This window comes from Chlorobium sp., assembly GCF_049593655.1.
Taxonomy (GTDB): Bacteria; Bacteroidota; Chlorobiia; order Chlorobiales; family Chlorobiaceae; genus Chlorobium.
The window spans coordinates 1-55794 of the sequence record NZ_JBAWHG010000052.1 but is presented as its reverse complement, the minus strand read 5'-3'; the positions used below and the strand labels follow the sequence as shown (position 1 = coordinate 55794).

The window sequence follows — 55794 nt, the reverse complement described above, 5'->3', positions numbered from 1 at the left end:
ATTCCCTACAGCGAGTTCGATGAACGGTTTCGTGAGATTCCAGCTGACCGGGATGTGATTATAGCCTGTAATGTAGGCGAAAGAAGTCTCATGGCTACCCGTTTTCTCATGCACAACGGCTACCGGAATGCCGTCAACATGCAGTACGGAATCGTCCGCTGGGCGGAAAAGGGTTTTCCCGTGAAAGGCGAATTGAAACGCAAGCAGGGTGGATGCTGCTGTGGCAGCACTTCCGGCAGTTCGAACGGCACGGGAAGCTGCTGCTGAGTAACTCCATCAAGTGAATGAACATGAATCAGCCCGAACAGACCTCCTCCAGCCTGAAGGCCGCAGCCATGACTGTCGTGGCAGCAGTCGTCTGGCTGCTGCTCTACGGTAATTTAGAGCCCGCCGCGGATTTCCTGCTGGGGGTGGCCGGCATCAGTCGTGCGACCCGTTTCGGTGAAGCACTGCACTTCTTCATCTACGAAGTCCCCAAGGTGCTGCTTCTGCTGACAGGCGTGGTGTTCGTTATGGGAGTCGTGCATACCTTCATCTCCGCGGAACGGACGCGGGCCATTCTGTCGGGAAGGCGCGCCGGTGCCGGCAACATGCTGGCCGCCTCGCTCGGCATCGTGACTCCGTTCTGCTCATGCTCGGCAGTGCCGCTCTTCATAGGATTCCTGCAGGCCGGCGTACCGCTCGGCGTAACCTTCTCCTTCCTGATCTCGGCTCCCATGGTCAACGAGGTTGCCCTTGCGCTGCTTTTCGGCATGTTCGGCTGGAAAGTCGCACTGCTTTACATGGCGATGGGATTGCTCGTGGCCGTGGCAGCCGGCATGATTATCGGCCGGCTCGGTATGGAGCGCTGGCTCGAGGACTGGGTGCAGCAGATGCAGCAGAACTGCAGCTGCGGTGCCGATGAAACCGGCGATGCCATGAGCTGGAACAGTCGCCTGTACAATGGCGTAACGCATGTCCGCGAGATCGTGGGCAAGGTGTGGCTCTACATCGTGCTTGGCGTCGGACTCGGCGCCGGCATTCACGGCTACGTGCCGGAGAATTTCATGGCTTCGGTCATGGGTAGAGATGCCTGGTGGTCGGTGCCCGCGGCGGTGCTGCTCGGCGTGCCGATGTACTCCAACGCCGCAGGGATCCTGCCCGTGGTGCAGGCGCTGCTCGGAAAGGGCGCTGCGCTCGGTACGGTCATGGCCTTCATGATGAGCGTGATTGCGCTCTCGGCACCCGAGATGATCATTTTGCGCAAGGTGCTCAAGCCGCAGCTTATCGCGGTATTTGCCGGCGTGGTGGCACTCGGCATCATGCTGGTGGGATTCGTCTTCAATGCAGTCTTTTCAACCTTATGACTACAGGGCGCCTCTATAAAGTTATTGCGCACCCAAATTGCTGCGTTGGTCGGTGCTCGAAATCCTCATGTACTACGTGTACACTCCGGTTTCTCCGCTCCGTCCGCCTTGCACTTTGATCGCTCATCACACTTTATAGAGGTGCCCTACAATACTCAATACTGAATTTATGAAACAGTCCGTGCTCATACTCTGTACCGGGAACTCCTGCAGGAGCCAGATGGCCGAGGGGTTCCTTCGTTCGTTCGATTCCGAACTCGATGTCTTTTCGGCGGGTACGAACCCGGCTGAAGCAGTGCATCCGCTTGCCGTCAGGGTAATGCGGGAAGAGTGGATCGATATCGGCGGCTGCCGTCCGAAAAGCGTCGAGGAATTCACTTCGAGGCCGTTCGACTGGGTCGTGACGGTCTGCTCCGGAGCGAAAGAGTCCTGTCCCGTTTTTACGGGTAAGGTCAAACACCGGGTACACATCGGGTTCGACGACCCTGCGGAAGCCGAAGGGAGCCGCGAAGAGGTGCTTGCTGTTTTCCGCAGGGTTCGCGATGAAATCCGCGAAGGGTTCAGAAGCTTCTACAACGCAATGCAGACGGGAGGGTAGCACCATGGGTATGTCAACCAGACAACTTTCCTTTCTCGATCGCTATCTCACGCTCTGGATATTCCTCGCCATGGGTATCGGTGTGCTCTCGGGCTATCTTGTTCCCGGTACGGCAGCGTTCTGGAACACGTTTCAGTCAGGCACCACCAATATTCCCATCGCCATAGGGCTTGTCGTCATGATGTATCCGCCCCTGGCCAAGGTGAAGTACGAGGAGCTTGGCGATGTTTTCCGCAACACCAGGGTGCTCGCACTCTCGCTGGTACAGAACTGGGTGATCGGTCCGGTGCTCATGTTCGTCCTTGCCGTACTCTTTCTTTCCGATATGCCGCACTATATGGCGGGTCTCATCATGATCGGCCTTGCCCGCTGCATAGCCATGGTGATCGTCTGGAACGAACTGGCAAAAGGCGATACGGAGTACGCAGCAGGTCTCGTTGCCTTCAATTCGGTTTTCCAGGTGCTCTTTTTTTCCGTCTATGCATGGGTTTTCCTCACGGTGTTGCCCGGCTGGCTCGGTCTCTCGTCGTTCAGGGTCGATATCACCATCTCGGAAATCGCCTCGTCGGTTTTCATCTATCTCGGCATTCCCTTCATAGCCGGTTTTCTTACCCGGTTCGTCATGCTCCGCCTCAAAGGCAGGGAATGGTACGAAACCGTTTTCGTGCCGCGGATCAGTCCGCTTACGCTGGTTGCGCTGCTCTTCACCATCGTGGTGATGTTCTCGCTCAAGGGTGAGTATATCGTGAAAATTCCGATGGATGTCGTTCGCATCGCCATACCGCTGCTCTGCTACTTCATCATCATGTTCCTCGTCTCGTTCTATATGGGAAGAAAAGTCGGAGCGGATTATTCCAAAACAGCCACGCTCTCCTTTACGGCGGCCAGCAATAACTTCGAGCTTGCCATTGCCGTAGCCGTAGCGGTGTTCGGCATCGACTCCGGCGAAGCCTTTGCAGCCGTAATCGGCCCGCTGGTCGAGGTTCCGGCCCTTATCGGCCTGGTGAACGTTTCGCTGTGGTTCAGAGAGAAATGGTTCGGAGGGGCCACTGCGGACTGAGCCTTTTTCAGGAGTCTGATCGATACTGGAAGCTTGCGGCTTTTTTATTATACTGTCATTCGCCCGGTTTTTTCTCACGTTATACGTGCCGATGACCCTCGTCCGGAATCCTGCCGGCGACGATGGCCGGGCTTGTAACCGATCAAGGAGCTGTAAATCTGATGTCTACTGAAATTCTCAGGCTCGAGGGCATCCGCAGGGAGCTGGAACTGTCGCGCGATGTGCGCCAGACCATCATTCCGAACCTTTCGATGGAGGTCATGGCTGGGGAGTTTGTCGCCATTACCGGGCCTTCGGGTTCCGGCAAGTCCACGCTGCTTTACATCATGGGAGGTCTCGATAAACCCAGTTTCGGCAAGGTGTGGCTTGACGGAGAGGAGATCACCGGAAAGGATGAAACCTCGATGACCCGGATCCGGAACGAAAAAATCGGTTTCATCTATCAGTTTCATTTTCTCCTGCCTGAGTTCAACGCCGTTGAAAATGTGAGCATGCCGATGATGATCAACGGACGGTTCAGCAAAAAGGAGATCCGGGAGCGGGCCATGAAACTGCTCGACACCGTGGGTCTGGAGAACAAGTACACCAACAAACCCAGTCAGCTTTCCGGCGGTCAGCAGCAGCGGGTTGCCATTGCACGGGCTCTTGCCAATGATCCGAAGGTCGTGCTTGGCGATGAGCCGACAGGCAATCTCGATTCGAAATCCGCTCGCAATGTCTATGAACTTTTCGATCGTCTCAACAGGGAACTGAACCAGACGTTTATTGTCGTTACGCACGACGAGGAGCTTGCCAACCGTGCAGGGAGAAGAATCCATCTCGTTGACGGCATGATAGAGAGCGATACCCTGCTCAAGAACGCGGCACTTTCCGTATAATGCGGTTGTAACCAAAACACTTTTCGTCGCTATGCCTTCCCCAGCGCTCCAACAGATTCGGAACTCCTATCCGCTCGTTTACAAGGCTTTCAGCGACCTCGATGACGGGGAGCGCCATCTGCAGCGAATCATGGAGCTTGACCGGTACTGGGAGGATCCTTCGGGAACGGCTTCCCGTGTCATCAGGCCAGGTTCGGAGCTGCCGGAGGGTGCGGCTGTGAGCGGGGAGTTCGATCTGATCTATGCAGGCGGCACCCTGAGCTTTCTGCATGCCGCGGTTATGGTGAAGCAGCATAACCGGAAGGTACTGGTGTTCGATCGTCATTTTCCTGCGCAGTCCACAAGGGACTGGAATATTTCACGTGATGAACTGCTGCGGCTTGCCGGAACGGGCGTGTTCAGCGAAGCCGAGCTCGATTCGGTGATCGTTCGCCGTTATACGTCCGGCTGGGTGGAGTTCCACAAACCTGACGGGAGCCAGAAACGGCTCTCCATGCAGCACGTGCTCGACTGTGCCGTGGACGCCGACCGGTTGCTCGGCATGGCCAAAGATCGTGTGCTGTCGGGACAGGAGAACAGCGTGCTTGACGGCATGAGCTTTTTGGCATGTTACCGGTTTCCCGATCATATCGTCGTCGAAGTCGAAGATCGCGAAGGTGCCAGGTTTTATTTTCGAGCAAAGGTGCTTGTCGATGTCATGGGCATTCTTTCGCCCATTGCCCGCCAGCTCAACCATGGCCACCCCCAGACACATGTCTGCCCAACCGTGGGTACTATCGCCAGCGGTTTTGAACACGTGGATTTCGATACAGGAGAGATTCTTGCAAGTACCGGTCCGGCCGAAACCGGTGGAGGTGGAGGTCGCCAGCTGATCTGGGAGGGTTTTCCTGCAGAAGGGGACCGGTATATCACCTACCTGTTTTTTTACGACGAGGTAGACTCGGAAAACGACAAAACGCTGCTCGGTCTTTTCGAAACCTATTTCCGGAGACTGCCCGAGTACAAGCAGCCGGGCCGGAATTTCGTTATCCACCGCCCGGTTTACGGCATCATACCGGCCTACTTTCATGACGGCATCAGCCGCACCAGGGTTATTGCAGACGACCGTATCGTGCTGTTCGGCGACGCCGCATCGCTGGCTTCCCCCCTGACATTCTGCGGTTTCGGTTCAATGGTGCGCAACCTGCAGCGGCTCACCGACGGTCTTGAAGGGGCGCTTCGCGACGGCCTTCTCTCGAAAGAGCATCTTTGCGTCATCAGTGCCTATGAGCCGAATGTGGCCTCCATGGCCAATCTCATGAAGTATATGTGCTACAATGCCAGGACCGATGAGCCGAATTTTGTCAACGACATGATGAACGAGGTCATGATTGTGCTCGACCAGCTTCCCCCCCGCTACAGGGAAGCGATGTTCCGTGACGAATTGAAACTCGAAGAGCTGGTGACAGTCATGCTGAAGGTTGCCTTGCGATACCCGAAAATTCTTTACGTGACATGGGAAAAGCTTGGTATACAGGGTTCGCTTGGTTTTCTGAAAAACCTTGCCGGATGGGCGCTTTCACCGACGAAGTAACCGGAACAGAGAGAGATGGAGAGAGCGAAAGCTGCAGAAGAGATGGTGAAGCTCCGGGAGGAGATCGACCGTCACAATTACCTTTACTATGTACAGGCAAGGCCGGAGATAGCTGATTACGATTTCGACCGTCTGCTGGAAAAGCTGGTGGCGCTTGAAAAGCTTTATCCCGATCTTGTGACCCCCGACAGCCCTTCACAGCGGGTGGGCGGGCAGATTTCCAGGGAGTTTTCTTCCGTTCAGCATCGTGAGCCGATGCTGAGCCTCTCCAATACCTATTCGCTGGGAGATGTGGCCGATTTTTACAGCCGCGTCAGAAAGCTGCTTCACGAGGAGGGTATCGAAAAACAGGAGATGGTGGCCGAACTGAAGTTCGACGGTGTCGCTGTTGGCCTGGTCTATCGTGACGGCCTGCTGGTTCAGGGAGCAACGAGGGGCGATGGCGTCAGGGGCGACGATATTACCGTCAATCTCAGGACCATTTCCACCATTCCGCTGCGCATTGAAGCCTCTCTTGCCGAAAAACACCAGGGCCCGGACCGGGAGATCGAAGTGCGGGGGGAGGTGTTCATGCGGAAGGATGATTTCGATAGCCTGAACGAGGGGCGGCCCGAAGAGGACCGGTTCGCCAATCCCCGCAATGCAACGGCAGGCACCCTGAAACTGCAGGACTCCGCCGAAGTCGCTCGCCGCAGGATGATCTTTGTGGCGTATTTCCTTAAAGGTATCGCCGATGAGAGCACCCGGCATCTCGACCGGCTCAGGTTGCTCGAAAAGCTTGGTTTTTATACTGGCGGGCAGTACCGTCTCTGCAGCGAACTGAAAGATATCGAACAGTTTATAGGCGACTGGGATGAAAAGCGCCATGCGCTTCCCTTCGAGACCGATGGAGTGGTGTTGAAGCTTGACGATGTCACTCTGTGGGACCGGCTTGGCGCCACTTCCAAAAGTCCCCGCTGGGCAATCGCTTACAAATATCCCGCGCAGCAGGCGAAAACCGAGTTGCTTGGCGTCGTTTTTCAGGTTGGCAGGCTCGGCACCATCACTCCTGTAGCTGAACTGAAGCCGGTGAAGCTTGCCGGTTCGACGGTATCCCGCTCAACCCTGCACAATTTCGATGAAATCGACCGGCTGGGTGTGCGTCTTCATGACCGGGTAGTGATCGAGAAATCCGGAGAGGTGATTCCCAAAATTATCCGGGTCGCCCTGGAGGAGCGTTCGTTGTCCACCGAACCCATAGTCGTTCCCGAACGTTGTCCTTCGTGCCGTACGCCTCTCGTGAAGCCGGAAGGAGAGGTGAGCTGGTACTGTCCGAACGAAGAGGAGTGCCCTGCGCAGATACGGGGCAGGGTTCTGCATTTTGCCTCGCGCAATGCCATGGATATCCAGTCGCTCGGCGTCGCTCTGGTCGATCAGCTGGTTGCCAGAGGGCTCGTCAGGGATCCCGGCGACCTCTATGCTCTTCAGGTGCCACAGCTTGAAGGGCTTGAACGCATGGGCACAAAATCTGCCGTAAACCTGGTGCGGGCGCTCGATGAAAGTCGAAGCCGCAGTTACGAACGGCTGCTCTACGCGCTCGGTATCCGCCATGTCGGCCAGGCGACCGCACGGGAACTTGCCCGGGCATATCCCCGATTTGCAATGCTGCGGGAGGCCGGTGAAGAGGAACTTTCCTCGGTGCCGGATATCGGCCCCGTTGTCGCCCGAAGCATTATCGACTATTTTGTCAGGCCATCGACACCCGCTCTTATAACGAAATTGCAGGAGGCCGGTCTTTCGTTCATGGCTGCCGAGCCTGAAGAGCCGGTAAACAGGAATTTCGAAGGAATGAGGGTTGTTTTTACCGGAGAGCTTGAGCGGTACGCCCGAAGCAAGGCCTCCGGACTGGTAATGGCCAGAGGAGGAATGGTTACCAATTCGGTGAGCCGGACTACCAGTCTCGTAGTGGCGGGAAATGATGCGGGCAGCAAGCTGGAGAAGGCGCTCAAACTGGGCGTGAAGGTTGTCAGTGAGGACGAGTTTGAATCAATGCTTTAGCATGATTACCGCTATGGAACCGCATTACAGGGTGGCTATTTTCGGATCGGCGAGAATCAGGGAGGGCGACCGGGACTATCAGGATGTGTTCCGGATTGCCCAAGGCCTTGCCGAAGCGGGCTTCGACATTGTGACCGGCGGTGGTCCTGGACTTATGCAGGCCGCCAATTCCGGCTCGAAAGCCGCACATTCGGAAAACAGCTCGATAGGCCTGAACATCACACTGCCGAGAGAACAGGAGCCGAACCCCTTTCTTGACATCAAGCAGGAATTTTCGATCTTCAGCAGCCGGCTCGACACCTTCATGCAGCTTTCCGACGCGGTTGTCGTCGCTCCCGGAGGAATCGGCACCATTCTGGAACTGTTCTATGCCTGGCAGCTTGTCCAGGTCGAGCATATCTGCGATACGCCGATTATCCTTTATGGCGAAATCTGGACCAGCCTGCTGCTCTGGCTGGAAACCGAGGTGCTTCCGAGAGGGCTTTTCAGCAGGAAGGATATGCACATGATTTTTCACGTGACGGAGCCTGATCATGCAGTGAACCTCGTCCGGAAAATTCATGCGGATCGCCTCAGGGATGCTCATGCCTGCAAGAATTTTACGAAATACAGAGTCGAATTTCTCTCATCCGACCGAACTGAAAATATTTCCCCTTTGTGAAAAATATCAAGAGGTTTCTGACTATCGGGAGCCGGCTGCTGCTCGTTATCTGTATCGTACAGATAAGCATGCTTGCTCTTCTGCCGTCGTCCGCCATCTTTCCCGCAACGGTTTCCGACAAGGTTCTGCATGCACTTGCGTTTTATCTGCTTTCCCTGCTTGTGGATTTCGCTTTTCCGAAGACATCGTTCAATGCTTTCAAGATCATCTTTCTGCTCGGATACGGCGGGGCCATAGAGATAGTCCAGTCGTTTTTCCCCTACCGCAGCTGCTCGTTTGCCGATATCGTTGCCGATGGCGTCGGCATAGCGCTTTATCTGTTCACGATACCGCTGCTCAAGCGTCTTCCGTTCATCCGTGAACGGTGGTCTTCCTGAGGCCTCGCGCCATACTGGCACGGGGCTTATTTTGATGCTACGTAGAGGATCGAGGTCTCGAAGGTCATGGGGAAATACTGTGCGCTGCGGAATCCGCTTTTTTTCAGGACAGCCGCAAAGGCTTCCGTCTGCGGAAACTGCTCGACAGAGTGGGGGAGATAGTCGTAGGCAAAAGTCGACTTGCTGAACAGCGCCGCGATTTTCGGGAGCACCTTCTTGAAGTAAACCAGGTAGAGCTTTTTTACAAGGGGATTGCGTGGAATCATCGGTTCGATGATGAACGCATGGCCGCCGGGCTTGAGCACCCGGTGGAACTCCCGCATGCCCTGTTCGAGATTTTCGAAATTTCTCACCCCGAAACCTGCGCTGACCACATCGAAGCTTGCCGTATCGAAAGGGAGTTTTTCGGCATATCCCTCGAGGAAGGCGATTTCCGGATATTTCCTGCGGGCAATGACGAGCATTTCCGGGGAGAGGTCGAGAGCGGTGACCTTCGCTCCCGGGATTTTAGCCATGGAAGCGGCCAGATCACCGGTGCCGGTTGCAACATCGAGAATCCGCGGATCAGGATTGCTCCCAAGCAGTTTTTTTGCCCTGGCGGTTGCCGCAGCTCTCCAGTAGTTGTCAATTCCGAGGCTCAGCAGGTGGTTGAGAAAATCATATGTCGGGGCAACCTCGTCGAACATGGTGCGGATCGAAGATCGCGACTTTGTCTTGTTCAGCGATTTTGCAGTCTCTATGGGTTGGCTCATTGATGCTCTCTCAGCTTTTTTTGCCGTATACTTCTTCGGGATCGAACATGAGCGTATCGCAGATCTCCATCGAAAGGTCGCCTTTTACCCGTCGGTAGAAACAGGAGTGATATCCGACATGGCAGGCGCCGCCTTTCTGCGAGACCTTGAGCAGAAGGGTGTCGCCGTCGCAGTCGACAAGGATATCGTGAATATCCTGCATGTTTCCGGATGATTCGCCCTTGAGCCAAAGTTTCTGGCGGCTTCGGCTCCAGTAGCAGGCCTTTTTTCTTTCCAGCGTCATTTCAAGGCTTTCACGGTTCATCCAGGCCATCATGAGCACTTTCCCGGTTTCGTGATCCTGGACAATCGCAGGCACGAGTCCCTTCTCATCGAATTTGACGGTTTCGAGAAAACTTTTCTGAAGGTCTTGGTTCTCGCTCATCTGCGTGTAATGGTTAAGTATTGTTTATGGAACCATCCCGGAACACGGAACAGTCATGAAAAACGTTTTTAAAGATTCATAAAATAATGGAAAAACCAAGGTCGGAATAGAGAAAAAGTTCAAAACATGTAACTTCCAAGAGCCAAATCTAAAATGCCACAAGATCTATGAAGACCCTACAGAAACTCCTTCCGAAATATACTATCGCTCTTGCCGTTGTTTTTCTTGTTACCGTCGCCTATCTCGTAACCCGGGGCAATACCGTCGATGTTGAGGCAGTCGAGGTTACCTATGCCGAACTTGTCCAGGCCGTCTATGCGACAGGATTCGTCGAGGCGGATGCCGTCGCCAACCTGAGTGCCGAGCTTTCGGGAACGGTCAGCTCTGTCGGAGCTCTCGAAGGGGAGCGGGTTGCTGCCGGTCAGACGATCATCGCCTTTGAAACACTCCAGCCTGCTCTTGCCGTACGCGAAGCCAGAGCTGCTTACGAGGAACAGCTTGCGCTGGCAGGAGAGAGAAAGATCAACTATACGAGAATCAGCAATCTTTTCGGTGAAGGGGCGGTTTCCCGCCAGGACCTTGACGATGCCCGTAAAAACCGGCGTCAGGCTGAAGAACTGCTCGAACAGAAAAAACTGCGCCTGCAGATCAGGGAGGATGATCTGAAGAAACTGACGGTAAAGGCGCCCTTCAGCGGCATACTCGCCCTGCAGAATGTCAAAAAAGGCGATTATGTCACGGCCAATACCATTGTCGCAAGAGTTATCGATACGACAGGGTATGTGGTCAATGTCGAAGTGGATGAACTTGATGTTCCGCGTATCCGAACCGGGCAGAAAGCGGCGATTGTGCTCGATGCCATGCCTGACCGGCGCTTTGGGGCCGTAGTCTCCCGTGTTGTGCCCCAGACCGACACCGTCACGAAAACATCGAAGGTTTATCTGCGTTTTTCGGAACCGGTCAGTGGTGTCCAGGCCGGAATGACGGCAACGGCCAACATCATCTACAACAGGAAACCCCGAACACTGCTGGTAAGAAAAAGTTCGGTGTTCGACGAGAACCATGTCAGCTATGTCTGGAAAATCGAGAACGGCGAACTGAAGAAACAGCCGCTTAAAACCGGCGCCGGAGATCTTGCCTTTGTCGAGGTTCTCGAAGGTCTCAGAAAAGGCGACAAGGTTGTCCCTGTTCCCGAGGAGCGATTCAGGGAAGGTATGGATGCCCGGGTCGTCACGGGCAGTGACAGGCATTGAACCTCAAGACCACGGTATGGAGGAACCTAAAAAAATAGCGGTTATTCTGGCGGCTCACGGTGAGGCTGAAAGTGCGGGGTTCAGGGAGAATTACCTGGTCAGCCGCCGGACGCTGGCGCATGCATCAACGGTCATGGCCGTTCCGCCTGTCCTGCAAACCGGGATTTCACTGCTCTCCACGCTGAAGAAAAAACTGCGACCGGCAGCAACCGGATCGCCTCATAACAGGATTACCCGTCAGCAGGCTGAACTCCTGCAGCGCTATCTCGATGCATGTTTTCACGACAGCGGCCTGTCCTTTGCTGTGCATGCGGCTTTTTCCGCTTCCGATCCCGCCATAGAAGGGGTGATCGATGCAACGTCGCATTACGATGGCCGTATTCTCGTTTCCATGTCGCCGGCCGATAACGAACTGACCTGCGGTCAGCTCTGCCGCTACCTTGCAGAGAAGCGGGAGGAGGACGACCTGAGCCGGGTGAAGGTGCTCGGCAGGTTCTGGTGCGATCCTGTGCTTTACGGTCTCTGTACCTCCCATATCGCAGCCGAGAGTGCTTCGCACGGGTTGCAGCGCAGCGAGGCCAACGCCCTGCTTCTGCTCTTTCACGGTACGCTGGTTAGCGACAGCAAGGGGGAGCCGCCCCGATTCCGTACCGGCCACCATGAAACCGCCCATTTTGCTCAGCAGCTGACCGCAGCAATAGAACGAGACGCAACGCATCCCTGGGGTCGGGTTATGACCGCCTATCTCAATCACGATGTCGGGGGAGAGTGGACCAAACCCTCTTTCGATGAGGTCGCAGGGCAGCTTCGCCGTTCCGGTGTCGCCAATGTCGCCCTGTTCGCCGCAGGATATTTTGCGGACGGCAATGAAACCATTCACCGCGCAGGGGAGCTGCTCCGCATGATGTCGTCTTCCTGCGCCGTGCGAACCATTCCCTGCCTGAATGCGTCTCCGGCCTTTACCCGTTATCTCGGACAGCGAGTTGCCGGAGCGGTCTCGCAGCTGCTCTGCCGTCCGTTTCCATAAGGGGGTCCGGTTTCATGTTTGAGCCCGATGCGATCGTTTTTCCCGCATCGGGCGCATTTCCGGCGATTTCTTCGCCGTGTTTTCCGGCGAACGTGACCGGTCATTCCGGCGGCGAAATGGTTAGCTCATTTATCGAACCCCTTTTCAGTATGCAGAATCTCGTTCTTCTTTTTGTCTGTTTTCTTGCCGGGGTTCTTCTGCGGAGCCTGAAACGGCTTCCGTCGGAAACGCCGGCGGTGCTGAATGGTTTTATTATCCATGTTTCCCTTCCTGCGCTTGCCCTGCTCTATCTCCACGATCTGGAACTCACGGCGGAAGTGTTTGTGCTTGCCGCCATGCCATGGATTCATTTCTGCCTTGCGCTCGTGATTTTTCCGCTGCTTGGCAGATTGTTGCAACTTCCCCGGATGACCGTCGGAGCGCTTATTCTTACCGGAGGCCTCGGCAACACCTCCTTTGTCGGTTTGCCGATGATCGAAGCCTATTTCGGCAGGGAGGCTCTGGTGCACGGCATTGTCGTCGATCAGCTCGGTTCTTTTATGGTGCTCTCGACCCTTGGCATCGTCACTGCCGGTATCTACTCGAGCGGAAAGCCTCCGGCAAGGGTGATCCTGCAGAGGATTCTTACGTTTCCTCCCTTTCTATCCATGGTGGCAGCGGTTCTTCTGATGCCGTTCGACTATCCGGAATGGTTCAGTCTTCTGCTCGGACGCCTGGGCGATACCCTCGCTCCGCTTGCCCTGCTCTCTGTAGGTTACCAACTGCACCCAGGGCATCTGTCAGGCAATATCCGGAATCTCACTCTCGGCCTGTCGTTCAAACTGCTTGCAGCTCCTCTGCTGCTCAGTCTGCTCTATCTGGGCATTTTCGGCCTGTCGGGCCTGCCGGTAAGAGTTACGCTGTTCGAAGCCGCCATGCCGCCAATGATCACGGCCGGCATCATTGCCACCGAACACGGCATCAATCCGTCTCTTGCTTCGATGATGGTTGCCCTTGGCATTCTGGTTTCCTTTTTTACGCTCGCTTTCTGGGGTTTTCTTTTGGAAGGCGTATAGCCGTTACCGGGCTCTTGAAATGGTTAATGCTCTTCCTGTGTTCTTGTTTCTGTTTCCCGCAGCTATGGGGAACAAGCTTGAGGAGAGGGAACAACTATAATCGGGCATGCAGAAAGCCGCGCTTTTTATCGATGGGGCCAATCTTTTCTTTACGCAGCGCCATCTTGGATGGCAGATAGATTTCTCCCGTCTCATGAACTATTTCACGAACCGTTACCATGTGGCATCGGTGCGTTATTACGTGCCCTCGACCGATCCTCCTTCCGAGGATCAGAGTGCATTCAACAGGGTTCTTCTGACTCATGGTTTCGAGATTATCTCCAAACCGGTAAAAAAGATCGTCAATAAAGAGACCGGAGAGGTTGTCATGAAAGGCAATCTCGATATCGAGCTTGCCGTTGATGCCATGCTGACCGAGAGTATCTACGACCGGTTTATCCTCTTCAGTGGCGACAGCGATTTTTTGCCGTTGCTCAGGGCGCTGCAGCTGAAAGGAAAAACGGTTTCCGTCTATTCGACCAGGGGAATAAGCTCCCGTGAACTCTACAGCGGGCCGGATATCGATTTTCATGATCTTGCCCTTATGGGAAAAGAGATCGGCCAGTCGGAACCGGGAGGCGGCGCTGCAGGTCAGGAGCATGGTTATACAAGGCTTCCGGAAGCAGGGGAGCGCTTTACCGGTTCGGTGCTTTCCGTCAAGGCCTACGGCATATTTCTTGTCAATCCCTTCCATGTCAAATGTCTGCTTCCGCTGAGTTTTCTCGGGGTGACGAAGCGCATCGCCGATCTTTCCTCGATTGTGAAAATGGATGACCGTTTCGAAGTGACTGTCTTTGCAGTCGATACCGCTCATGATGTTCCCCAGATCACGGTCAAGCTTTCGAGCAAGATCATGTCGGAAGAGCTCGAAAGACGGGTAACGGCGCTGGCCTGAAGTTTCCTGAGCCGTTTTCCCCGTTACTTCTGCATCCTCAGCGGCAGCTCCAGGCCGTTTGCCTCAAGCAGATTCCGGTCACCCAGCAGCTCCTTTGCAGGACCTTGCGCAACTATGCGCCCTTCCGCCATGACATAGACACGGCTGCAGGTTTCCCAGATAAAGTCAAGGTCGTGTGAAACCGTAACTCTTGTTGCCTGCAGGTCTCTGACGAGCGAGATGAGCCTTTTACGGTTGCGCGGATCGAGGTCCGAAGTGGGTTCATCCATAACCAGCACCGAGGGGTGCATCACCAGCACGGCGGCGAATGCCGCAAACCGTTTCTGTCCCTGCGAGAGTTTCGAAGGAGGTTTGTCGCGCAGTTCCCACAGTCCGAAATCCCTCAGGAGTTTTTCGCTCTCCTCCGCGCTTCGCTCTGGATCCAGACCGAGGTTTTTCGGACCGAACATGATATCGTCGTAGAGCCGGGCCATGAAAAGCTGGTCGTCCGGGCTCTGGAAAACCAGTCCGGCCAGTTTTCTGATGCGCTCCAGGTTTTTTTTTCTGACTTCAACCCCGTCGATGGTGATCTTGCCTGACTGAGGCAGATACCAGCCGTTCAGATGGTTGACCAGCGTTGATTTTCCTGCACCGTTGGCGCCCACAATACCGACAGAATCTCCAGCCGTGACCGTGAGCGAGACATTGCGCAGCGCTCTTGTTCCGTCGGGGTAGGAAAAACTGACCTGTTCGACTGTAATCATTCCGGTTTACTTCTATTCTGTTACGGGGCGAACAGCACTCTTACCGCGGCAAAACAGATGAGTGCGGCCGTGATGGCAGCCGTGTCTGTTGCTGTAAAAGGTTTTTTCTGTTCCATAGAGAGGCTGTGCCTGAATCCCCTGGCGCACATGGCCATATATATCCTCTCGGCTCTCGATGTTGTTCTCAGAAGCAGTGATCCGATCAGTTGCGCCGTGCTGAAAAGGTCATTTCCCCTGCCGCCGAATGAACGCAGATCCCGGGCTTTCCGGAGTGAACGGGCTTCGGGGACGAGCAGAAAACTGTAACGGTATACCAGCTGCAGCTGGGTTACAAAAACTTCCGGAACCCCGAAAGAGCGCAGGGCGCTTCCGAAACGATGGAATGGCGTGCAGAGGGAGAACGCATGCATGGCGCCGAGAGCGACAAACGTTTTGGCTACGATTACACTTCCTGAAACCATCCCTCCGGTTATCGTGAAACTTCCTGCGGCGGAAAAAGGGGTGCGGTCGAAATAAAGGTTTCCCGCCGCCATGAAGAGCACGAAAGGGGAGAGCCGAAGCAGCCTTTTTGCGATGGGGCGCAGCGGAATGCCGGCTGCGGTTATGAAGAAAACCGGGAAGGAGCCGTAGGCTATCACTGCCGGAAGGTTATGCTTCGGGACGGAAACAACGAACATGATGAACAGGGCAAGGATGCCCAGCGAAGCCTGGTCTCCTGCCGGGAGGTTGCCGGACGCTTCCGGAACATCCCTCTGTTCTGTTGCCGTTCCGAAACTCATGGAGAACACTCCTCGTGCTGCGGTTTTTTCCGGAGCAGCAGACCGGCGCTTCCTGCGACGAGCAGCACCAGAAGGCTTCCCGCAATGCCGGATAGTGTTGTGCCTGTATTGACCGGATTGTCAGCGGCCGGTGTCGTTTCCGGCTGCCCGGCCGGAGTCCTGAAGCCGTAATCGGGCAGGAAGGCAAGACGCTGCTGTATCGAGGCGAGAGCCTGGTGAACCGTAGCCGCGTTGCCCTGAAGCTCCTCCTTTCCGGATACTCTGGCCATCGACCATTCCAGACCGTCAGGCTGTGACGATGCAAACCACGAGAGGACCCCTCCGACGGCCAGTGTCGTGATGATGAATGCCTGGAAAATGAATGCCGGTTTGCCGCTCGGCTGCGACTGCATCGAGAGCAGTGCCGGTTCGGTTTTTGCCACGAACAGCAGGACAGCCATGGTGACAAGGCCTTCGACAATACCGATGGCAAGATGTATCGGGAGCATGAAGAGCACGAAGGTGCCGAAAGGCAGTTCACTGATGCCCGACAGCGTGGTCTGGATGACGACGGAAAACGCACCCATCAGAAGTCCGGCCGTCGCGGCGGTGATGCTTGCGGTGGCAATTCTTCCTGCAGAGAGAGAGTTGCCGGCAATGACCCGGTAGAGAAACGGATAGGCGATGAATGCCGGGAAAAACGCAAGATTGAAAATATTGCATCCCAGGGCCAGGAGGCCGCCGTCGGCAAAGAACAGCGACTGGACGACCAGCACCGATGCCAGGGCCAGCAGGGCGCGGTAGGGGCCGAGGAGCACCGTCAGGAGCAGTCCTCCGCCGAGGTGTCCGCTGGACCCGGTGCCGGGAATCGTGAAGTTGATCATCTGCGCGGCAAAGACAAAGGCCCCGAGAACTCCCATCAGAGGGGTTTTCACGCCGTCTGGTTCATGAGCGATTTTTTTTGCGCTCCAGGCGATGAGGGCGCCGCTTGCAACCCAGAACGTCCCCCCGATTGCGGGCGAGAGCAGAGCATCCGACATATGCATGGTTTTTCCTCCGGTGGTTGGCGGGCTGCCCGGCAGGGTCATCCCTTTTTATTGACAAGGTACGTTTTCGATGCGGATCGGCGGTTTTATCGGCTGACCTGCCCTTTTCAGAATCTCGACGCCAGGCCGACCAGAAGCGCGCTGTCGGTTTCGGCATCGTTCAGACCGCATTTCAGGCCGATGTCGAGATCAAGGTTTTCGGAAACGCTGTAGATGAGCCCTCCGATGAGAAATACCGGATGCGTGTTGCCGGTTACGTCCTCGCAGGTTTCAACGCCGATATCGGCAACCGAGCGCAGACGGTCGGTCATGTTGATCTCTGCGGCAATTGACGCATGCCAGATGTCATCGCGCGATGCCGCGTCATCGTCATCGTTTTTATAGTTGTTGCGGCTGTAGCCGACATTGGCGTGCAGTGCCCCGAAGTCCCCTTCATGGGTTGCTATCAGCGTGATGCCGGGTGAGAACTCACCGCTTCCGAAACCCTGCTGCTCGTCGCCTGTTGGAACGGAAATGCCAGGTTTAACGGCAAAGCTGAGCCCGTTCTCTTTATTTTCATAGATTCTCAGCTTGATTTCAAGACTCATGTCGCCGATACCGCTGTCATCGGCAACCCTCAGGCCGTTTTCCCTCACGGAGTACCAGGAGAAGGGAATGCCGACGACGAGATCGATATTTTCTGCGAGTCCGCAGGAGAGAGCCAGAGCTGTTTCTCCGGTGTCCTCCTTCACGTTCACTCCGCCGTCATCCGTTCTGTTCCATGCGAATTCACTGTTCACTTCGATCTGGAATTTCCCTTTTCCCTGGGTTCCGGTGTCGTCGGTAATGAGCGGATGAGCTCCGAAAACAGGTGCTGCCGAGAGCATCGAAGCTGCAGTAACTGTAACAAGAGTGATTTTTTTCAACACAGGCGCTCCGGTTAAGGTTGATGGTGGTAGCACAAAAATACGATTTGTGTTACGAATCGCCAACAACAATTGTTAATAACCGGATTCGGGGAGTTACCCTGCGGAAGAAATGCTGAAGCTGAGATGCTTGACGCCCGCGAGCACCTTGAGCTGTGTTGCAAGTTTTTCCACCTCCCCGGCAGTCCCCTTCACCGCGATGATTTCCAGGCAGTGGTGATGGTCCAGGTGTATGTGCTGCGTTGAAATAATGGTCTCCTGAAAATCATGCTGGACGTCGAGCAGCTGGCCGACCAGTTCCCGTTTATGATGGTCGTAGGTCATGACGAGGGCTCCGGCAACATCGCCGCCTTCCACCCACTGTTTTTTCAGAAGCTCCTCCCTGATGAGATCGCGCAGCGCCTCGGAACGGCTTTTGTAGTGCTGATCGCCGATATGACGGTCAAAAGCGTCGAGCAGTGTTTTTTCAAGGGAAACACCGAACCGGTAGAGTTCGCTCATGGATGGTTTCTCCTGCTGAATAAAAAAAGCCGGCCTCAGGGCCGGCCTCCTGTAAACATGGTTACTCGTTATCGAAATCCGGGGCTTGCCCCGCAAGTTTTTCATGAATGGCTTTTGCTGCCGTCCGTCCGGCGCCCATGGCAAGAATGACGGTTGCTCCTCCTGTGACGATATCGCCGCCGGCATAGACATTTTCTTTCGATGTGGCCATGGAATTGATGTCGACGACGATAGTGTCCCGCCTGCTGACCTCGATTTCTGGCGTTGTCTGCTTGATGAGCGGATTCGAACCGTTGCCGATGGAAATGACCGCCATATCGATCGGAAGCAGGAATTCGGAGTCTTTTACCGGTACCGGTTTGCGACGGCCGGATTCATCAGCTTCTCCAAGCTCCATCCGGATGCATTTCACGCCGGTCAGCCACTGCTGTTCATTGCCGATGAATGCAATCGGATTCATGAGCAGCAGGAACTCGATGCCTTCATTTTTTGCATGATCGATCTCCTCTTTACGGGCCGGCATTTCAGCTTCCGACCGTCGGTAAACGATATAGGCGTGCTCGGCGCCGAGTCGTTTCGCCGTACGGACAGCGTCCATTGCCGTATTTCCGCCGCCGAACACTGCGACGTTTTTGTCCCTGCAGTCGAAAACCGGAGTGTCGGATTGCGGGAAATCGTACGCTTTCATCAGGTTGACCCTGGTAAGGAACTCGTTCGCCGAATAAACTCCGAGCAGATTTTCTCCTGGTATTCCCATGAACCAGGGCAGACCGGCCCCTACCCCGATGAAAACAGCGTCGAAGTGCTCCTCCTCCATGAGCTCGTCGATCGTGACCGAACGTCCGACCACCGTATTGGTGACGAATTCGACCCCGATCTGTTTCAGTCCGTCAATTTCGGCCTGCACGATATCCTTGGGAAGGCGGAATTCGGGAATTCCGTACATCAGTACTCCGCCAAGCTGATGCAGGGCTTCATAAACGGTCACCGAATGGCCAAGTCGGGCAAGATCGTTGGCACAGCTCAAACCAGCGGGGCCACTGCCTATAACAGCTATTCTCTTGCCTGTGGCCGGCAGAATTTCAGGCAGTTCGACATTGCCGGTTTCCCGTTCGTAATCGGCCACGAACCGTTCGAGATTGCCGATGGCGACGGATTCATGTTTCTTTTCGAGAATGCAGACTTTCTCGCACTGGTCCTCCTGAGGGCAGACCCTGCCGCAGATCGCCGGAAGAATGTTGTCCTCCTTTATTTTCCTTACCGCTCCGAGAAAGTCGCCTTCCGCTATCAGTTTGATGAACTTGTCGATCTTGATGTTGACCGGGCACCCCTTGATGCATGCCGGGTCCTTGCACTGAATGCACCTCATTGCCTCCCTCTGTGCCAGTTCAGGAGTATAACCGAGATGAACCTCCCTGAAATTCCGGATACGCTCCTTCGGGTCCTGTGCAGGCATGGGCTGGCGCGGTATGGCAAGACGCTCCTTGGTCGTCATAGGTTTTAAATCCATAGTACTTCCTCTGTAGAAAATCTTCTGTTTTATGAGTGACTGCACATTCGGCCAGGCTGCCCGTTCACGATTCAGGGAGACTGGCCGGTTCAGGTTTTGAATGGGATTTCGGATGCTACTTCTGCTGGCCGAGCTGGCACTTGTGCGAGAATGCCTCGACGGACTGCTGTTCCTCCTCCAGGTACATTCTGTTTCTGTCGGAGAGGTTTTTGAAATCCACTTTGTGGGCATCGAATTCCGGTCCGTCAACACAGGCGAAGCGGATTTCGTTGTCGATCGTAACACGGCAGCCTCCGCACATGCCGGTTCCGTCAACCATCACCGGGTTAAGGCTCACCACCGTCGGGATGCCGTAAGGCCTGGTCACCTCCGCCACGGCTTTCATCATGGGGATGGGCCCTATGGCAAGCACGTAGTTGATGGTTTTTCCGGAGTCGATCAGTTCCTGGAGTTTCTGGGTGACGAAGCCGTGAAATCCGTATGATCCGTCATCGGTCGTTATGTAGGCTTCATCGCTGACCGCCTTCATTTCGTTTTCAAGAATGACCAGCTCCTTCGTGCGCGCTCCGTTGATGGTGATTACATGGTTGCCCGCTTCCTTGAGCGCCACTGCTGTAGGATAGGCTATGGCCGTGCCTACACCGCCTCCGATGCTGACGGCGGTGCCGAAGTTTTCGATATGCGAAGGGGTGCCGAGCGGTCCGACAATATCATGGATGCTCTCGCCCTCCTTTTTCAGGTTCAGTTCGCGCGTGGACTTGCCCATACCCTGCACGATGAGGGTAACGGTCCCCTTTTCCGGATCGGAGCCTGCAATGGTCAGCGGAATTCTTTCGCCGTGTTCACTTACTCGTATCATGACAAATTGACCGGCTTTTCTTTTTTTAGCTATCCGGGGAGCGTGTATTTCAATTTTTTTGATATTTTCAGCTAAAAAAATAGCAGAAACAATATTGTTCATTTGTTTTTTTTAGGCTCTGTATGATTATGGAGAACTGCCGATCTTTTTGGTAAGGCAAAAGGAAGGTTATTATAGGAAATAAATACCGAATTAAAAAACGGGCTTCAGGGTAAAGTGCGCCCGGCCGCGGTTTGCGGTTTTCCTGCTGCGGGTTGCTCATCAAAATATGCTGGTATGATCTTTATTGCTGATTATGGCGCGGGAAATCTTCATTCGGTACAGAAAGCGTTCGAATATCTCGGTATCAAGGCTGTCGTAAGCAGCGATCCCCTCAAACTCGCCGGTTACAGGAAGGTGCTGCTTCCAGGGGTCGGAGCTTTCGGCCAGGCCATCAGTTGCCTGAATGCTTCGGGTTTTACGGAAGCGGTTCTTGAACATGTCGACAAGGGTGGTCATCTGCTTGGTATCTGTCTCGGCATGCAGCTTCTTCTCAGTGAAAGTGAAGAGATGGGCTCGAACAGGGGGATCGACCTCGTGCCCGGCAAGGTACTCCGTTTCAGGAGCGAAACCGACAAGATTCCCCAGATAGGCTGGAATTCGGTCGATCTGAAGAGAGAGAGCGTCCTGTTCAGGGGCATTGCCGACCAGACTTTTTTCTATTTCGTGCACTCCTATTACTGCCAGCCTGAAAATCAGGAGGACATTGCGGCAACAACCTGGTTCGCCGACAAAAATTTCTGTTCGGCCATTGAAAAAAATGGTATTTTCGCTGTACAGTTTCATCCGGAAAAGAGTTCCGAAGCCGGACTTCAGGTTCTGAAGAATTTTGCCGGATGTTAAAAGCTTTCAGTTATCGATATCATGTTTTTTTGCCATGCTGATTATTCCTGCCATTGATATAAAAGACGGTAAATGTGTTCGTCTCACCCGGGGCGATTTCAACCAGCAGAAAATTTACCTCGACAACCCGCGTGACATGGCCATCATCTGGCGCAAGCAGAATGCCAAGATGCTGCACATTGTCGATCTCGATGCCGCCCTTACCGGGGAGATGGTCAATTTCGAGCGCATAAAGGAGATTGTCGAAGAGCTCGACATACCCATACAGGTGGGTGGAGGCATCCGTTCGGTTGAAGCGGTGAAGCGCTATCTCGACATCGGAGTGGGACGTGTCGTGATCGGTTCCGCGGCAGTCACCAACCCTGAGCTTATCGGTGAGCTGCTCAGGATGTACCGTCCGTCGAGAATTGTTGTCGGTATCGATGCCGAAAACGGGGTACCGAAAATCAAGGGCTGGACGGAAAGCAGCGGAATGAAGGATTACGAGCTCGCCCTTGCCATGAAGAAAATGGGTATCGAGCGCATCATCTACACCGATATTACCCGCGACGGCATGATGCAGGGTTTCGGATACGAGAGCACGAGGCTTTTTGCCGAGAAGGCAGGTATGAAAATCACCGCTTCGGGAGGCGTAACCAGTTCGGAAGACCTGAAGAAACTGGTGCAGCTCCAGAAGTACGGGGTTGACTCCGTCATTATTGGCAAAGCGCTCTATGAGAGCAATTTCCCCTGCCAGGAGATGTGGTACAATTACGAAGGGGGGATCTGTCTTGATCATGATTTTTCAACTGCCCGGAAACGGTAGACGGGTCTGTTCCATTTCTGCAGCCCCTTCATTTCAATCACTACCCAACAAGCAGCAGTGCATGAACCTGAATTGCCATTGCAGCAGCAGATCGAGGCGTTGATATTCGCTTCGGAGGAAGCCGCATCCCTCTCCCTCGTCAGACAGGTTACCGGAGCCGAGCTTACCGCCGGTCAGCTTGACGCTCTGGTAATGGAACTGAATGCAGGATATGCCGCTGCCGGGCTCAGCTTCCGCATTCACCGTATTGCTTCAGGCTATCGCTTTCTTGCCGAGCCGCAGTTCGGCGATCTTCTCAAACGGCTGCTCGCTCCGCGAATCCGCAGGAAGCTTTCGCAACCGGTGCTTGAAGTGCTTTCGGTTATTGCCTACCGCCAGCCGGTTACCAAGGGAGAAATTCAGCAGCTTCGGGGCACCAGCCCTGATTACGCCGTTGACCGGCTGCTTGAAAGAGGTTTCATTACCGTGTGCGGGCGCGCCGATTCACCGGGCCGTCCGCTCCAGTACGGAACGACAGGCGAGTTTCTCGATCTTTTCGGTCTGCATTCCCTGAGGGACCTTCCGCAGTTGAGAGAGATTCGCGAGATATTGCAGGAGCATGAGGAGCAGGAGTATCTTGCCGGTGGCGGAGCGTCTCCGCAGTCGGGACTTGAGCATAACGATGAGTAACAGTTTATAGTACTATGAGTAAAAATACCCGGGAGGAACGGCTTGTCAGGATCAACAGATATCTGGCAATGAGCGGAATTGCGTCAAGAAGGGCTGCCGATCAGCTTGTTGTGGCCGGGAGGGTTACGGTTAACGGCCTTCTCATCACGGAGCCGGGTCTGAGGGTCGATCCCAAGACCGACGAAGTTATCGTCGACGGACGGCGGCTTGCGGAGCCCGAAGCGAGAAAGGTGTATATCCTTTTCAACAAGCCCAGAAACGTCATCACGACAAGCAGCGATGAGAAAAACCGCGATACGGTACTTGACCATGTAAGCGTAAAGGAACGGGTCTATCCTGTCGGCAGGCTCGACCGGAAGACGACAGGGGTTCTTTTACTGACAAATGACGGCGATCTTGCGCATAAATTAATGCATCCTTCTTCAAATGTGAAAAAAGAGTATATTGCGGTATTGGATAACAAGTTTCCGCATGCGCTTTTACTTCAACTGACCGGCGGGATGCGCCTGAAGGATACCGGAGAGAAGGTCATGCCGTGCCAGGCCAGAATACTTGACGACGGTCTGCAGGTGTGGATGAGTATTCACGAGGGGAAAAACCATCAGGTCAGAAGGATGTTCGAGACTCTCGGTTTTGAAGTAAAAAGACTCGAACGCATTGCCTACGCCGGACTGAAGGTCGGCGAACTCCGGCGCGGAGAGTGGCGGTATCTCGGTCGTAAAGAGATTCAGCAGCTTCAGCAGCTGGTATCAGGCGGCGTTTGATCGACAAGGTCGTTCTCATTCCGGGAGTACCGATAGAGACGACTTTGGTGTGCGGTCATAAAAAAACCGCCAGAGATGAACCTTGTCTGTCATGTGCGTAAACGTCGTGTCGCGAGAGCGGTTATGGCGTTTTCTCTTTTATCGGCATGTTTCAGCACCCTTCCGCCACCGGCCGCTGCCGAAGATGGTCTCGGCGATCTGCTCGACAGGGGGCAGATCGGCGGCGATCTGGAGCAGCTGCAGGAGAACCTCGATGCCCTGAAAGCCCGAAAGATCAGGATCAACGAGGCCGAACCCGATGCATTGCGCCAGCTGCCCTGGCTGAACAGCGGGGATATTTCATCCATTGTCGAAGTGCGCCGAACTCGAGGCGCCATTCTGTCCCTCCGGCAACTGGAAGCTATTATCGGACCGGAGAAAACGGCACGAATCGCTCCGTATGTCACCTTCGCGCGGAAAACCCGCTTACCCTCTCCGGAAGAAAAAGAGCCCCTCTCAGGCAGCTTTTCCAGCAGGGTTTTATGGGATACAACCCCCCGCGACGGCCTGTCCGACGGTCGCTACCCCGGCGATCATTTCAAACTGTACAACCGTCTTCAGCTCGATTACGGGAACTTCCAGGCAAACCTCGTGCACGACAAGGATATCGGAGAGCCGGATGTCGCGGATTTCGTATCGCTGAGCCTCAGCGCCTCCGACCTCGGGATCGTGCAGCAGGCCGTGCTTGGAAATTACAGGCTGAATTTCGGTCAGGGGCTTCTCGTCGGTCAGAGCCGCTTCATGTCGAAAGGATCCGAACCCTCCAACAGCGTCAGGATTGGTTCGAAACGGCTCTCGCCATCCTCTTCGAGTTCCGAGTACGGCTTTTTCCAGGGAGCTGCGGCCACCCTTGATCTGAAACCGCTGGAAGTGACGGCGTTCTGGTCAGCCAACCTTGTCGATGCCAGAAACACCACCGGGACTATAACGAGTTTCGATGAAGCCGGCTATCACCGGACCATGACGGAACGGAACCGGAAGGACAACGTTACGGAAACCGTCTATGGCGGCAGTCTGCTTTACCGCTTCGAATCCGGAGCGGTCAGGGGAAAAGCCGGCGGTTCGTGGCTGCGCTATGACTACGGCGAACCGCTCAAGGCGCTCGGCTCCGTTGACGGTTCATCATCGCTTGGAGGCGTCGAATGCGATCTCCTGATAGGTCGTCTCGGATTTTTCGGGGAGGCTGCATGGTCGGAAAAGCCTCACGGGCGTGTTTCCTGGATTGCCGGGGCGGACTATCAGGTGCTTCCGAAGGTGAACCTGCTGTTCGCCGTCCGCGATTATGACCCCGGCTATTACTCTCCGTTCGCCGGTGCATTTGCCGAACGGGGCGACAATGCATCGAACGAGAAAGGTTGCTATTTCGGCATTGAAGGGGCCGTCAGCAGCAAGGTTTCACTGGGAGCATACGTTGACTGGTTCCGGTTTCCGGTTCTGGATGATCATACGGACTATGCTTCCGACGGCTTTGATACCAGGGTGTTTATCGATTACAGACCCTCCGGTGCTGTTGCGTTGGCTTTTCAGTACCAGCACCGCTACAAGGAGGAGCAGAAGAATCAGGGAAGTTCATCGAGTCCAGTCTGGACGGCTCTGCCGCATATTACCGACCGTTTCAGGCTGGATTGCGATATCGACGTTTCCCGGAGGCTGCATCTGCGAACCCGTGGCGAGGTGAAAAGAGTCGTCAAGGAGTATCTCGCCGGTGATGAAACCTATTACGGCTGGCTGCTCTATCAGCAGGCAAATTTCAGGGTGGGCAGCTTCGGTCTTAAAGGCCGCTTCACCCTGTTCCATACGGATGACTACGATGCCGCAATCTATACCTATGAAGACGATCTTCCGCTCGTATTCAACAGCACGGCGTTCAGCGGCCGGGGAAAAGCCCTCTTTCTGGTTGCATCCTGGGATGTTTCCAGAAACCTGAAACTGGCCGGCAAGTTTGAAACCACATGGTACGATGACAGGGATGTCTACAGCAGCGGCGCTGACGAGCGGGACACCAGCGCTCCCGGCTCATTCCATCTGGGATGTTCGCTGAGGTTCTGAGTGTTTTTCCGCTCAGTGACCCGATGCGGCCCGGTCGAGGCGGTCCCTGATAGCCCGGCCGATCCCTTCTTCGGGAGGCAGTTCGCAGTAAATGACGGCGATGCGGCGCGAGTCGCAGAGACGGAAGAAGTCGAACAGCATTCTGGCGTATTCATCCGGCGTACGGCAGATCCTCGAGAGCGACAATCCTCCGGCTTCGGGTACGGACAGCCCGATGTATGCGGCGCGCACTCCGGGCGGAGTGGTAACGGGCTCACGGGATCCGCAGAGCACGACACGTGCGGCGGGTGCGTAGTGGGGGTATTTCAGCCCGGGACTTCTGGGGGTTTCATCTGTCAGCAGGCAGTCGCTTGTTTCGAGTGCGCCGACGACGCTCCGAAGTTCTTCCATGCTGACCGCGCCGGTTCTCAGAAGCCGGGGGGTGGGGCCCGAACAGTCCACAATGGTCGATTCCAGACCGATAGCGCTCGGCTCTCCCCTGAAGATGCAGTCGATTTTCCCGTCGAGATCCTCCAGCACCGCTCTCCAGCTCGTTGAACTCGGCTTTCCGGAGAGGTTTGCCGACGGTGCGGCTACCGGGCACCTGCAGTGCTGCAGAAACGAGTGTGCATCCGGATTGGAAGGGCAGCGGACTCCTACCGTATCCAGACCTGCCGTGACCGAATCCGGAACGTTACTGTTTTTTTTCAGGACGATGGTCAGCGGTCCCGGAAAAAAACGGCGAATGAGTTTTTCGGCGTCGCTGCCGATATGGTCGGCAACCTTCAGGACATCTTCGGGGCGGGCGACATGGACAATCAGCGGATTGTCCGGGGGCCGTCCCTTTGCAAGAAATATGCGCAGAACAGCTTCGGGGTGGCATATTGCCGCGCCGAGTCCGTAAACGGTTTCCGTCGGAAACGCCACGATACCCCCATCGTTGATGAAGCGCGCGGCTTTTTCAGGAGAATCGGTGACCATGGTCTGCATGAACGTGATGCGATGCGGCGACTACCTGCAGAAAGCCAGAAGCGCCAGCTGTTCGGGGAAAAATATGCTGTAACAGAGCAGGCCGGAACAGGCGCTGAAGAGCGGAATGGTGAGGTTGTCGTCAACTTTGAACCTGCCGACATGCATGTCGAAGGCCTCCGTTCCGGTTGCCGTCATGGCCATGACAAGGCCGACCTGCAGATTGAGGTTCGGCACAACCGCTACGATGAGAAGCGCGGTCAGGAGAAAAGCCGCGCTGCCTTCCAGGCTCTTGTGCCCGAAACGGTGTTTTCCGAATGCTTTTCCGACAAGCGCGGCAGCGGTATCGGCCAGCGCGACCATCGAGAATGCAGCAATTGCAATGATCTTCGGGAAAAAAAACACCAGAAGCAGTGCTGAAAGAGTGATGCAGGTTGCCCCGTTCATCTGCTTGTGTGTTTTTTCGAGTTCGTGCTGCCGGAGCATCGATCCGAAAGTGCGGTGATACCATTCCGACACCGGTTCCGATATGTTTTTCAGCATGTCAACGAGAAAAAATCCGCTAAAGAGCGGCACCAGAAGGAGGAGCGCAAGATCACGGCTGATATGGCAGTAGATCAGGGCAATGGAGATCGAAGAGATATGGATTGCCTTGCGCGCCAGTTCCGCACGAAAGTCGAGTTTGTCGGCCTGTCCGGTTCCGTATTGTTTTCTGTTCTGGTTTTCAGTCACGGTGCCTGCTGTGGTTCGATCATGTTTTTTTGCCGGCCGATACGCTCTCCGGCATGATTCCCATATGACAATGCATGCGGAATATACATTGAAAAGGCGTATGACGAAAACGGAGCGGTCGGGGGCATGCCTGCTTCACGGTTGAGCACAACCGCGGCATCTTTTCCGTCTCGTCACCCGGCCCCCCGGTTTTGTTTCGAAAGCTGCCCCTGGCCATGGGATCTCGTTGGTTCCCGGGCTTTTCCGGGGCTCGCTGCGGCTTCCGGAGGCTTCGATGCGGCGGTATATCCCTATTCTCCGGGAGGTTTTATTTTCCTCACCAAAACATGTACTTTACAGCTGCTTTTTCAACCTTATTGAGCTTTTGCTGTATGGCTTCTGATGCACTTCGGGTTGCTGCCGTCGATCTCGGCACCAACTCCTTTCACATGATTATTGTCGAGGAGAATCGTGAAAAGGGTATTGTAGAGATCGACCGGGTGAAGGATATGATCTGTATCGGCAGGGGCAGCATTTCAACGAAAATGCTCAGTGAGGAAGCCATGCAGGCAGGCATCACGGCTCTGAAAAACTTTCTCGTGCTTGCCTTTCAGCATGGCGTAGCGCCGGAGCATGTGCTTGCTTTCGCAACCAGCGCCATCCGGGAGGCCCGGAACCAGTCCGAGTTTATCCGCAGGGTTAAAGAGGAGACCGGTTTGAAGGTCAAGGTGATATCGGGAAGGGAGGAAGCCGAGTTCATCTACTACGGAGTCAGAAATGCGGTGAAGCTTGGAACCGTCAGTGACCTGATTTTCGATATCGGAGGGGGTTCGGTAGAGTTCGTGATTGCCGACCGTTCCGGCGTAAAGCTTCTTGAAAGCCGCAAGATCGGAGTCGCAAGAATGTTCGAGCGGTTTGTCACCGCCGATCCGGTACCGGAGTACGACATCAAGCTGCTGGAGCAGTTTTTCGCCGCCGAGATGGTTTCAGCCGCCGACAAGGCTGCGGAGCTGGGTGTGAAGCGGGGGATTGCCTCTTCGGGTACTGCCGGGAACATCGCCCGGATGATCCGCTCTCTGCAGGGGGAGGATATCGAGGCCTCCCTGAACAACAGCGGATTTACCCGAAGGGAGTTCAACCGGCTTTACAAAACGGTGCTTCCGCTTCGTTCGCCCGAACGGCGCAAGCTGACCGGTCTCGACGAGAAAAGGGTTGACCTGATTGTGCCGGGGCTTATTCTTTTCGATACCGTTTTCAGGACGTTCGGCCTCGAAGAGATCGTCATATCCGATTCCGCGCTGCGTGAAGGCATGGTGCTTCACTATCTGCAGCAGAAACATGACAAGCCGGGGAAACATCCCGGCCGGGATATACGCCGGGAGAGCGTCTATGAACTCGGCTTCCGGTGCAACTGGAACCGGCAGCATTCGGAGCAGGTCGCCAGACTCTGTCATCAGCTTTTCGACCAGCTTTCGGATCTCCACTGTCTTGATCTCCGTTATCGGGAACTGCTCGAATATGCGGCCCTTCTGCACAATATCGGCACCTTCATTTCCATTTCCTCGCATCACAAGCACAGCCAGTATATTATCATGAACGGCGATCTTCGCGGTTTTTCCCCCTCTGAAACCGGTATTATCGGTAATGTGGCGCGTTATCACCGGAAGTCGCCCCCCTCTGAAAAACATACCCAGTACAGCCAGCTCAAGCCGGGGGACCGCAAGGCTGTCGATGTGCTTTCCGGTATTCTCCGTCTGGCCAACGGGCTTGAGCGCGGCCACCGGCAGAACATTCAGTCGATCGAGATCTCGTTCGACGAGAAGACGATTACGGCAGGCCTGCACAGCCGACTCGAGCCGGATATCGAAATATGGGCGGCGGATCTTCTCAAGTCATGGCTTGAAACGGTTCTGCAGCGCGATATCGTGTTTGAGCCTCTTCAGGCATGAGCAGGAGTGGTTTCGGGATGTACAGTGAAGATTTTCTCATCTCAAGACCCGGCACGCTCTGGTTTGAAACGGCAGGTACAGGATCTGCAGGCGGTGACGGGCTGCTTTTTTCCGATCCTCTGGAGGCGCTGACACTCGATACGCTCTCCGGCCTGCATGATTTTTTTTCGGCGCTTGAAGACCGGCTTCGCAAGGGGTTTTTTCTTGCCGGATGGCTGAGCTATGAAGCCGGCTGCGGATTTGAATCGCAGTTGCGGCGTACGTCCCGATTCGCTTCAACTGCCGGTCCGCTCGCATGGTTCGGGGTATACCGGGAACCGCTGCGTTTTACCGGTGATGAAGTGGAGATCTTTCTTTCCCGTCAGAGGTCACGGGAACCTTTCGCTCTCGGTGCGCTTTCTTTCGATCTTCCGGCTTCCCGCTATCGTGCCGCTATCGATACCATAAGGGAACGGATAGCCGCCGGTGATGTCTATCAGGTCAATTTTACCGGCAGGTACCGCTTTTCGTTCAGCGGCTCCCCGCTGGCGCTTTTCGAAACGCTTCGCAGGAGTCAGCCCGCCGCCTACAGCGCGATGCTCAATACCGGTGACCGGATGGTGCTGTCCGTCTCTCCGGAGCTTTTTTTTCGATGCCGGGACGGGATGATCGAAACCATGCCCATGAAGGGCACGGCTTCCAGAGGGGCGAGTCCGGAGGAGGATGCCGCCCTGAAGCAGGGACTCAGGGAGTGCGGGAAAAACCGGGCGGAAAATCTCATGATCGTCGATCTCCTGCGCAACGATCTCGGAAGGATATGCAAGCCTGGTTCCGTCGAGACCTCCGACCTGTTCGCCGTGGAATGCTACCCCACCCTCTACCAGATGGTTTCGACGGTGCGCGGAAAACTCAGGTGCGATGCCGGGCTTTATGATATTTTCCGGGCGCTCTTTCCGTCCGGCTCGGTTACCGGAGCGCCGAAAATAAAGGCGATGGAACTGATCGGAGAACTGGAGACGGCCCCCCGAGGGATCTATACCGGAACGATGGGCTTCATCGAGCCCTGTCGCGATATGGTATTCAATGTCGCAATCCGTACCGTCGAACTTGCGGGAGACAGGGGCGTTTACGGTTCCGGCAGCGGTATCGTATGGGATTCCGATCCTTCGGAGGAGTACCGGGAGTGCATGCTCAAGGCCCGGATTCTCGACGATGCGGCCAAGGGGCCTCCCGGGCTTTTCGAAACCATGCTCTGGGCCGGCAGGTATCTCTGGCTCGATGAGCATCTTGAGCGGATGCGGAGGTCTGCTGCTGCGTTTGGTATCCCTTTCGATGAAGAGGGGGCGCGAATGGTGCTGGAATCCCTCGAAGACGAGCTTGCGGCGGGAGGCGGACGTTTCAGGGTCCGCATCGGGCTTTCCTCGAAGGGACAGCTCGCTCTCGAACATGAACCGTTCGAAATGGTTCCTGCGAGTGCTCCGGTCAGGCTCTGTCTTGCCGGAGAGCGCATCTTTTCGACCGACCGGTATCGCCGGCATAAAACCACGTCGAGAACGTTATATGACCGGTTTTTCAGGCTTGCGGCGCTCCGTGGTTTTGACGAGGTGCTCTTTCTCAACGAGCGGGACGAAGTTGCCGAAGCCGCAATCAGCAATGTGATTGTCCGGAAAGGATCCTGCTATTACACGCCTCCGGCTGCTTCAGGCATTCTCGACGGCATATTCCGGAGCTATTTTCTGCATACCCGGATCAACTGCCGTGAAAAAGTGCTTTTTCACGGTGATCTTCTCGCCGCCGATGCAATCCATGTCTGCAATTCGCTCAGAGGTTTGCGCCGTGCAGTTTTCGACGGAACGGTAATTACAGGTAACGGTTGATAAGAAAACGGAATAGGCGTATATTGCCGTAAAGCTGTGCCGTCCTTCTATCATTTTACCGCCTACCATCATGCGAGATCATACGCCCGACTTTAAAATGCATGAGCTTTCCGACGCCAGTAAAGCTCTTATCCGCCAGACCGTGCAGCAGCTTCTCGAAAAGCTTGCGGCGGACGGTAAACTGGTGGGGGATTCGCTTCTGGAATTCTGGGTTGAGGTTCCCGGTCTGCAGCATTCCAGGGGGACGTTTCGCGGCGGTTTTCACATGCCGGACAGCTTTATCTACATCACGGACTATTTCCTTTCCGGGGAAGCGGCCCTCAAACCCCTTCCGGCCTATACCGGCGATCCCGCCAGGGTTTGGGAAGACCTGTTCGACGAGCTTTTCTACCAGATCGAAATCTTTACCTCTCCCGTTTCGGACCCCAGGGGAATAACGCTTGAGCTCTGGGCGGGAAACCGGCAGCGGCCTGAAGGAGAGTGGATTTATGCCGTGGACCGGAAGATCGAACTCGCGTAGCGGGTTACGTCTGGGTTCTGCTCTCTATTAATAGGGATGCCCTTCAGCTTTTTTCGGGCCAGTCGCAGATATCCCTGAGCACGCAGCGCGCACACTCCGGCTTTTTCGCCTTGCAGGTGTAGCGTCCGTGCAGCAGCAGATAGTGGTGAAAATCGATGACCCACGCTTCGGGAATGATGGCGATCAGTCCGGCTTCGGTCTCTTCCGGTTTGGAGGTTTTTACCAGGCCGAGGCGGTTCGATACCCGGTGCACATGCGTATCGACCGGCATGACCGGACGGCGGAATGCGTTGCTCAGCACGACGTTGGCGGTTTTTCTTCCTACCCCCGGCAGGCTTTCCAGAGCATCTCTCGATTCGGGAACTTCGCCGTTGTACTCATCTGCCAGTTTCCGGCTGACGGCAAGGATGTTTTTCGCCTTGTTGTTGAAATAGTTGATCGAGCGGACAAGAGTTGTGACGGATTCCAGATCCAGCAGGCTCATGCTCGCGGCATCGGGAGCTATCCTGAAAAGCTCTCCGGTGATTTTATTGACCTGTTTGTCGGTTGCCTGTGCGGCAAGGATGGTGGCGATGAGCAGCTGAAAGGGAGATGCGTAAACCAGTTCGCTTTTCGGTTCGGGATAAAGCGTGCCGAGCGTTTCCCTGATGAAGCTGACTTTTTCCGGTGCGGTCGTTCTCGATGGCATTCAGTCAAGATTTTCGGTTTGCAGGAGTTGTCTTGAAGGGAGAATCACGGCTGTGAGTCTGCCGAGCAGGGGATTATTGTGGTAGACGCATCCGGTGTCGATGGCGATAAGGCGTTCCAGCAGCAGCGGTTTCGGAACCGGGGTATGGGCGCAGACCAAGGTTTTTTCCCAGGGATAACGTTTGCTTTCCAGGAAGGATGTTCTCATATGGAGCCGCTGCCAGCAGAACTCCTCGGGTTTGTAGTACCGGAGATTGTCCCTGACGGAGAGTTCCGGATCGAGTCCTCCGTGGGTGAAGAAATAGTTTTCCGTTTCGATGTAAAAACGGCCGTTTCTCAGAAAATCGAGATGCTCTTCGGGAAAATCGAGCCCCCTGCTGCTCGCATACGAACGGAGCGTAGCCTGACCGCCGTTGTAGAACCAGGTTACGGGATCACGGTTTTCAAGATACTGCAGGTACATCACCTCGTGGTTTCCCTTGATGAAAAAACAGGCGAACCGTTTCTGCAGTTCAAGCAGAAAGTCGATCACCTCCCTGGAGCGGGGGCCCCGGTCGATATAATCGCCAAGGAAAACAAGCTGATCGTCGCTCTGAAGCTCGAGCTGTTCGAGAAGGTGCTGCAGGGAGAACAGACACCCGTGGATATCACCGACTGCGATGATCCTGCAGTTTTCCGAGAGTGTATGTTCCATCTCCCGTCCTGGTGAGAAAATTATTTGTCCGGTTCGGTTTTCTGCAGTTTTACCGTCGAGTGATCGATCAGTCCTCTTCCGTTTTTATGGATTTTTCCCTGGGTTTTCAGTTCGTTGAATATCGCGTCGAGAATGCCGTTGACGAATTTGCTGCTTTTATCGGTGCTGCTGAATTTTTTTGCAATCTCGATGGCTTCATTGATGGAAACTTTAGGGGGAATATCCTCGCAGTAGAGAATCTCTGCAAGCGCCATTCTGAGGATGTTCTTGTCGATAATGGCAATACGGCTCATGTCCCAGTTGAACGTATGATTTGAAATATAACGGTCGATTTCACTCATATGTTCCTTGATGCTGCCGATGAGGATGTTGAAAAATTTCATGGCATTGGCATCGTCAAGAATTTCCCTGGTCAGAAGCCATCCTGCTGCGGAGTCAATATCGGTATCACGGAGTTCAATGGTGTAGAGCGCCTGTAATATTTTTTCCCTGATCTGTCGTCGGTAGGTCTTCATAAAAGAGCGGTGTGTTGATTTTATGGGTTGAGAATAGAATGGATAACGCTCTGTGTCCGGGTTAAGTTTTCAAGCAGGCATCCGGGAGTGTTTTTATGCAGCTCATCCATAGGCACGTTTCCTGTAGCTACTGCAATGGAGTGGGCCTGCAGCGCTCTGGCACAGGTAATGTCGTGAACGGTATCGCCGATGATGACGATATCTTTTCCGGAGAACTTTTTTCCGGTCATCCGGAATGCCCGTTCCACGGCAATCGGGGGAAGGTCGTTACGGTGGAAGGCGTCGTCGGCAAAAGCGCCGAACGGGAAGTAGTGGTCTATTCCGGGCAGCTTGAGTTTATGTCGTCCGGATGCCTCGAAATTACCGGTAAGGAGACCGAGCAGGAGATCGGTACGCCCGGCAAGCGCGTCGAGAAGTTTGCGTACGCCGGCCATCAGGGTGACATCCGACGGGCGGGTTTCCTGGCGGAAGCGCCTGATATAGGACTCTTTGGCCGCATCGAATTTTTCCGCTATCCGGTGCTTTTCGAGGCCGGTCTCGGCGAGCACCTCATAAATGATGGATCCATCCATCCTGCCGGAAAAATCATGGGTGGCGGCGCTCCCCTCTGTCCCGTAGACCTCCCTGAGGGCATCGATGAGGATCCGCCGGTTGATACTGCTCATGCTGAGCAGCGTTCCGTCTATATCAAATAACACCAGTTTTCTCAGCATAAAAGGATCCGGCAGCCTCAATGGCTTGATTTTTCAAGCCTGACGGGAATCAGTTTCGATACACCCTCTTCTTCCATGGTTACGCCGTAGAGCGCCTGACAGGACGCCATGGATTTCTTGTTGTGCGTAACAATAATAAATTGAGTGTTATTCTCAAATTTTTTCAAGAGTTTAATGAAACGGCCCACGTTTGCGTCGTCGAGAGGAGCGTCCACTTCGTCGAGAATGCAGAAGGGGCTGGGCTTGACAAGATAGATGGCGAAGAGGAGTGAAAGGGCTGTCAGGGCCTTCTCGCCTCCGCTGAGCTGTTCGATGGAGAGCGGTTTTTTGCCTCTCGGTTTCGCTACGATTTCAATATGCGCTTCAAGCGGATCTTCGGCGCTGCTGCAGAGAAGATCAACCTCGTCTTCGGGGTCGAACAGCTCATGGAAAATGGCGATGAAGTTCTTTCTCACCGCGTTGTAGGTCTCCCTGAACTTCAGGAGAGCAGTTTTGTTGATCTCCTCGATGGTGTTGCGCAGCAGGGTTTCGGCAGAGAGCAGGTCCTCTTTCTGGGCAAGCAGAAAATCAAGCCGCTCTTTTTCCGATTCATACTCTTCAAGCGCCAGTTCGTTGACCGCTCCGAACTGCTCACGCTGCCGCAGCAGGAACGCCAGCCGGTTTTCCGCCGAGGCCCTGTTGAAATCTGCAGGGAGCTTCTCCGGTTCAACGATCTCCAGTTCACAATCATGCCGGACGCGGATCGAGGTCATGAGATGATCGAGCAGCTGTTCCGCCCTCGACTGCTCTCCCTGCAGTTCCGAAACCAGTTCCCGGCTGATGTCGTGTTTTCTTCGCAGCTCCCGTACGGCTGTACGGGCATCGTGATTTCCCGCCTGCAGCTCCCGACAGACGGTCTCAAGCTCCATGAGCGAGGTCTGTTCTCCGGCTGCGGCGACAAGCGTTTTTTCCAGTTCGGCCTTCAGTAAGGAAACGGCATGCTCCGTATCGCGGATTTTCGTCGAGGCATCGGCACTCTCCCGTTCCAGCTTCCGGATATCATCATGTACTGCCCGAAGGGTCTGAAGTGTCGCATTGATGCTGAAAAGCAGCTTTTCCAGCTCAAGCTGTGCATCCCGGTGCAGACTCTGGCGCGACTGGACATCGTGACTGAGCCTGTGGTAGCGGCTTTCGAGCTTTGTCAGCTCTTCCTGGGAGTGCAGAATGGTTTGCTGGAAGTGGAGCACCCTCTCTTCAAGGGTTTCGATTTCAGGGACGAGCGCGGAGGCGTTCAGGTCGAGCTGCTGCTCTTGCAGGGTAATTTCCATAATCTCCTGTTCGGCACGGCTGATGCTCTCCCGTCGGGAGTTTTCTTCAGCTTCAATGCGGGCGAGATCTTTTTCCAGCACATTGAGCGCCTGCTGCTGCGGCACGCTCTGAACCTGTTTCAGCCTGGTCGCAAGGGTATCGAGTTCCTGGCGGAGCTGAAGAAGCCGGGCTTCCGCATGAGTGCATGTTTTCGCTATGGCAGCCTCTTTTTTCGCCAGCAGGTCTCGTTCGGCTTTTTTGCCGAGCCGGAGCCCTTCACTGTTGTGGGCGCTTCCGCCGTAAAGCACCCCTTTGCCGTTGAATTTTTCCCCTTCCGGAGTAACGAAGACCGATTCCGGATGGAGGCGGGAAAGCGTTTCGGCAGTTTCAAGGGTATCGACCATATAGTGCCCGCCGAGCAGCAGATTCATGGCCGGAGAGAGATTCTCGGGAAAACTCAGGAGGCTGATGAGGCTTTTTGCATTGTCGGGCGCGACGGTTCCGTTTCCGCGACTCTCCCGGATCAGTTCAAGCACCAGAAAATGCAGTTTTCCCTTTTTCGACTGCAGCAGCTGTTCCATCGATTGTTTCGCTTCGGCAAGAGAGTGTGATACATAATAGCCGAGAGCTTCTCCAAGGGCGGCATGAACGGCTTTCCGGTGCAGCGGGTCCAGCGCGATGAGATCGGAGAGGCATCCCGGTGTCGAGCCGGGAGCTTTCATGTTTTCAAGGAAAGCGATGCCCTGGGGCAGTCCCTCGAAATTGTCGAGCACGGCATTGCAGAGCGCTATCTGGTTGCCGATGTTTTCACGCTGTGCCTTCAGGGAGAGCAGCTCATCCCTCTGCAATTCGATAGCCGTCCGGCACTCCTCCGTTTTTTGCTGCAGCAGCTGTTCTTCCTGCCGAGCCTCTTCTATCCGTGACTTCTGCAGGACGATTTTCTTTTCGGTTGCCTGTCGTGCCTCACGGATATCTTCTATCTGCCGGATTGTCGCTGCTTTTGTTTTTTCCGCTCTTTCAAGAGAGGAACGGAGGTGTTCCCTGCGGCTTTCACAACTGTTTTTTTCAAGGACGAATTTTCCGAGCGCTTTTTCCGTTTCAGCCATTTCCCGCCTTTTTTCGGCAATTGCGGATCGCTGCGCCTGCAGTTCGGCGTTAAGGCTGTCCTGTTCCAGAGCGAGATTCCTGTACTCCTCCAGCTTCGCCCTGGATACCTCTTCAAGCGGATTTTTCCGGTCGGTCAGTTCGGTGTTCCGCTTTTCAAGCATGAGAATTTTCTGCTGTTTTTCCTGCAGAGCCGATCGGATGCTGCCAAGAGCAGCCGTCAGGTTTTTTTTCTGTTCCTCCTGCTGCAGCACTTTTTTTTCGAGGTCGTGAATCATCGTACTGCGCCCGTTGAGCTGCTTCTGGGCCGTCGAAAGCTCCTCCTCGCGGCGCAACTGCAGCAGTTCGGCCTCCTGCAGCACACTGTCGTGGCCCGCTATCGACGCGGCCAGTCCGTGGCAGATCTCCTCCTCCCTTTCGATCCGTTTTTTCAGCGGCTCGAGTTTTTCGAGCTCTTCATGCAGGGTAATGCCGGCAAGCTGCAGATCCATCGCCCTGATATCCTGTTTCAGTTCCCGGAGTTTTTCGGCTTTTTTGACCTGCAGTTTCAGGTTCCGTACCTTTTTTTCCACTTCGGCAATGACATCATCGACTCTCGAAAGGTCCCTCGACGCGCTTTCGAGCTGTTTGAAGGTCTGTTTTCTCCGCTGCTTGTACCTGGTTATGCCGGCGGCTTCCTCGAAAAGCTTGAGGCGTTCCTCGCTTTTGTTGCTGATGATCTCTTCGATCATCTTCAGCTCGATCACCGAATAGGCGTCGCTGCCCATGCCGGTATCGGTGAACAGATCGAGAATATCCTTGAGCCGGCAGGGTACCTGGTTGAGCAGGTAGTCGCTGTCTCCATTCCGGTAGAGCCGGCGGGTGACGGTTACTTCGGTATATTCGGTCGGCAGGACGTTGCGGGTGTTCTCGATGGTGATGGAGACTTCGGTAAGGCTGAGCGGCTTCAGGTTTTTCGAGCCGTTGAAAATGATGTTTTCCATTTTTGCCGAGCGAAGCAGGGAGGTGCGCTGTTCACCGAGTACCCATCGAATGGCGTCCACCACGTTGGTTTTGCCGCAGCCGTTCGGTCCGACAATTGCCGTAAGCCCTTTGTCGAAAGAGATTCTTACCCTGTGGGCGAAGCTCTTGAACCCGAAAAGCTCGATTTTTGAAAGGTACATGAAGGGGCGTTTTTGTCGATCCTGTTTCAGCCGGAAATCAGAAAAGTAATAAAATAAGGGGTACCCGAAAAATACGGAACAGTGGCTGCTATGCCATGGCGTTTTTCATGGCGCTGACCACAGCGGCGGCGTGAACCGCCGATCGGATGTCATGCGCACGGATGATGGAAGCTCCGTTCATGAGCGCTATGGTCTGTGCTGCAGCGGTGGCGTCGTACCGTTCTGCCGGCGGGAGATCGCTTTCCCCCTGTTTCTTTACGGCGTGGCCGAGAAATGATTTTCTCGAAACCCCGGCCAGCAGCGGACGTCGGAGTTCCAGCAGTGCGCGGAGATTGCCGAGAAGCCTGAAATTCTCCTCGACGCTTTTGCCGAAGCCGAAGCCCGGATCGATGACGATATTGTCGATGCCCGCATCTTCCGCCAAGGCGACGGCTTTCTGCAGAAAGGCCATGACCCTTCGGTTGATCTCTTCGGATGCGGACAGGGTTTCGGTGCTCCATTTCATTGCCTGAGGCGTGAGCGGAGCGTGCATGAGCACTGCGGCGGCCCGGTATCTGCGGCAGACGGAGGGGAGTGCCCTGTCGAAGGTGAACCCTGAGATGTCGTTGACGATCTGCGCTCCCTCACCGAGGGCGGCATCGGCCACCTCCGCCTTGTAGGTGTCTATGGAGATCAGTACATCCGATTTTTTGCGCAGGAGTGAAATAAAGGGAGCGGTTCGGCGGATCTCCTCCGCGGCTGAAATTTTCGCCGATCCCGGCCTGCTCGACTCTCCGCCGACATCGATGATGACGGCGCCCTCCCCGACCATCGAGAGGGCGTAATTCACAGCCCGGTCAAGGTCGGTTTTTTTGTCGGCGAGCTGAAACATGCCTCCGTCCGAGAACGAGTCGGGAGTAAGGTTGACGATGCCCATGACTGCCGGATTCCGCCGCAGGTCGAGCTCGCAGCCGGAGCAGTCGAGCAGGTAATGTTCCGGATTCTCTTTCATCAGGTGATGCCGAACGGTACCGGTGTGAACGAGAGAAAAAAGACGGCGACAGCCAGCCATCCGGTTGCGGTTCTTTTTGTGTCGAGCGGATGGTCGTAGCCTGTCGGGGGATGGCCGATGCGGATGAAGCGCACAAGAATCAGAAACCAGAACATCCACCCCGGCCAGGACCAGTGCAATACCGAATCCGGAATATGGAGCTTCACGCCCGGCAGAAAAAGGGGCGAGATCAGTTCGAGAAATGCCGGGAGTGCAAGCAGGAAAATAAAGCCCATAAAGAGCCTTGCCGTCTGCAGCTGACCCTTTCGGCCGAACATGGCGTAGATGATGTGCCCGCCGTCGAGCTGGCCTACCGGCAGCAGGTTCAGGGCCGTTACAAATGATCCGAGCCACCCGGCGAACAGGAACGGATAGTGGTACATTTCGGTCATCGGCGGCAGATTCTTCGGATGGATCAGCCATTCCAGGATGATCCAGAGCAGGTTTCTGCCGAGAAAAAGAGTGCCCTCAGGGGGTGATCCGCCAATGACTCCCGTTGTGAGGTATTCGGGGTGGATCGAATAGATGTACCCTTCCGGGGGCAGGTTGAGAAATCCGTAAACCAGCAGGGCAAGGCAGACGGCAAAGCCGGAGAGGGGCCCCGCGGCGCCGGTATCGAACAGCGCCCTTGTATCGGGGATCCGCTCCCGGATTCTGATGACCGCACCCATGGTGCCGAGGTTCAGGAGAAAGGGCAGCGGCGGAACGGGAATGAAGTAGGGCAGGCTTGCCCCTATCCGGTGCCGGAGTGCGGCAAAGAAATGCCCGAACTCATGGACGCCGAGGAAAAGCAGCAGGGATGCGGAATATGCGGCGCCGTGTCTCAGATCGGAGACCACGGTGGCGGCGCTGTCGAGCCGCACGGGATGTCCGGTCCAGAACGCACCGGCCCAGAGGGTGCATACTACGGTGGCGAGGAACAAAACGATATGGAGGAGATGGTTCTGATCGGCAAGGATAGCTTTTCTTGAATGCACGGAAAGACTCATGAAAATTGGGTAAACAGGATTGATTCTTTTGTAAGGTATATGCTTTCGATAGAAAAACCAATCGGCATGCCTTTGCTGCGGGGGTGCCTGGGGGGCGCGGACGCCGCAAAGGCACCCCCGCAGCCCCGGTCAGGCGGGTTCAGGGTGTTGAAAAAAGAGGAGTGTTCAGTCCTTTTCGCCTTTTTCTTTCTTTTTTTCTCCGAAGGTCGCCACCAGACCGCGCACCAGTTCCTCTTTTTCGGTGGCGTCGAGTTTTGCTTCAGGGTGAGCCGGCAGATAGAAAAATGGGGGCATCTTTCCTTCCCTGACCTCTCCGGCAGCTTCGTCCCCTTCGTTTTTCCCTTCGCGTCCCCATTCGGAAACATTGAACTTTTTCCGGCCTATGGAGACATCGATCTGGGCCAGCCAGGATGCGGGCGCGATGCTGCTGTACCATGGCCAGGTTGTTTCATTGGAGTGGCAGTCCTTGCAGGCGCGGAAAAACAGCTCTCTTGTTCTCGGCGAATCCCATGCGGGTTCATTGGCAACCGGCGGATTCTGGTGATCCCTTCCGTAGGGAACGAGCTGGATTGCAGCAAGGACGATGAGTGCCGTACCGGCGAGTTTTCCGATGTTCATTGGTTGTGGTCTCCTCTGGATGGTTGTTGTGAACTGTCTGAATGCCGCTCTGGACGGCTTCGGATATTTCAGCGCAGGCGCTCTCCGGCCAATGGTTTGCCGCCGTCGAACCGGATGCTCAGCACACTCATCGGCCAGGAGCAGCCGACTGCGTGACGTCCGGCTCCCGCCGCACTTTCGGCAATAAGGTGAAGCTCCGGTTCCGAGTAGAACCTCCTTGCCGATGTGATACTGTCCTGTGCGAATGCGCCTATCCGCTGAAGGCCCGCCACAAGAGGCATGCCGAGGCCGAGCAGGAGGTCGCGGTAACCGTCGATTCCTACAAAAGCGGAAGCGTTGCGTTCTTTCGCTTTTGCGATTATCACGGCCAGCTGGCCGGGAGTGAAATGGTGCAGACTCTGGGAGATGAGCACGATATCGTAAGGTTCGCTATCCGGATCCTCCATGGTGAAGGCGTTCAGTGTCCTGAAGGTTACCGGAAGCTTTTTTTCGGCGGCACGGCGCTTTCCCTCCTCCATGTACCGGGGGACAATGTCCGATCCCGTTACCGAGAGCGGAATGCCTTGCCTTTGTGCCTCGGATGCGAGCGCAAGTGCAAGCCCTCCCGACCCGCTTGCCAGTTCCAGCAGTCTCGGTGTCCGCCGTTTCCTTGCGGCGATATCGCCGATCAGCGGGAACAGAAGGGACGCATACCGGTAGTAGAGACCCATGGCGTCGTTCTGCCGGTCGAGAGCTTTGACCAGCTCCAGTTTTTCGCTTTCAGGGAGCTTGCCGTCGTCCATGATTTCCGGTTCATCGGTACGCAGGGTCCTTTCGAGCAGCTCGCCCAGGAGAAACCCTGCTCCGAGCTCTTCGGAAACGGCAAGCCGTTCGGCAAGAAATTGCCGCATCAGCCTGTCGGTCGCCTCTTCGAGCTCCTGCGTGTTTTTCCACCGGGGCGGAAACAGATTCCGTGAACGGAGGTTGTCAAGTGCTTTATAGCCGGCGGTTCTGAGCTGCAGCATGGTATCAGGAGAATCCGGTTGAGAGTTGGTCTCGTTCAGGAAGGGTCTGCTTTCAATATACGAAGGGATCGGTTAACCGGAAAAAAAGGGTGTTTTCGCCTCAGGCGTCGGATAGCGGAGGGTCCGGTCCAAAAAAAAGAAACAGCTTTCCTGACGGGGAATTATTAAAAAAGATTTTTGTTTTCAATTAACTGATACTAAATTGGTATCAATTAAAAAAAACCATGAAAGTACTCACAAAAAATACCGACTACGCCATCAGGGCCCTGCTTTCGCTTGGCGCGGGAAAGGGCGATTACCGTTCGGCAAGGGCCATTGCGCTGGAACAGGATATTCCCTACCAGTTTCTTCGCCGTCTGCTTCAGGAGATGATCCGTCACGGTCTCGTTCTGTCGAAAGAGGGCGCGGGCGGGGGGTTCATGCTTGCAAAAGCGCCGGACGATATCCGGGTCAGGGAGCTGATCGAGATATTCCAGGGCAGGGTGCAGGTCTCGGAGTGCATGTTCCGCAAGCAGATATGCGCAAACCGGGCACGCTGCGTGCTGCGCCATGAGATCCTCCGTATCGAGCAGGTGGTCGAGAGGGAGTTCGACAACATCACGATAGGCAAGCTGCTGCGGGATCTTGAGGCCGCCAACGCACTGAACGCTCACGGATGCATTCCGGCCGCCGCTGCGGCAGGGGAGGATGGATCGCTTGCAGGGGATGGGAAGGATATGAAACACGAAACAAAAGGGGTTACACAAGCATGAAACGTCAGATCATCACCATAGATGAAAAAAAGTGCACGGGTTGCGGGGACTGTATACCGGGATGCCCGGAGGGCGCACTGCAGCTGATCGACGGCAAGGCGCGACTCGTCAGCGACCTTTTCTGCGACGGGCTCGGCGCCTGCATCGGCCACTGCCCGACCGGGGCCATGCGCATCGAAGAGCGGGAGGCGGAGCCGTACGACGAGAAGAGGGTGATGCAGGAGAGCATCGTCAGGGGCGGGCCGAACGTGATCGCAGCCCATCTGCGGCACCTGCGCGACCATGGCGCACACGACTACCTGCAGGATGCGCTCGACTATCTCGAAGCGGCAGGCATTCCGAACCCGCTCGAGCTTGTCGGCCAGGAGGCTGCGGCACCGTGTCATCAGGCGGAACCCGCTCCGCCGGCCCACGCTCATCACGGCGGAGGCTGCCCCGGGAGCCGGACGATGGATTTCCGTTCCGCCAACGGGCATGCTGCTTCAGCGACGCCTGCAGCCCGCGGGGCTGCAATATCCAGCGAGCTGCGTCAGTGGCCGGTGCAGCTGCATCTTGTCTCCCCGCTGGCTCCCTACTACGAGGGTTCCGATCTGCTGCTCGCCGCCGACTGCACGGCCTTCGCCGCGGGTGATTTCCACCGCTCGCTGCTTCGCGGCAGGACGCTCGCCGTCGCATGCCCGAAGCTCGACAGCGGCATGGACGTCTATGTGGAGAAGCTGGCCGCCATGATCGACATGGCGCGCATCAACACCATTACCGTGGCAATCATGGAGGTTCCCTGCTGCGGAGGGCTCATGTCGATCGTTTCCGAAGCGCTGCAGCGCGCAAAGCGCAAGGTTCCGGTCAAGAAGATCGTTATCGGCGTACAGGGCGATACCCTCAGCGAGGAGTGGATGTGAAATGCTGAAAGACGCGCTTGGAGGGTATCGCGGCACCGCCGAGGAGATCACGAAGGTTATCGCCCGGCATCCGGAACATGCCGAAGGGTGGTACGACCGTGCCAACGCGAAGAGCAGTACCGGGGACTTCAGGGGTGCAGTGGCGGACTACACCATGGCGCTGAAGCTCGGGCTGCGGTTCCGCGAGGCGGTGACGGCTTACGGCAACCGGGCAATCGCACGGGCCGAACTGGGAGAGATCGATGGCGCCATCGAGGATTGCAGTGCGATCATCGATCGTCGTCCGAACAACAAACGCCTGCTCTATACGGCGTTCATGCAAAGGGCTTTACTGAAAGAGAAAAAAGGGGACAGCGAGGGTGCGGCGGGGGATAGAAAGATTGCCGTTCTGGTGGGACCCCGTATTTAAAAAACCGGCGCCTCTAAAAAATGTCATGAGCGATCTTAGTGCGAGGCGGACGGAGCGCAGAAACCGGAGTGTACACGCAGTACATGAGGATTTCGAGCACCGACCAACGCAGTAATCGGGATTCGTAACAAATACAGAGGGATGCCCAACAACACAACGGAGGATCTAATGGGAATGTATTGCGATCAATGCCAGGAGAGCGTCAGGGGAACCGGCTGTACGGCAAGAGGCGTGTGCGGCAAGGACGAGTTGACCGCCCGGCTGCAGGATGTGCTGGTGTACGCCGCCGAAGGGCTCGCGCTCTGTGCTGAAGGACTTGACGGTCAGATTCCTGCGGAGTACGGCCGCCTGATCAGCGAGTCGCTTTTCGTGACGGTCACCAACACCAACTTCGACGACGAGGCCATCGTCCGGCAGATATGCACCACGCTCGACAGGCGCGACGAGCTGAAGGGTTCGCTCAGGGAGGTGCTTTCACACGACGCCGCCCTTTGGAACGGGCGCACGAGGGAGGAGCTCCTCGATAAATCCGTGGCGTGCGGTATCGAATCGCTCAGCGGGAACGAGGATCTCCGTTCGCTGAAAAGCCTGGTGCTCTACGGTCTCAAGGGGCTTGCGGCATACACCGACCATGCGGCGGTGCTCGGTTACGAAGATCAGGAGATCTACGATTTCTATGTGAAGGGGCTTGCATCGCTGCTTAAACCGCTCGGCGCCGACGAGCTGACCGCTCTGGTGCTCGAAACCGGAGGCGTCGCAGTGAAAGCCATGGCGCTGCTGGACAAGGCCAACACCGAAACCTACGGCAACCCTGAAATCACCACGGTCAGGACCGGCGTCGGCACGAATCCCGGCATTCTCATCTCCGGCCACGACCTGCGCGACATGGAAGACCTGCTCAAGCAGACCGAGGGAACCGGCGTGGACGTCTACACCCACTGCGAGATGCTTCCGGCACACTACTATCCGGCTTTCAAGAAGTACAGGCATTTCGTCGGCAACTACGGCAACTCATGGTGGGCGCAGGACCGCGAGTTCGAGTCGTTCAACGGTCCGATTCTCATGACCACCAACTGCATCGTGCCGGTGAGGGAGTCGTACCGCAACAGGATGTACACCACAGGCATGGCGGGTTACGCCGGTCTGAAACATATCGGCGCGCGTCCCGAAGGCGGCAGCAAGGACTTTTCCATGCTGGTCGAACAGGCAAAAGGGTGCCCTGCGCCGAAAGAGATCGAGAACGGCGAGATCGTGGGTGGTTTCGCGCACAACCAGGTGCTTGCGCTTGCCGACAAGGTTGTCGATGCCGTCAAATCGGGAGCCGTCAAGCGGTTCGTGGTGATGGCCGGATGCGACGGACGCCACAACTCGCGCCAGTACTATACCGACGTGGCGGGAGCGCTGCCCGACAACACGATCATCCTGACGGCCGGTTGCGCGAAGTACCGCTACAACAAGCTGCAGCTCGGCGATATCGGAGGCATTCCGCGCGTGCTCGACGCCGGCCAGTGCAACGACAGCTACTCGCTTGCCGTGATCGCCCTCAAGCTCAAGGAGGTGTTCGGTCTGGAGGACATCAACGACCTGCCGATCTCCTTCGACATCGCATGGTACGAGCAGAAGGCCGTTACCGTGCTGCTTGCGCTGCTCTATCTCGGCGTGAAAGGCATCCGTCTCGGACCGACGCTTCCCGAGTTCCTCACGCCCAACGTGGCTGCGGTGCTTGTCGAGAAATTCGGCATCAAGGGTATCGGAACGGTTGAGGAGGATGTGGACGCGATGATGGCTGGCGTTTGATGTTGCCCATGTTTTTCATCATACCCAGTTCAACGGCGGGCTTCGGCCCGCCGTTTTTGTTTATTCGGTATTATACTTGTTGGGGGATGGTATTCTCGATTCTGAGGCCTGCAATAAGTAAGTAGTCTTTTAAACGAACGGAACACATTTGCCTCGGCTCATTATCTCAACCGGCCGAGCATGGCCGCCGTTATCCGTTTGTAGGAAAATGCTCCGGGGTATCTATATTGCTGTTGTAGAGCACGCCGTGCTCTGGTTGCCTGTTCGGGACCCGAATCCTGTAACAAATGGCAGGCCTCCAATGATACATACCTTCAGAACTGTTTTTGCCGTGCTGCTGCTGGCGCTGGAACTTGCCGGGTGTACCGCATCCTATCAGGCTGTGCAGCAGCGTCCGATTCTTTCGCTGTTGTACGCGACCGACCGGGCCAGGTCCGGAAGCAGCGAACCGGGGGAGTTTTACAATTCGGATCACGCTCCGCTGCAGTATGGTACCTGCACTGTCTCGGTGCCGCAAAAGCATCAGATAGCCGAGCTTGAAACGCCGGTGCTGCGCATGCATCCGGAACGTCATTTTGAACTTCTTTCGATCGATACCCTCGACCAGCAGGTTTTTTTCGATAAAGTGGGGCTCTTCATGCAGCGGACCGGCAGCCGGAAAACTGCTCTGGTATTTGTTCACGGTTTCAACATAAGCTTCGAGGCCGCCGCCCTGCGCATGGCCCAGATGACCTCCGATCTCGATTTCAGAGGCACACCGCTGGTCTACAGCTGGCCGTCGGACGCCTCGCTCGGTTCATATCGCAAGGACGAACGGAGCGTTGTCGAAACCGAAGGCAATCTGTACCGTTTTCTTTCCGGTATAGCCGAGCGCTCCGGCAAGGCAGGCATCTATCTGCTTGCCCACAGCATGGGAACCCGTGCCCTGACCTCGGCTTTCATCATGCTTGCCAAAGAGCGCCCCGAACTGCTTTCCCGTTTCGCGGCCATCGTGCTTGCTGCGCCGGATATCAATGCGGAACGCTTCAGACGGGAACTGGCGCCATCCCTGGCAGGCAACGGAGTGCCGGTAACGCTCTACGCTTCGCGTTCGGACAATGCGCTCATGATCTCCGAAAATGTCAACGGCAATCCGAGGGCAGGTGAAGTGACGGATATTCCGCTTATCGTGCCCGGCATTGAAACCATCGACGCCACCGATGTCGACAGCGATCTTCTCGGGCACGCCTATTACAACCGTTCCAGAACGGTGCTTTCGGACATGTTTTATATCATCAGCAGGGGGCTTCCCGCCTCGGAGCGTTTTTCTCTCCAGCCGGTCGATACCCCGGAGGGGCGGTACTGGAGGTTCCGTAAATAGCCTCATTGCGGCAAGACTGGCTTTTCGGGTGGAAATCGGCGGAAATGCCTTACATTCTCCAATGCCTGTCAACGATTCCACGCTTGAGGGAACCCTGCGAAGGGTTTTCGGTTTTTCCGGTTTCCGCGCGAACCAGAAAGAGATCATTCTTGCTCTCATGTCGGGGCAGGACGCCTTTGCCGTCATGCCGACCGGAGGGGGCAAATCGCTCTGCTACCAGCTCCCTTCCGTGATGATGCCGGGAACCTGCCTGGTGGTCAGTCCGCTCATCGCCCTGATGAAAGACCAGGTGGACGGGGCGCGCTCCAACGGCATCAGGGCTGCGTATCTGAACAGCTCCCTGGACGAGGCTGAGCGCCGGAATGTCATGCAGCAGCTGCTCTCCAACTCCCTCGATCTGCTCTATATCGCGCCGGAGCGGTTTGCGCTCGACCATTTTCAGGAGATGCTCAGAAGGGTGCAGATCAGTCTTGCCGTCGTCGACGAAGCCCACTGCATCTCCGAGTGGGGGCACGATTTCCGGCCCGATTATCTGTCGCTTTCGGCTCTCGTGACGCTGTTGCCGGAAGTCCCTGTTGCCGCGTTTACCGCGACGGCGACGCACCGGGTAGTGCAGGATATCCGGAACCGGCTTCGCCTCCGCACTCCCTATACCGTCAGGGCCTCCTTCGACCGCCCCAATCTCTACTATGAAGTTGTTTTCAAGGACAATGCCGACGCCCAGCTTGTTTCGCTGCTCCGGCAGAACCCCGGACGCTCGGGCATCATCTACCGCACGAGCCGGAAAAGTGTGAACGATACGGCCGCGATGCTGCAGTCGAAGGGGTTCAGGGTGCTGCCCTACCATGCAGGACTCTCCGATGAAGATCGCAGGAAAAACCAGGACGCGTTTATCCGCGACGAGATCGACGTGATCGTCGCCACCATCGCTTTCGGAATGGGGATCGACAAGCCCGATATCCGGTTCGTGATCCATGCCGACCTGCCGAAAAGCATCGAGAACTACTATCAGGAGACCGGGCGCGCTGGCCGCGACGGCGAAAAGGCTCACTGTACCCTGCTTTTCTCACAGGCCGATATCCACGGCGTGCGTTTTTACATCGACGCTATCGCCGGAGAGCAGGAACGCGCCAGGGCGCTCGCCTCGCTTTCCGAAATTTCGGCCTTTGCCTCTTCTCCGGTTTGCCGGCGCAAAACCCTGCTCGGCCATTTCGGGGAAACCTTTCCGCACGAGAACTGCGGCTCCTGCGATATCTGCTGCCAGCCGAGGGACACGGTGGACTGTTCGCGGGAGGCGCAGATGCTGCTGTCGGCGATTGTAAGGACCGAAGAGCGGTTCGGGGCGTCGCACATCGTCGATATCGTAACCGGCAGTCGAAACAGGAAAATCCTTGAGCTGGGGCACGACCGCCTGAAAACCTGGGGTGTGGGAAAGGAGCGAAGCAAAAAATTCTGGCGGCAGCTCATCGATGAACTGCTCGTGCGCCGGATTGTAGCCCGAAGTGAAGGGCTCTATCCCGTGCTTGTGCTTCTGCCGAAAGCCGTCGCTATCCTTCGGAAGGAGGAGGCCGTCCATATGAGCACGCCCAGGGAATCTCCCGTGGCTGCAAAAACGAAGGGGAGCCCGTCGGATGTCGCCCGCCCGGAACTGTTCGGGCTGCTTCGCGCATTGCGCCGCGAGATTGCCGAAGAAATGAACATTCCTCCCTATGTGGTTTTTTCCGACCGTTCGCTCGGCGAGATGGCTCAGGGTATGCCGCAAAGTGATGAAGAGCTGCTGGCCGTTTCAGGAGTTGGGGAGGTCAAGCTTCGCCGTTACGGGAGGCGTTTTCTCGACCTGATAGAGCGGTACAGGAACAGTTCCGGAGGCGGCGAAGCATTCGGGGCATCCGGTCCGGCGGCGGATGAAGGGTAATGGCGAGAGCTGCTGACGGCAGCCTTCCGGCCGTTACCCTTCGGTGTGCAACGTGCGTTACTTCTGGGTCTCGGGATTTCCTGCGCGGTTCATCTCCTCTGCAAGATTGACCTCTTTGACACTGTAGCCTGCAGGGATATCGAATTTCGAGGAGGGCACGGGGGCGTTTTCCTCGATTTTCGAGGCGATGACGGTGATGCCGCCCATCTGGCTCTTCATCACGATGTTCTTGTACATGACGCCGTATACCCTTGCCTCCGGCTGCTCCTTGTTGAGCGCCACGGAATATTTCTTGCCGGTTACGCCGGCGATCTCTTCGGTTCCCTCCTCACGGTAATCGAAGTTCTTTTTCAGCTCTTCTACATCGAGCGTCTTTCCCATCATGAGCGCCATTTCGCGCATCTCTTTCATATCGGTTTTTGTCGCCTCCCTGCTTGTCTCGTCCTTCCCGTTGACGGTTTTTTTGATCTCGTAGGAAATGCTGTAATCCCCGTCGGTGATCTCCATTTTGTGCTCGAAGGATTTCATGCCCATGATATCGGATTCCAGAACCGTCTCCCTGGCTTCCCGGCGTCCGTAGTCATCGAAATAGAGCGTCTCGCTGCTTTTTACCCCCATCATGCTGACCGGTTCGTAATGGACTATGCCGGATTTTACCTCGTAACGTTTCTGCATCGAACCAGACGATGCTGCGGCCGGAGAGCCGGACCCGGCGGAATCGTTTTTTGAACATCCGGTAAAAAGAGCGAGAGCTGAAAGCAGGACAACTCCTGCCGTCTTTTTCGTGAAATGGTTCATTATGGGCTTGGTTTAGATATCGTGTTTATTTTTAGGAATTTGCAGTATCTGTCGATGGGTTTTCCGCTGGAATATAGTTCTCAGGGTCAAAAAAAATAAAAAAATAAGGCAATGTTGTTCTTTTGGCGTAAAACCTTGCGGCGGCGCATCAGTTGAGGCGCCCCGATTTTCCTGTCTGCGCTGCCGCAGAACCGCCGGATTTTTTTTGTGCGGCAGGATGCCGCGACAGGGTTCGGTTATTTTATGCCTTCGAGTACTTTGGGGCTGACGCCGTGCTGGCGCTCGAATTCGGCGAGCTGACTGCGCAGGTGGTTCCTGAAGGCAAGGCTGGTGACCAGGTTTATCAGCTTTTTCGGGTTGTACCAGGTTCGGGCGGCGATGTGGCGCCAGGAGTAGATGCCGGTATAGCTTTTGAGCACCTTGTACTGGAAGAGCAGGGGATCGTATCGGTCTGATTTGATGACCAGGTGCAGGGCGTTGTATTTTTCCCAGTCCTCGTCGGTGATGAGACCCTTGTTTTTGTAATCCCAGTACATCTGGGTGCCGGGGTACGGGGTGATGATCTGGAATATCGGCATGAAGATATGGTTCTTCGTCACGAAACCGACAAGTTCGTCGATATCCTCGAAGGTATCGATGGCCGGATTCATGAGGAAGTTTCCCTGGATGTTCAGGCCGGCTTTGCGGCAGTCATCGATGATTTTGGAATATTTTTCCGCCGAGTTGACATGGCCCTTGTTGTAGGCTTCAAGGGTGCTCTGTTTGATCGATTCAAGTCCGGCCAGCACGAAATTGCAGCCGGCGTCAACCAGCTTTTTGACGGTTTCGGGATCTTCAAGGAAGTTCACGCTCAGAAAAACGCTGAACGTTATATCGCACTCCTTGAGCAGATCGAGCGATTCCCAAAGCTTTTTCTTGTTGATGCCGAGATTTTCATCGGTCAGCATGAACCAGGGTTTCGATGACCGGCCGCTTTCCCTGAAGAAATACTTTTTTGCGGCTTCCACCTGCTGCCTGAGCAGTTCGGGCTTCTGCGAGCGGTACTGTTTTCCCGTGAAGTTCGGCGTTACGCAGAACGAACAGTTGAAAGGGCAGCCGCGGGTGAGGTAGATGGGGATGGATTTCGTGCCGTCAACCTTTCCCCTTTTGGATACTTTTGCGATACGCGCATAGTCGATCGGGGTGATCTCCTTGACCGGCGGAAAATCCTTCGAGTTGTAGAGCGGTTTCAGGTTGCCGGCGGCCACATCGTCGAGCACGGTTGTCCAGAGGTTGTCGGCTTCTCCGACGACGATGCTGTCCGCATGTTTTGCGGCTTCTTCGGAATTGAAGGAGATATGCAGGCCGCCCAGCACGACTTTTTTGCCGTGAACCCTGAAGGTATCGGCAATTTCATAGGCCCTGGTGGCTTCGAGCGTCCGGGACGTGATGCCTACAAGATCGTAGTCCCCGTCGTAGTTGATCGGATCGTGAAAGTGTTCGTCAACGAGTTCTATCTCATGCTGCTGCGGCGTCAGGCTTACCAGAACAGCCAGAGCCATATGGAAGAGCGGCTTCTGGTTGCTGTCGTCATCCATTTTGCCCTGAGGTGAAATAAGGAGGATTTTCAGGGCTCTTGTCGCTTCAGGTTTCAGCATGTACATCCGGTGGAACGAGCAAAATTGAAAAAAACTCACGGAAGAAAGCGTGCTTTCTCTTCTCAAGAAAGGTCAAGAACAGTTTAAACTGTAAAATAGGCCATTTTTCCGGAAAAAAAAGACATCCCGGAAGCTCTTGCCCTGGATACGGTCCGAATACAGCGCCGTTTCCTGTGTTCAGGCCGAGCTTGCGGCTTTTTCTCTCCCCTGCATTTTACTATATTCCCTGCTTTATGTTCCCTGGCGCGCCGGCGGGAAAGCCGGGTGTCGGTACAACAGTTTTTTCAGTCAAGCGCAGCAGTTTCTTTATGCCTCGTTATACTCCCGAACAGCTTGCCAAACGGAATGCGTCGATCTGGACCGATATCCAGATTATTCTCGCTCCGATCCAGTTTCTTGTTTTCGTGACCGGCGTGTCCGTCACGGTGCTCTACCTGAATGGCCTTTTCATTTCGAATTTTTACTGGGTGAGCGTGGCGATTCTTTTCAAGACCCTCTTTTTCGCCCTGCTGTTCATTACCGGAATGTTTTTCGAAAAGGAAATTTTCAACAAGTGGGTCTATTCGAAAGAGTTTCTGTGGGAGGATATCGGCAGTACGGTGGCGGCGGCGTTCCATCTGCTTTATTTTGTCATGGCCTATCTCGGTTATTCCGATGATGTTCTGGTCTGGGAAGCCTTTCTGGCCTATTTCACCTATATCATCAATGCGCTTCAGTATCTGGTGCGCATTATCCTGGAAAAGCTCAATGAACGGAAACTCCGGATCGAAGGAAAGATCTGAGGCGAATTTTCCGGTTTGGGGGAGATTATGGAAAATCATATGAAATACAGTTTTACAAAGCTCTGGAACATAACTTTCCTTTTTGTCGGGCCGTTCTGGTTCGTTCTGGCATGGATGATATGGACTTCCGGCCAGCTTCAGACGTTCAGCGACAGGATGATCTACCTCGGGGTGGTTATTCCCGGCTTTCTCATCATCTATTTTTCGGGTTTTTTTATCGAAGGGTGGCATAAAAAGAAGCAGGAGAGGGCCTCCCGGAAATAAGCGGCACGAATATGGCTTACGGGATTCTCATTATTTTTCAACACGCCGGAAACCGGTACAAGAAGCAGTATTTCTCATGCAAAACCTCTGGAACGATGCCGATCTTCAGCGCTCCGTAAGCGGGCAGCGCAGCGCCAACGATATTCCTGTCGAACTTGCCGAACTGGTCTACGCCTCCCGTCTGCTCGGCAGCGAGAGCTCGCTGGTGATGCACGGAGGGGGCAACACCTCGGTAAAATGCGAGCTGCACGATATCATCGGCAACAGGGTCAATGTTATTTTCATCAAGGGGAGCGGCGTCGATCTGGCGGGTCTGGATGCGCACGATTTCACTCCGGTGCGGATCGACCCCCTGCAGAAGCTGCAGCATCTCTATGCTACCGGCGGGCGCAGCAGCGAGGAGGACATACAGCGGTTCTCCACGAGGGAGTTCAAGCACTTTCTCTACCTGAACCTGTTCTACCTGACCGACCACATGGTGAACAACTCGCTTTCACCCTCGATCGAAACCCTGCTTCACGCGTTTCTGCCCCACCGGTTCATTTTCCATACGCACTCCACGGCGCTTCTGACGCTCAGCAACCAGCCCGACGGCGAGAGTCTCTGCCGGGAGGTGCTCGGAGAATCGTTCGGCATGGTGCCCTATATCAAACCGGGTCTCGGGCTCGCCCGTTCAGCCGCTGCGGCCTACGAATCGGCTTCCTCCATCAGGGGACTGGTACTGCAGAAGCACGGGCTCGTCACCTTTGCCGATACTCCGGATGAGGCGTACCACTGCATGATCGAAAGCGCAAACCGTCTTGAAGCGCGCATAGCCCGCGCCGGCAGAAAGGTGTTTCCTTCGGTTCCGCTTCCCGTAGGGATCGCATCCATCGAGGATGTTGCGCCGGTGATCAGAGGGGCGGTTGTCGAAGAGATAACGCCAGGGAGCCGCGATTACCGTCAGTTCGTGCTCGAATTCCGTACTTCACCCGATATTCTTGCCTATGTCAACAGCGACTCTCTTTCCGATGTAAGCCAGAGGGGCGCCATGACTCCGGACTTCATTATCCGGACCAAAAACCGGCCGCTGGTCGTTCCTGCACCCGATGCCCTTGACCTCGACGGCTTCAAGGCGGCGGTTCATGAAGCGGTGGAGCGCTATGCCGGGGAGTACAGGGCCTATTTCCAGCGCCAGCAGCAGGCTTCGGGAATCGAGGTTACCATGCTCGATCCCATGCCGAGGGTTGTGCTGGTGCCCGGTCTCGGTCTGTTCGGCCTGGGTCGTACTGCCCGGGCGGCGTCGGTCAACGCCGATATCGCCGAAAGCACGGCATCGGCAATTCTCGACGCTGAATCGGTCGGACGTTTCGAGTCGATCAGCGAACGGGAGGTTTTCGATATCGAGTACTGGGAGATGGAGCAGGCCAAGATGACGAAGGTCCGTCACGACGTGTTTGCCGGCAAGGTTGCCCTGGTGACGGGAGCTGCAAGCGGCATCGGACTGGCGACGGCAAGGGCGTTCCGTCAGCGGGGCGCCGAACTGGTCATCCTCGACCTGAATCCTGACGCTCTCGGGCGTGCGGCCGAAGAGCTGGGCGGAGGAGTGCTTCCGATAGCCTGCGACGTTACCGACCGTGCTGCCGTCAGGAGGGCTTTCGACGAAGTGTGTCGCCGTTACGGAGGTCTGGATATCGTGGTCTCCAATGTCGGGGTCGCCCTGCAGGGCCGCATAGGCGACGTTCCTGACGAGGTGCTTCGCCGGAGCTTCGAACTCAACTTTTTTTCGCATCAGACCATTGCCCAGGAGGCGGTCAGGATCATGAGACTGCAGGGAACAGGGGGAGTTCTGCTTTTCAACGTTTCCAAGCAGGCGGTCAATCCCGGTCCCGATTTCGGACCGTACGGCCTGCCCAAGGCTGCGACGATGTTTCTCGTGCGCCAGTATGCGCTCGATCACGGCCGCGACGGCATCAGGGCTAACGGCATCAATGCCGACAGGATCCGCACCGGCCTTCTGACCGACGAAATGATCAAAATCCGTTCGACAGCACGGGGGCTGAGCGAGCGGGAGTATATGGCCGGCAATCTTCTGCAGGTAGAGGTTACCGCCGAGGATGTCGCCGAGGCATTCGTGCATCAGGCGCTCGAAACGAAAACGACCGGCTCGATCGTCACGGTTGACGGAGGCAACATTGCCGCCGCGCTCCGCTGACACGGAAGTTCCTGAAAAACAGATTGTTACAATCAAACTTTAACCGAAAGAGGAGAAGACCACCATGGCTGAATACGACAAGGACAAGCAGGCAAAGGAGTATTACACCGATGTTCCTGTTGAAAAACACGGCTTTTTTCTCAAGGGGGCGCACTCGCTTGACTGGGGCATGAAAAACCGCCTGTCGAGGATATTCAGGCCCGATACGGGAAGGACGGTCATGTTCGCCATCGACCACGGCTATTTTCAGGGGCCGACCACCGGTCTTGAGCGTCCCGACGTCAACATCGTACCGCTCATGCCGCATGCCGATGCCATCATGCTCACCAGAGGCATTCTGCGCACGACGGTTCCTCCTTCACTCACCAAGGCGGTCGTCATGCGCTGCAGCGGCGGCCCGAGCATTCTCAAGGAGCTCTCCGACGAGGAGCTGGCCGTGGATATCGAGGACGCCATCCGCATGAACGTGGCGGCAATCACCCTGCAGATTTTCATCGGCGGCGAGTTCGAAACCCGTTCCATCCACAACATGACCAGGCTGATCGATATGGGTCTGCGTTACGGCATCCCGACCATGGCGGTCACCGCCGTCGGCAAGGATATGGTGCGTGACGCCAAATACTTCAGGCTTGCATGCCGGATTGCGGCCGAACTCGGGGCGCAGATCGTAAAAACCTACTATGTACCCGAAGATTTCGAAACGGTTGTGGCTTCCTGCCCGGTGCCGATCGTGATGGCCGGCGGCAAGAAGATCTCCGAACTCGAGGCGCTCACCATGTCCTACCAGGCAATCCAGGAAGGCGCGGCCGGTGTGGATATGGGCCGCAACATTTTCCAGAGCGACGCTCCGCTCGCCATGATGAAAACGGTCGGGAAGGTCGTTCATGAGAACATGACGCCCTCCGAAGCGTACGAGTATTTCCAGAGCATCAGGGCGGAAGGGTGATCGAACCCGGACGGGCATAACATCAATAACTGACTTTCCAATCTGGAACCCGGTGCGTTTCATCTGCGCACCGGGGCCATGAGCACAACGTTTATTCTATGAACACTGAGGATATCAAGGGTTTTTTTGCCTCACCCGAACAGCTCGATATGGCTGATTACCTCACGCTTGACTACTATCTGGAGTGCGTGGGCGATATCGAGACAGCGCTGGCTCACTTCTGCAGTGAACAGTCCACGGCCCAGTGGAAGCGTGTCGATCTCGATGAGGATTTCAGACCGCTTTATGCTGCCAAGGTTATCCGGCTCACCATCGAAGGCGAACTGCCCGAACTCAGTTATCCGGTCAAGCACTCCGAAACCGGCCCCATTCACGCATGCCGGGTCACCATCGCGCATCCGCACCGCAATTTCGGGCCGAAGCTGCCCAATCTTCTCAGTGCGGTTTGCGGCGAGGGCGCTTTTTTCACTCCCGGCGTTCCTGTCGTCAAACTGCTCGACATAACCTTTCCCGAGCCCTATCTCAACGCGTTCGACGGTCCGAAATTCGGTATCGAAGGCATTCGCGATCTTCTGCAGGCATACGACCGTCCGATCTTTTTCGGGGTTGTCAAACCCAATATCGGCCTGAAGCCTGCATGTTTCGCCGAAATTGCCTACCAGAGCTGGCTTGGCGGCCTCGATATCGCCAAGGACGACGAGATGCTGGCCGATGTGGACTGGTCGACGCTCGAAGAGCGTTCCCGGGA

At 55.6% G+C, this 55794-nt stretch carries 54 protein-coding genes (1 of these 54 only partly in view); 32 read left to right on the top strand and 22 right to left on the bottom strand.

What is annotated here, in order from left to right; genetic code table 11:
- The 9 genes from WBP50_RS09560 to WBP50_RS09520 form a co-directional block, all read left to right on the top strand.
- Window positions 1-267 carry the 3' portion of a rhodanese-like domain-containing protein gene (locus tag WBP50_RS09560; RefSeq protein ID WP_423933867.1) on the top strand. It extends 129 nt beyond the left edge of the window, so only the last 267 of its 396 coding nucleotides appear in the window; the start codon falls outside the window, past its left edge; its stop codon occupies window positions 265-267.
- Window positions 268-284: 17 nt separating this feature from the next.
- A complete protein-coding gene (locus WBP50_RS09555; RefSeq protein WP_423933864.1) occupies window positions 285-1346 on the top strand; it encodes a permease in 1062 nt (353 codons plus the stop codon).
- 169 nt (window positions 1347-1515) lie between these two features.
- Window positions 1516-1944: an arsenate reductase ArsC gene (locus WBP50_RS09550; protein ID WP_423933862.1), complete on the top strand. Its 429-nt coding sequence runs from the start codon at window positions 1516-1518 to the stop codon at window positions 1942-1944.
- Between the two features lie 4 nt (window positions 1945-1948).
- Entirely contained in the window at window positions 1949-3004 is a 1056-nt protein-coding gene (arsB, locus tag WBP50_RS09545; protein WP_423933860.1) for an ACR3 family arsenite efflux transporter, read from the top strand.
- Window positions 3005-3165: 161 nt separating this feature from the next.
- The gene (locus WBP50_RS09540) at window positions 3166-3882 is read left to right on the top strand and encodes an ABC transporter ATP-binding protein (RefSeq protein WP_423933857.1); all 717 of its coding nucleotides are present in this window, start codon (window positions 3166-3168) and stop codon (window positions 3880-3882) included.
- Between the two features lie 31 nt (window positions 3883-3913).
- Entirely contained in the window at window positions 3914-5455 is a 1542-nt protein-coding gene (locus WBP50_RS09535) for a hypothetical protein (RefSeq protein WP_423933855.1), read from the top strand.
- Window positions 5456-5470: 15 nt separating this feature from the next.
- Window positions 5471-7492: an NAD-dependent DNA ligase LigA gene (gene ligA, locus WBP50_RS09530; RefSeq protein WP_423933854.1), complete on the top strand. Its 2022-nt coding sequence runs from the start codon at window positions 5471-5473 to the stop codon at window positions 7490-7492.
- Window positions 7493-7505: 13 nt separating this feature from the next.
- Complete coding sequence (locus WBP50_RS09525; RefSeq protein WP_423933878.1) at window positions 7506-8153, top strand: LOG family protein; 648 nt, start codon at window positions 7506-7508, stop codon at window positions 8151-8153.
- Window positions 8150-8530 (top strand): VanZ family protein, encoded by a 381-nt coding sequence (locus tag WBP50_RS09520; protein WP_423933851.1) that lies wholly within the window; start codon window positions 8150-8152, stop codon window positions 8528-8530. The genes WBP50_RS09525 and WBP50_RS09520 overlap by 4 nt, the downstream gene beginning before the upstream one ends.
- A 26-nt stretch (window positions 8531-8556) precedes the next feature.
- Here WBP50_RS09520 and ubiE read toward each other — a convergent pair whose 3' ends face one another.
- Both ubiE and hisI read right to left on the bottom strand, forming a co-directional pair.
- Window positions 8557-9282, bottom strand: coding sequence for a bifunctional demethylmenaquinone methyltransferase/2-methoxy-6-polyprenyl-1,4-benzoquinol methylase UbiE (ubiE, locus tag WBP50_RS09515; RefSeq protein ID WP_423933849.1), 726 nt, complete (start codon window positions 9280-9282; stop codon window positions 8557-8559).
- A gap of 10 nt (window positions 9283-9292) precedes the next feature.
- Window positions 9293-9706 carry a phosphoribosyl-AMP cyclohydrolase gene (hisI, locus tag WBP50_RS09510; protein ID WP_423933846.1) on the bottom strand — a complete coding sequence of 138 codons (414 nt, stop codon included), beginning with the start codon at window positions 9704-9706 and terminating at the stop codon, window positions 9293-9295.
- 167 nt (window positions 9707-9873) lie between these two features.
- Here hisI and WBP50_RS09505 point away from each other — a divergent pair, with 167 nt between their 5' ends.
- The 4 genes from WBP50_RS09505 (at window position 9874) to WBP50_RS09490 (ending at window position 13975) form a co-directional block, all read left to right on the top strand.
- The gene (locus WBP50_RS09505) at window positions 9874-10959 is read left to right on the top strand and encodes an efflux RND transporter periplasmic adaptor subunit (RefSeq protein WP_423933844.1); all 1086 of its coding nucleotides are present in this window, start codon (window positions 9874-9876) and stop codon (window positions 10957-10959) included.
- A 16-nt stretch (window positions 10960-10975) separates the two neighbouring features.
- Window positions 10976-11986, top strand: a complete 1011-nt coding sequence (locus WBP50_RS09500) for a ferrochelatase (RefSeq protein WP_423933841.1) — start codon at window positions 10976-10978, stop codon at window positions 11984-11986.
- 149 nt (window positions 11987-12135) lie between these two features.
- A complete protein-coding gene (locus WBP50_RS09495; protein WP_423933876.1) occupies window positions 12136-13041 on the top strand; it encodes an AEC family transporter in 906 nt (301 codons plus the stop codon).
- A 106-nt stretch (window positions 13042-13147) separates the two neighbouring features.
- Window positions 13148-13975 (top strand): NYN domain-containing protein, encoded by an 828-nt coding sequence (locus WBP50_RS09490; RefSeq protein ID WP_423933840.1) that lies wholly within the window; start codon window positions 13148-13150, stop codon window positions 13973-13975.
- A gap of 23 nt (window positions 13976-13998) precedes the next feature.
- Here the strand turns inward: WBP50_RS09490 and WBP50_RS09485 are convergent, their stop codons facing one another.
- From WBP50_RS09485 to WBP50_RS09455, 7 genes are all read right to left on the bottom strand, one after another.
- Entirely contained in the window at window positions 13999-14718 is a 720-nt protein-coding gene (locus WBP50_RS09485; RefSeq protein ID WP_423933838.1) for an energy-coupling factor ABC transporter ATP-binding protein, read from the bottom strand.
- Between the two features lie 20 nt (window positions 14719-14738).
- Window positions 14739-15497 (bottom strand): cobalt ECF transporter T component CbiQ, encoded by a 759-nt coding sequence (gene cbiQ, locus WBP50_RS09480; RefSeq protein WP_423933836.1) that lies wholly within the window; start codon window positions 15495-15497, stop codon window positions 14739-14741.
- Entirely contained in the window at window positions 15494-16522 is a 1029-nt protein-coding gene (locus WBP50_RS09475; protein WP_423933873.1) for an energy-coupling factor ABC transporter permease, read from the bottom strand. Before WBP50_RS09475 ends, cbiQ begins: the two co-directional genes overlap by 4 nt.
- Before the next feature lie 107 nt (window positions 16523-16629).
- Window positions 16630-17430 (bottom strand): transporter, encoded by an 801-nt coding sequence (locus WBP50_RS09470; protein ID WP_423933833.1) that lies wholly within the window; start codon window positions 17428-17430, stop codon window positions 16630-16632.
- A 93-nt stretch (window positions 17431-17523) separates the two neighbouring features.
- Window positions 17524-17928, bottom strand: coding sequence for a nickel-responsive transcriptional regulator NikR (gene nikR, locus WBP50_RS09465; RefSeq protein WP_423933830.1), 405 nt, complete (start codon window positions 17926-17928; stop codon window positions 17524-17526).
- Window positions 17929-17989: 61 nt separating this feature from the next.
- Window positions 17990-19438, bottom strand: coding sequence for an NADPH-dependent glutamate synthase (gene gltA, locus WBP50_RS09460; protein ID WP_423933828.1), 1449 nt, complete (start codon window positions 19436-19438; stop codon window positions 17990-17992).
- Window positions 19439-19553: 115 nt separating this feature from the next.
- On the bottom strand, window positions 19554-20399 hold the full coding sequence (locus tag WBP50_RS09455) for a sulfide/dihydroorotate dehydrogenase-like FAD/NAD-binding protein (RefSeq protein WP_423933825.1): 846 nt from the start codon (window positions 20397-20399) through the stop codon (window positions 19554-19556).
- Between the two features lie 174 nt (window positions 20400-20573).
- Here WBP50_RS09455 and hisH point away from each other — a divergent pair, with 174 nt between their 5' ends.
- From hisH to WBP50_RS09430, 5 genes are all read left to right on the top strand, one after another.
- Window positions 20574-21179, top strand: coding sequence for an imidazole glycerol phosphate synthase subunit HisH (gene hisH / locus WBP50_RS09450; RefSeq protein WP_423933823.1), 606 nt, complete (start codon window positions 20574-20576; stop codon window positions 21177-21179).
- Window positions 21180-21213: 34 nt separating this feature from the next.
- Entirely contained in the window at window positions 21214-21984 is a 771-nt protein-coding gene (hisA, locus tag WBP50_RS09445; protein WP_423933821.1) for a 1-(5-phosphoribosyl)-5-[(5-phosphoribosylamino)methylideneamino]imidazole-4-carboxamide isomerase, read from the top strand.
- A gap of 57 nt (window positions 21985-22041) precedes the next feature.
- The gene (gene scpB, locus WBP50_RS09440) at window positions 22042-22653 is read left to right on the top strand and encodes an SMC-Scp complex subunit ScpB (protein WP_423933819.1); all 612 of its coding nucleotides are present in this window, start codon (window positions 22042-22044) and stop codon (window positions 22651-22653) included.
- Window positions 22654-22667: 14 nt separating this feature from the next.
- The gene (locus WBP50_RS09435; protein WP_423933817.1) at window positions 22668-23417 is read left to right on the top strand and encodes a pseudouridine synthase; all 750 of its coding nucleotides are present in this window, start codon (window positions 22668-22670) and stop codon (window positions 23415-23417) included.
- A gap of 75 nt (window positions 23418-23492) precedes the next feature.
- Window positions 23493-25505 (top strand): helix-hairpin-helix domain-containing protein, encoded by a 2013-nt coding sequence (locus tag WBP50_RS09430; protein WP_423933815.1) that lies wholly within the window; start codon window positions 23493-23495, stop codon window positions 25503-25505.
- A 12-nt stretch (window positions 25506-25517) separates the two neighbouring features.
- Here the strand turns inward: WBP50_RS09430 and WBP50_RS09425 are convergent, their stop codons facing one another.
- Both WBP50_RS09425 and WBP50_RS09420 read right to left on the bottom strand, forming a co-directional pair.
- Window positions 25518-26474, bottom strand: coding sequence for an L-threonylcarbamoyladenylate synthase (locus WBP50_RS09425; protein WP_423933813.1), 957 nt, complete (start codon window positions 26472-26474; stop codon window positions 25518-25520).
- A 21-nt stretch (window positions 26475-26495) separates the two neighbouring features.
- The gene (locus WBP50_RS09420; protein WP_423933812.1) at window positions 26496-27185 is read right to left on the bottom strand and encodes a diacylglycerol/polyprenol kinase family protein; all 690 of its coding nucleotides are present in this window, start codon (window positions 27183-27185) and stop codon (window positions 26496-26498) included.
- Between the two features lie 371 nt (window positions 27186-27556).
- Between WBP50_RS09420 and WBP50_RS09415 the strand changes: the two genes are divergently transcribed.
- The 3 genes from WBP50_RS09415 to WBP50_RS09405 all read left to right on the top strand — a co-directional run bounded on the left by WBP50_RS09415 (window position 27557) and on the right by WBP50_RS09405 (window position 31489).
- Window positions 27557-29113 (top strand): Ppx/GppA phosphatase family protein, encoded by a 1557-nt coding sequence (locus tag WBP50_RS09415; protein ID WP_423933810.1) that lies wholly within the window; start codon window positions 27557-27559, stop codon window positions 29111-29113.
- The gene (pabB, locus tag WBP50_RS09410; RefSeq protein WP_423933807.1) at window positions 29110-30969 is read left to right on the top strand and encodes an aminodeoxychorismate synthase component I; all 1860 of its coding nucleotides are present in this window, start codon (window positions 29110-29112) and stop codon (window positions 30967-30969) included. The genes WBP50_RS09415 and pabB overlap by 4 nt, the downstream gene beginning before the upstream one ends.
- Window positions 30970-31039: 70 nt before the next feature.
- Window positions 31040-31489 (top strand): hypothetical protein, encoded by a 450-nt coding sequence (locus tag WBP50_RS09405; RefSeq protein WP_423933805.1) that lies wholly within the window; start codon window positions 31040-31042, stop codon window positions 31487-31489.
- 43 nt (window positions 31490-31532) lie between these two features.
- Here WBP50_RS09405 and nth read toward each other — a convergent pair whose 3' ends face one another.
- The 9 genes from nth to WBP50_RS09360 form a co-directional block, all read right to left on the bottom strand.
- Window positions 31533-32177 (bottom strand): endonuclease III, encoded by a 645-nt coding sequence (nth, locus tag WBP50_RS09400; RefSeq protein ID WP_423933802.1) that lies wholly within the window; start codon window positions 32175-32177, stop codon window positions 31533-31535.
- Complete coding sequence (locus WBP50_RS09395; protein WP_423933799.1) at window positions 32178-32870, bottom strand: metallophosphoesterase family protein; 693 nt, start codon at window positions 32868-32870, stop codon at window positions 32178-32180.
- Between the two features lie 20 nt (window positions 32871-32890).
- Window positions 32891-33385: a transcription antitermination factor NusB gene (nusB, locus tag WBP50_RS09390; protein WP_423933796.1), complete on the bottom strand. Its 495-nt coding sequence runs from the start codon at window positions 33383-33385 to the stop codon at window positions 32891-32893.
- A gap of 20 nt (window positions 33386-33405) precedes the next feature.
- Window positions 33406-34098 carry an HAD hydrolase-like protein gene (locus tag WBP50_RS09385; protein WP_423933793.1) on the bottom strand — a complete coding sequence of 231 codons (693 nt, stop codon included), beginning with the start codon at window positions 34096-34098 and terminating at the stop codon, window positions 33406-33408.
- 17 nt (window positions 34099-34115) lie between these two features.
- Window positions 34116-37652, bottom strand: a complete 3537-nt coding sequence (smc, locus tag WBP50_RS09380) for a chromosome segregation protein SMC (protein ID WP_423933791.1) — start codon at window positions 37650-37652, stop codon at window positions 34116-34118.
- 88 nt (window positions 37653-37740) lie between these two features.
- On the bottom strand, window positions 37741-38643 hold the full coding sequence (gene folP, locus WBP50_RS09375; RefSeq protein ID WP_423933789.1) for a dihydropteroate synthase: 903 nt from the start codon (window positions 38641-38643) through the stop codon (window positions 37741-37743).
- Window positions 38643-39671 (bottom strand): site-2 protease family protein, encoded by a 1029-nt coding sequence (locus WBP50_RS09370; protein ID WP_423933788.1) that lies wholly within the window; start codon window positions 39669-39671, stop codon window positions 38643-38645. The genes folP and WBP50_RS09370 overlap by 1 nt, the downstream gene beginning before the upstream one ends.
- Window positions 39672-39836: 165 nt before the next feature.
- A complete protein-coding gene (locus WBP50_RS09365) occupies window positions 39837-40289 on the bottom strand; it encodes a heme-binding domain-containing protein (RefSeq protein ID WP_423933786.1) in 453 nt (150 codons plus the stop codon).
- A gap of 68 nt (window positions 40290-40357) precedes the next feature.
- Window positions 40358-41293, bottom strand: a complete 936-nt coding sequence (locus WBP50_RS09360; RefSeq protein ID WP_423933784.1) for a class I SAM-dependent methyltransferase — start codon at window positions 41291-41293, stop codon at window positions 40358-40360.
- 224 nt (window positions 41294-41517) lie between these two features.
- Between WBP50_RS09360 and WBP50_RS09355 the strand changes: the two genes are divergently transcribed.
- The 6 genes from WBP50_RS09355 (at window position 41518) to recQ (ending at window position 48425) form a co-directional block, all read left to right on the top strand.
- On the top strand, window positions 41518-42045 hold the full coding sequence (locus WBP50_RS09355; RefSeq protein ID WP_423933781.1) for an RrF2 family transcriptional regulator: 528 nt from the start codon (window positions 41518-41520) through the stop codon (window positions 42043-42045).
- Entirely contained in the window at window positions 42042-42944 is a 903-nt protein-coding gene (locus tag WBP50_RS09350) for an ATP-binding protein (protein ID WP_423933778.1), read from the top strand. Before WBP50_RS09355 ends, WBP50_RS09350 begins: the two co-directional genes overlap by 4 nt.
- Before the next feature lies 1 nt (window position 42945).
- Window positions 42946-43353 (top strand): tetratricopeptide repeat protein, encoded by a 408-nt coding sequence (locus WBP50_RS09345; RefSeq protein ID WP_423933776.1) that lies wholly within the window; start codon window positions 42946-42948, stop codon window positions 43351-43353.
- Window positions 43354-43521: 168 nt separating this feature from the next.
- On the top strand, window positions 43522-45150 hold the full coding sequence (gene hcp / locus WBP50_RS09340; protein WP_423933774.1) for a hydroxylamine reductase: 1629 nt from the start codon (window positions 43522-43524) through the stop codon (window positions 45148-45150).
- 301 nt (window positions 45151-45451) lie between these two features.
- Window positions 45452-46510, top strand: a complete 1059-nt coding sequence (locus tag WBP50_RS09335) for an alpha/beta hydrolase (RefSeq protein ID WP_423933773.1) — start codon at window positions 45452-45454, stop codon at window positions 46508-46510.
- Window positions 46511-46571: 61 nt separating this feature from the next.
- Window positions 46572-48425, top strand: a complete 1854-nt coding sequence (recQ, locus tag WBP50_RS09330) for a DNA helicase RecQ (protein WP_423933771.1) — start codon at window positions 46572-46574, stop codon at window positions 48423-48425.
- Between the two features lie 57 nt (window positions 48426-48482).
- Here recQ and WBP50_RS09325 read toward each other — a convergent pair whose 3' ends face one another.
- Both WBP50_RS09325 and WBP50_RS09320 read right to left on the bottom strand, forming a co-directional pair.
- The gene (locus WBP50_RS09325; protein ID WP_423933769.1) at window positions 48483-49223 is read right to left on the bottom strand and encodes a hypothetical protein; all 741 of its coding nucleotides are present in this window, start codon (window positions 49221-49223) and stop codon (window positions 48483-48485) included.
- Window positions 49224-49459: 236 nt separating this feature from the next.
- Complete coding sequence (locus WBP50_RS09320; RefSeq protein WP_423933871.1) at window positions 49460-50866, bottom strand: B12-binding domain-containing radical SAM protein; 1407 nt, start codon at window positions 50864-50866, stop codon at window positions 49460-49462.
- 302 nt (window positions 50867-51168) lie between these two features.
- On the opposite strand from WBP50_RS09320, the gene bchF reads away from it, so the two are divergent.
- From bchF to WBP50_RS09295, 5 genes are all read left to right on the top strand, one after another.
- Window positions 51169-51642, top strand: coding sequence for a 2-vinyl bacteriochlorophyllide hydratase (gene bchF, locus WBP50_RS09315; RefSeq protein ID WP_423933766.1), 474 nt, complete (start codon window positions 51169-51171; stop codon window positions 51640-51642).
- A 39-nt stretch (window positions 51643-51681) separates the two neighbouring features.
- On the top strand, window positions 51682-51906 hold the full coding sequence (locus WBP50_RS09310; RefSeq protein ID WP_423933764.1) for a hypothetical protein: 225 nt from the start codon (window positions 51682-51684) through the stop codon (window positions 51904-51906).
- Between the two features lie 76 nt (window positions 51907-51982).
- Window positions 51983-54100, top strand: coding sequence for a bifunctional aldolase/short-chain dehydrogenase (locus WBP50_RS09305; protein ID WP_423933761.1), 2118 nt, complete (start codon window positions 51983-51985; stop codon window positions 54098-54100).
- Window positions 54101-54164: 64 nt separating this feature from the next.
- Window positions 54165-55046 (top strand): 3-hydroxy-5-phosphonooxypentane-2,4-dione thiolase, encoded by an 882-nt coding sequence (gene lsrF, locus WBP50_RS09300; protein WP_423933758.1) that lies wholly within the window; start codon window positions 54165-54167, stop codon window positions 55044-55046.
- A 98-nt stretch (window positions 55047-55144) separates the two neighbouring features.
- Window positions 55145-55794, top strand: a 650-nt coding sequence (locus WBP50_RS09295) for a RuBisCO large subunit C-terminal-like domain-containing protein (protein WP_423933757.1), incomplete at its 3' end; no start/stop codon positions are given.

Excerpts from the sequence above, each read along its gene's own strand:
- WBP50_RS09365 (WP_423933786.1), bottom strand. The coding sequence starts at position 40,289 with ATGAACATCGGAAAACTCGCCGGTACGGCACTCATCGTCCTTGCTGCA.
- bchF (WP_423933766.1), top strand. The coding sequence starts at position 51,169 with ATGCCTCGTTATACTCCCGAACAGCTTGCCAAACGGAATGCGTCGATC.
- WBP50_RS09385 (WP_423933793.1), bottom strand. The coding sequence starts at position 34,098 with ATGCTGAGAAAACTGGTGTTATTTGATATAGACGGAACGCTGCTCAGC.
- gltA (WP_423933828.1), bottom strand. The coding sequence starts at position 19,438 with ATGGATTTAAAACCTATGACGACCAAGGAGCGTCTTGCCATACCGCGC.
- WBP50_RS09350 (WP_423933778.1), top strand. The coding sequence starts at position 42,042 with ATGAAACGTCAGATCATCACCATAGATGAAAAAAAGTGCACGGGTTGC.
- WBP50_RS09335 (WP_423933773.1), top strand. The coding sequence starts at position 45,452 with ATGATACATACCTTCAGAACTGTTTTTGCCGTGCTGCTGCTGGCGCTG.
- WBP50_RS09540 (WP_423933857.1), top strand. The coding sequence starts at position 3,166 with ATGTCTACTGAAATTCTCAGGCTCGAGGGCATCCGCAGGGAGCTGGAA.
- hcp (WP_423933774.1), top strand. The coding sequence starts at position 43,522 with ATGGGAATGTATTGCGATCAATGCCAGGAGAGCGTCAGGGGAACCGGC.
- folP (WP_423933789.1), bottom strand. The coding sequence starts at position 38,643 with ATGAAAGAGAATCCGGAACATTACCTGCTCGACTGCTCCGGCTGCGAG.
- WBP50_RS09310 (WP_423933764.1), top strand. The coding sequence starts at position 51,682 with ATGAAATACAGTTTTACAAAGCTCTGGAACATAACTTTCCTTTTTGTC.
- ligA (WP_423933854.1), top strand. The coding sequence starts at position 5,471 with ATGGAGAGAGCGAAAGCTGCAGAAGAGATGGTGAAGCTCCGGGAGGAG.
- WBP50_RS09360 (WP_423933784.1), bottom strand. The coding sequence starts at position 41,293 with ATGCTGCAGCTCAGAACCGCCGGCTATAAAGCACTTGACAACCTCCGT.
- WBP50_RS09355 (WP_423933781.1), top strand. The coding sequence starts at position 41,518 with ATGAAAGTACTCACAAAAAATACCGACTACGCCATCAGGGCCCTGCTT.
- WBP50_RS09325 (WP_423933769.1), bottom strand. The coding sequence starts at position 49,223 with ATGAACCATTTCACGAAAAAGACGGCAGGAGTTGTCCTGCTTTCAGCT.
- nusB (WP_423933796.1), bottom strand. The coding sequence starts at position 33,385 with ATGAAGACCTACCGACGACAGATCAGGGAAAAAATATTACAGGCGCTC.
- hisI (WP_423933846.1), bottom strand. The coding sequence starts at position 9,706 with ATGAGCGAGAACCAAGACCTTCAGAAAAGTTTTCTCGAAACCGTCAAA.
- WBP50_RS09430 (WP_423933815.1), top strand. The coding sequence starts at position 23,493 with ATGAACCTTGTCTGTCATGTGCGTAAACGTCGTGTCGCGAGAGCGGTT.
- arsB (WP_423933860.1), top strand. The coding sequence starts at position 1,949 with ATGGGTATGTCAACCAGACAACTTTCCTTTCTCGATCGCTATCTCACG.
- WBP50_RS09415 (WP_423933810.1), top strand. The coding sequence starts at position 27,557 with ATGGCTTCTGATGCACTTCGGGTTGCTGCCGTCGATCTCGGCACCAAC.
- WBP50_RS09485 (WP_423933838.1), bottom strand. The coding sequence starts at position 14,718 with ATGATTACAGTCGAACAGGTCAGTTTTTCCTACCCCGACGGAACAAGA.
- WBP50_RS09320 (WP_423933871.1), bottom strand. The coding sequence starts at position 50,866 with ATGTACATGCTGAAACCTGAAGCGACAAGAGCCCTGAAAATCCTCCTT.
- WBP50_RS09555 (WP_423933864.1), top strand. The coding sequence starts at position 285 with ATGAACATGAATCAGCCCGAACAGACCTCCTCCAGCCTGAAGGCCGCA.
- hisA (WP_423933821.1), top strand. The coding sequence starts at position 21,214 with ATGCTGATTATTCCTGCCATTGATATAAAAGACGGTAAATGTGTTCGT.
- ubiE (WP_423933849.1), bottom strand. The coding sequence starts at position 9,282 with ATGAGCCAACCCATAGAGACTGCAAAATCGCTGAACAAGACAAAGTCG.
- WBP50_RS09490 (WP_423933840.1), top strand. The coding sequence starts at position 13,148 with ATGCAGAAAGCCGCGCTTTTTATCGATGGGGCCAATCTTTTCTTTACG.
- nikR (WP_423933830.1), bottom strand. The coding sequence starts at position 17,928 with ATGAGCGAACTCTACCGGTTCGGTGTTTCCCTTGAAAAAACACTGCTC.
- smc (WP_423933791.1), bottom strand. The coding sequence starts at position 37,652 with ATGTACCTTTCAAAAATCGAGCTTTTCGGGTTCAAGAGCTTCGCCCAC.
- WBP50_RS09500 (WP_423933841.1), top strand. The coding sequence starts at position 10,976 with ATGGAGGAACCTAAAAAAATAGCGGTTATTCTGGCGGCTCACGGTGAG.
- WBP50_RS09550 (WP_423933862.1), top strand. The coding sequence starts at position 1,516 with ATGAAACAGTCCGTGCTCATACTCTGTACCGGGAACTCCTGCAGGAGC.
- WBP50_RS09495 (WP_423933876.1), top strand. The coding sequence starts at position 12,136 with ATGCAGAATCTCGTTCTTCTTTTTGTCTGTTTTCTTGCCGGGGTTCTT.
- cbiQ (WP_423933836.1), bottom strand. The coding sequence starts at position 15,497 with ATGAGTTTCGGAACGGCAACAGAACAGAGGGATGTTCCGGAAGCGTCC.
- WBP50_RS09455 (WP_423933825.1), bottom strand. The coding sequence starts at position 20,399 with ATGAACAATATTGTTTCTGCTATTTTTTTAGCTGAAAATATCAAAAAA.
- WBP50_RS09525 (WP_423933878.1), top strand. The coding sequence starts at position 7,506 with ATGGAACCGCATTACAGGGTGGCTATTTTCGGATCGGCGAGAATCAGG.
- nth (WP_423933802.1), bottom strand. The coding sequence starts at position 32,177 with ATGCCATCGAGAACGACCGCACCGGAAAAAGTCAGCTTCATCAGGGAA.
- WBP50_RS09405 (WP_423933805.1), top strand. The coding sequence starts at position 31,040 with ATGCGAGATCATACGCCCGACTTTAAAATGCATGAGCTTTCCGACGCC.
- pabB (WP_423933807.1), top strand. The coding sequence starts at position 29,110 with ATGAGCAGGAGTGGTTTCGGGATGTACAGTGAAGATTTTCTCATCTCA.
- WBP50_RS09395 (WP_423933799.1), bottom strand. The coding sequence starts at position 32,870 with ATGGAACATACACTCTCGGAAAACTGCAGGATCATCGCAGTCGGTGAT.
- WBP50_RS09345 (WP_423933776.1), top strand. The coding sequence starts at position 42,946 with ATGCTGAAAGACGCGCTTGGAGGGTATCGCGGCACCGCCGAGGAGATC.
- recQ (WP_423933771.1), top strand. The coding sequence starts at position 46,572 with ATGCCTGTCAACGATTCCACGCTTGAGGGAACCCTGCGAAGGGTTTTC.
- WBP50_RS09535 (WP_423933855.1), top strand. The coding sequence starts at position 3,914 with ATGCCTTCCCCAGCGCTCCAACAGATTCGGAACTCCTATCCGCTCGTT.
- WBP50_RS09475 (WP_423933873.1), bottom strand. The coding sequence starts at position 16,522 with ATGCATATGTCGGATGCTCTGCTCTCGCCCGCAATCGGGGGGACGTTC.
- lsrF (WP_423933758.1), top strand. The coding sequence starts at position 54,165 with ATGGCTGAATACGACAAGGACAAGCAGGCAAAGGAGTATTACACCGAT.
- WBP50_RS09425 (WP_423933813.1), bottom strand. The coding sequence starts at position 26,474 with ATGCAGACCATGGTCACCGATTCTCCTGAAAAAGCCGCGCGCTTCATC.
- WBP50_RS09370 (WP_423933788.1), bottom strand. The coding sequence starts at position 39,671 with ATGAGTCTTTCCGTGCATTCAAGAAAAGCTATCCTTGCCGATCAGAAC.
- WBP50_RS09505 (WP_423933844.1), top strand. The coding sequence starts at position 9,874 with ATGAAGACCCTACAGAAACTCCTTCCGAAATATACTATCGCTCTTGCC.
- WBP50_RS09435 (WP_423933817.1), top strand. The coding sequence starts at position 22,668 with ATGAGTAAAAATACCCGGGAGGAACGGCTTGTCAGGATCAACAGATAT.
- hisH (WP_423933823.1), top strand. The coding sequence starts at position 20,574 with ATGATCTTTATTGCTGATTATGGCGCGGGAAATCTTCATTCGGTACAG.
- WBP50_RS09305 (WP_423933761.1), top strand. The coding sequence starts at position 51,983 with ATGCAAAACCTCTGGAACGATGCCGATCTTCAGCGCTCCGTAAGCGGG.